The sequence below is a fragment of the Arthrobacter sp. 01T428 genome, from assembly GCF_056398685.1.
This window is the reverse complement of the sequence record NZ_JBFTPW010000032.1, coordinates 1-48621: the sequence shown is the minus strand read 5'-3', so window position 1 is coordinate 48621 and position 48621 is coordinate 1. Positions and strand designations below refer to the sequence as shown.

General features: G+C 64.5%; 46 protein-coding genes. 14 read left to right on the top strand and 32 right to left on the bottom strand.

Annotated features, from left to right (window positions below; genetic code table 11):
• Together AC1DJB_RS22760 and AC1DJB_RS22755 are read right to left on the bottom strand one after the other, a co-directional pair.
• A partial coding sequence (locus tag AC1DJB_RS22760) for a hypothetical protein (RefSeq protein ID WP_476910879.1) occupies positions 1-149 on the bottom strand: 149 nt, incomplete at its 3' end.
• Positions 150-373: 224 nt separating this feature from the next.
• Entirely contained in the window at positions 374-1177 is an 804-nt protein-coding gene (locus AC1DJB_RS22755) for an IclR family transcriptional regulator (protein ID WP_059388453.1), read from the bottom strand.
• Positions 1178-1465: 288 nt separating this feature from the next.
• Here AC1DJB_RS22755 and AC1DJB_RS22750 point away from each other — a divergent pair, with 288 nt between their 5' ends.
• On the top strand, positions 1466-2947 hold the full coding sequence (locus AC1DJB_RS22750) for an amino acid permease (RefSeq protein ID WP_284991076.1): 1482 nt from the start codon (positions 1466-1468) through the stop codon (positions 2945-2947).
• A gap of 78 nt (positions 2948-3025) precedes the next feature.
• On the top strand, positions 3026-3661 hold the full coding sequence (locus AC1DJB_RS22745) for a LysE family translocator (protein ID WP_284991077.1): 636 nt from the start codon (positions 3026-3028) through the stop codon (positions 3659-3661).
• 28 nt (positions 3662-3689) lie between these two features.
• Here AC1DJB_RS22745 and AC1DJB_RS22740 read toward each other — a convergent pair whose 3' ends face one another.
• Positions 3690-4340 carry a hypothetical protein gene (locus AC1DJB_RS22740; protein WP_284991078.1) on the bottom strand — a complete coding sequence of 217 codons (651 nt, stop codon included), beginning with the start codon at positions 4338-4340 and terminating at the stop codon, positions 3690-3692.
• A 256-nt stretch (positions 4341-4596) separates the two neighbouring features.
• Between AC1DJB_RS22740 and AC1DJB_RS22735 the strand changes: the two genes are divergently transcribed.
• Together AC1DJB_RS22735 and AC1DJB_RS22730 are read left to right on the top strand one after the other, a co-directional pair.
• Positions 4597-4881: a hypothetical protein gene (locus AC1DJB_RS22735; RefSeq protein ID WP_059388451.1), complete on the top strand. Its 285-nt coding sequence runs from the start codon at positions 4597-4599 to the stop codon at positions 4879-4881.
• Positions 4882-4883: 2 nt separating this feature from the next.
• The gene (locus tag AC1DJB_RS22730) at positions 4884-5105 is read left to right on the top strand and encodes a helix-turn-helix domain-containing protein (protein ID WP_284991110.1); all 222 of its coding nucleotides are present in this window, start codon (positions 4884-4886) and stop codon (positions 5103-5105) included.
• Here AC1DJB_RS22730 and AC1DJB_RS22725 read toward each other — a convergent pair.
• The 8 genes from AC1DJB_RS22725 to AC1DJB_RS22690 all read right to left on the bottom strand — a co-directional run bounded on the left by AC1DJB_RS22725 (position 5083) and on the right by AC1DJB_RS22690 (position 14348).
• A complete protein-coding gene (locus tag AC1DJB_RS22725) occupies positions 5083-6093 on the bottom strand; it encodes a LacI family DNA-binding transcriptional regulator (protein WP_441433401.1) in 1011 nt (336 codons plus the stop codon). The two genes, AC1DJB_RS22730 and AC1DJB_RS22725, sit on opposite strands and share 23 nt — an antisense overlap.
• 118 nt (positions 6094-6211) lie before the next feature.
• Positions 6212-7135, bottom strand: a complete 924-nt coding sequence (locus AC1DJB_RS22720; RefSeq protein ID WP_284991080.1) for a carbohydrate ABC transporter permease — start codon at positions 7133-7135, stop codon at positions 6212-6214.
• On the bottom strand, positions 7132-8013 hold the full coding sequence (locus AC1DJB_RS22715) for a carbohydrate ABC transporter permease (RefSeq protein ID WP_059388447.1): 882 nt from the start codon (positions 8011-8013) through the stop codon (positions 7132-7134). Before AC1DJB_RS22715 ends, AC1DJB_RS22720 begins: the two co-directional genes overlap by 4 nt.
• Before the next feature lie 46 nt (positions 8014-8059).
• Positions 8060-9394: an ABC transporter substrate-binding protein gene (locus tag AC1DJB_RS22710; protein WP_284991081.1), complete on the bottom strand. Its 1335-nt coding sequence runs from the start codon at positions 9392-9394 to the stop codon at positions 8060-8062.
• 46 nt (positions 9395-9440) lie between these two features.
• On the bottom strand, positions 9441-10877 hold the full coding sequence (locus tag AC1DJB_RS22705) for a glycoside hydrolase family protein (protein WP_284991082.1): 1437 nt from the start codon (positions 10875-10877) through the stop codon (positions 9441-9443).
• Positions 10878-11043: 166 nt separating this feature from the next.
• Positions 11044-12186, bottom strand: a complete 1143-nt coding sequence (locus AC1DJB_RS22700) for a GGDEF domain-containing protein (protein ID WP_332602546.1) — start codon at positions 12184-12186, stop codon at positions 11044-11046.
• 45 nt (positions 12187-12231) lie between these two features.
• The gene (locus tag AC1DJB_RS22695) at positions 12232-12975 is read right to left on the bottom strand and encodes a 3-hydroxybutyrate dehydrogenase (RefSeq protein ID WP_306960732.1); all 744 of its coding nucleotides are present in this window, start codon (positions 12973-12975) and stop codon (positions 12232-12234) included.
• Entirely contained in the window at positions 12972-14348 is a 1377-nt protein-coding gene (locus AC1DJB_RS22690; RefSeq protein ID WP_332602547.1) for an MFS transporter, read from the bottom strand. The genes AC1DJB_RS22695 and AC1DJB_RS22690 overlap by 4 nt, the downstream gene beginning before the upstream one ends.
• 129 nt (positions 14349-14477) lie before the next feature.
• Between AC1DJB_RS22690 and AC1DJB_RS22685 the strand changes: the two genes are divergently transcribed.
• Positions 14478-15374 carry a LysR family transcriptional regulator gene (locus AC1DJB_RS22685; protein WP_332602548.1) on the top strand — a complete coding sequence of 299 codons (897 nt, stop codon included), beginning with the start codon at positions 14478-14480 and terminating at the stop codon, positions 15372-15374.
• Between the two features lie 85 nt (positions 15375-15459).
• Here AC1DJB_RS22685 and AC1DJB_RS22680 read toward each other — a convergent pair whose 3' ends face one another.
• From AC1DJB_RS22680 to AC1DJB_RS22660, 5 genes are all read right to left on the bottom strand, one after another.
• Positions 15460-16350, bottom strand: coding sequence for a spermidine synthase (locus AC1DJB_RS22680; protein WP_441433362.1), 891 nt, complete (start codon positions 16348-16350; stop codon positions 15460-15462).
• Positions 16351-16441: 91 nt separating this feature from the next.
• Positions 16442-16945, bottom strand: a complete 504-nt coding sequence (locus AC1DJB_RS22675) for a GNAT family N-acetyltransferase (RefSeq protein ID WP_306960729.1) — start codon at positions 16943-16945, stop codon at positions 16442-16444.
• 15 nt (positions 16946-16960) lie between these two features.
• Entirely contained in the window at positions 16961-17644 is a 684-nt protein-coding gene (locus tag AC1DJB_RS22670) for an O-methyltransferase (protein ID WP_307052925.1), read from the bottom strand.
• A 57-nt stretch (positions 17645-17701) separates the two neighbouring features.
• Positions 17702-18877 carry an ATP-binding protein gene (locus tag AC1DJB_RS22665; protein ID WP_059388440.1) on the bottom strand — a complete coding sequence of 392 codons (1176 nt, stop codon included), beginning with the start codon at positions 18875-18877 and terminating at the stop codon, positions 17702-17704.
• A gap of 186 nt (positions 18878-19063) precedes the next feature.
• Positions 19064-19387, bottom strand: a complete 324-nt coding sequence (locus AC1DJB_RS22660; RefSeq protein WP_284991091.1) for a thiamine-binding protein — start codon at positions 19385-19387, stop codon at positions 19064-19066.
• Positions 19388-19457: 70 nt separating this feature from the next.
• Here AC1DJB_RS22660 and AC1DJB_RS22655 point away from each other — a divergent pair, with 70 nt between their 5' ends.
• The gene (locus AC1DJB_RS22655; protein ID WP_284991092.1) at positions 19458-20078 is read left to right on the top strand and encodes a TetR/AcrR family transcriptional regulator; all 621 of its coding nucleotides are present in this window, start codon (positions 19458-19460) and stop codon (positions 20076-20078) included.
• Positions 20079-20132: 54 nt separating this feature from the next.
• Here the strand turns inward: AC1DJB_RS22655 and AC1DJB_RS22650 are convergent, their stop codons facing one another.
• From AC1DJB_RS22650 to AC1DJB_RS22640, 3 genes are read right to left on the bottom strand one after another with little or no spacing between them, the layout of a single operon-like run.
• Positions 20133-20444: an AzlD domain-containing protein gene (locus AC1DJB_RS22650; RefSeq protein ID WP_441433363.1), complete on the bottom strand. Its 312-nt coding sequence runs from the start codon at positions 20442-20444 to the stop codon at positions 20133-20135.
• Entirely contained in the window at positions 20441-21193 is a 753-nt protein-coding gene (locus AC1DJB_RS22645; RefSeq protein WP_059388436.1) for an AzlC family ABC transporter permease, read from the bottom strand. Before AC1DJB_RS22645 ends, AC1DJB_RS22650 begins: the two co-directional genes overlap by 4 nt.
• A complete protein-coding gene (locus AC1DJB_RS22640; RefSeq protein WP_059388435.1) occupies positions 21190-21678 on the bottom strand; it encodes a DoxX family protein in 489 nt (162 codons plus the stop codon). Before AC1DJB_RS22640 ends, AC1DJB_RS22645 begins: the two co-directional genes overlap by 4 nt.
• Positions 21679-21849: 171 nt before the next feature.
• On the opposite strand from AC1DJB_RS22640, the gene AC1DJB_RS22635 reads away from it, so the two are divergent.
• Positions 21850-22587: a fumarylacetoacetate hydrolase family protein gene (locus AC1DJB_RS22635; protein WP_059388434.1), complete on the top strand. Its 738-nt coding sequence runs from the start codon at positions 21850-21852 to the stop codon at positions 22585-22587.
• Positions 22588-22656: 69 nt separating this feature from the next.
• Here AC1DJB_RS22635 and AC1DJB_RS22630 read toward each other — a convergent pair whose 3' ends face one another.
• Positions 22657-23556 (bottom strand): glycerophosphodiester phosphodiesterase, encoded by a 900-nt coding sequence (locus AC1DJB_RS22630; protein ID WP_441437953.1) that lies wholly within the window; start codon positions 23554-23556, stop codon positions 22657-22659.
• 206 nt (positions 23557-23762) lie between these two features.
• Here AC1DJB_RS22630 and AC1DJB_RS22625 point away from each other — a divergent pair, with 206 nt between their 5' ends.
• Positions 23763-24968, top strand: a complete 1206-nt coding sequence (locus AC1DJB_RS22625; protein ID WP_253257274.1) for a DUF445 domain-containing protein — start codon at positions 23763-23765, stop codon at positions 24966-24968.
• Between the two features lie 22 nt (positions 24969-24990).
• On the opposite strand, the gene AC1DJB_RS22620 is transcribed toward AC1DJB_RS22625, so the two are convergent.
• The 4 genes from AC1DJB_RS22620 to AC1DJB_RS22605 are packed head-to-tail and all read right to left on the bottom strand — an operon-like array spanning position 24991 to position 28051.
• On the bottom strand, positions 24991-25884 hold the full coding sequence (locus tag AC1DJB_RS22620) for a 5-oxoprolinase subunit C family protein (protein WP_306960273.1): 894 nt from the start codon (positions 25882-25884) through the stop codon (positions 24991-24993).
• Positions 25884-26531 (bottom strand): 5-oxoprolinase subunit PxpB, encoded by a 648-nt coding sequence (gene pxpB / locus AC1DJB_RS22615; RefSeq protein WP_306960270.1) that lies wholly within the window; start codon positions 26529-26531, stop codon positions 25884-25886. The genes AC1DJB_RS22620 and pxpB overlap by 1 nt, the downstream gene beginning before the upstream one ends.
• Positions 26515-27264, bottom strand: a complete 750-nt coding sequence (locus AC1DJB_RS22610) for a LamB/YcsF family protein (protein ID WP_441437954.1) — start codon at positions 27262-27264, stop codon at positions 26515-26517. Before AC1DJB_RS22610 ends, pxpB begins: the two co-directional genes overlap by 17 nt.
• Entirely contained in the window at positions 27248-28051 is an 804-nt protein-coding gene (locus AC1DJB_RS22605; protein WP_284991101.1) for a hypothetical protein, read from the bottom strand. Before AC1DJB_RS22605 ends, AC1DJB_RS22610 begins: the two co-directional genes overlap by 17 nt.
• Positions 28052-28183: 132 nt before the next feature.
• Here AC1DJB_RS22605 and AC1DJB_RS22600 point away from each other — a divergent pair, with 132 nt between their 5' ends.
• The 3 genes from AC1DJB_RS22600 to AC1DJB_RS22590 are packed head-to-tail and all read left to right on the top strand — an operon-like array spanning position 28184 to position 30386.
• The gene (locus tag AC1DJB_RS22600) at positions 28184-28330 is read left to right on the top strand and encodes a hypothetical protein (protein ID WP_306960266.1); all 147 of its coding nucleotides are present in this window, start codon (positions 28184-28186) and stop codon (positions 28328-28330) included.
• Between the two features lie 33 nt (positions 28331-28363).
• Positions 28364-29077: a DNA alkylation repair protein gene (locus AC1DJB_RS22595; RefSeq protein WP_148667512.1), complete on the top strand. Its 714-nt coding sequence runs from the start codon at positions 28364-28366 to the stop codon at positions 29075-29077.
• A gap of 28 nt (positions 29078-29105) precedes the next feature.
• Positions 29106-30386, top strand: coding sequence for a macrolide family glycosyltransferase (locus AC1DJB_RS22590; RefSeq protein ID WP_441437956.1), 1281 nt, complete (start codon positions 29106-29108; stop codon positions 30384-30386).
• Between the two features lie 48 nt (positions 30387-30434).
• Here AC1DJB_RS22590 and AC1DJB_RS22585 read toward each other — a convergent pair whose 3' ends face one another.
• Together AC1DJB_RS22585 and AC1DJB_RS22580 are read right to left on the bottom strand one after the other, a co-directional pair.
• Positions 30435-30851, bottom strand: a complete 417-nt coding sequence (locus AC1DJB_RS22585) for a hypothetical protein (protein WP_441437957.1) — start codon at positions 30849-30851, stop codon at positions 30435-30437.
• A 202-nt stretch (positions 30852-31053) separates the two neighbouring features.
• Positions 31054-31725, bottom strand: coding sequence for an SRPBCC family protein (locus AC1DJB_RS22580; protein WP_441433370.1), 672 nt, complete (start codon positions 31723-31725; stop codon positions 31054-31056).
• Positions 31726-31912: 187 nt separating this feature from the next.
• On the opposite strand from AC1DJB_RS22580, the gene AC1DJB_RS22575 reads away from it, so the two are divergent.
• Positions 31913-33154, top strand: a complete 1242-nt coding sequence (locus AC1DJB_RS22575) for a UPF0158 family protein (protein ID WP_441433371.1) — start codon at positions 31913-31915, stop codon at positions 33152-33154.
• Between the two features lie 14 nt (positions 33155-33168).
• Here AC1DJB_RS22575 and AC1DJB_RS22570 read toward each other — a convergent pair whose 3' ends face one another.
• The 4 genes from AC1DJB_RS22570 to AC1DJB_RS22555 all read right to left on the bottom strand — a co-directional run bounded on the left by AC1DJB_RS22570 (position 33169) and on the right by AC1DJB_RS22555 (position 44437).
• Positions 33169-33609, bottom strand: a complete 441-nt coding sequence (locus AC1DJB_RS22570; RefSeq protein ID WP_441433372.1) for a recombinase family protein — start codon at positions 33607-33609, stop codon at positions 33169-33171.
• Positions 33610-33804: 195 nt separating this feature from the next.
• Positions 33805-34326, bottom strand: a complete 522-nt coding sequence (locus AC1DJB_RS22565) for a hypothetical protein (RefSeq protein ID WP_441433373.1) — start codon at positions 34324-34326, stop codon at positions 33805-33807.
• Positions 34323-41597 (bottom strand): RHS repeat-associated core domain-containing protein, encoded by a 7275-nt coding sequence (locus AC1DJB_RS22560; RefSeq protein WP_476910878.1) that lies wholly within the window; start codon positions 41595-41597, stop codon positions 34323-34325. Before AC1DJB_RS22560 ends, AC1DJB_RS22565 begins: the two co-directional genes overlap by 4 nt.
• Positions 41594-44437 (bottom strand): hypothetical protein, encoded by a 2844-nt coding sequence (locus AC1DJB_RS22555; protein WP_476910877.1) that lies wholly within the window; start codon positions 44435-44437, stop codon positions 41594-41596. The genes AC1DJB_RS22560 and AC1DJB_RS22555 overlap by 4 nt, the downstream gene beginning before the upstream one ends.
• A gap of 359 nt (positions 44438-44796) precedes the next feature.
• On the opposite strand from AC1DJB_RS22555, the gene AC1DJB_RS22550 reads away from it, so the two are divergent.
• Positions 44797-45351, top strand: coding sequence for a DUF6855 family protein (locus tag AC1DJB_RS22550; RefSeq protein ID WP_441433377.1), 555 nt, complete (start codon positions 44797-44799; stop codon positions 45349-45351).
• Here the strand turns inward: AC1DJB_RS22550 and AC1DJB_RS22545 are convergent.
• The gene (locus AC1DJB_RS22545; RefSeq protein ID WP_441433378.1) at positions 45294-45770 is read right to left on the bottom strand and encodes a MarR family transcriptional regulator; all 477 of its coding nucleotides are present in this window, start codon (positions 45768-45770) and stop codon (positions 45294-45296) included. The genes AC1DJB_RS22550 and AC1DJB_RS22545 overlap by 58 nt on opposite strands.
• Positions 45771-45877: 107 nt before the next feature.
• Between AC1DJB_RS22545 and AC1DJB_RS22540 the strand changes: the two genes are divergently transcribed.
• Positions 45878-47122 (top strand): FAD-dependent oxidoreductase, encoded by a 1245-nt coding sequence (locus AC1DJB_RS22540; protein ID WP_476910876.1) that lies wholly within the window; start codon positions 45878-45880, stop codon positions 47120-47122.
• Positions 47123-47140: 18 nt separating this feature from the next.
• Here the strand turns inward: AC1DJB_RS22540 and AC1DJB_RS22535 are convergent.
• The coding region (locus tag AC1DJB_RS22535; RefSeq protein WP_476910875.1) for a hypothetical protein at positions 47141-48621 on the bottom strand (1481 nt) is incomplete at its 5' end.

The window sequence follows — 48621 nt, the reverse complement described above, 5'->3', positions numbered from 1 at the left end:
AGGTCATCCGGACGCTCGGCGACCTCCGGGTCCAGGTTGTTCATCAACATGCGCAACRGCGCTTCGGTCTGCCAGCTCTTCGCGGTCAGCTCCGTGCCGCGCGCGGCCTTGACCGGACGGGCTCCGGTAGTGAAATCAGCGGGTGCCATGATGACTCCTTCGTCTCTGGAGGTTGCTAGGTGGAAGTTCCTTCTGTATCCAGTAGAGCCCCTCCGCAAGGGTCTTGGAATGGCTTTATGGAGGGTGCTGTCCGGAATACCAGACTCAACTAACTGGCAGTAAATGTCGTTCTGAGGGCCCAAAACGACAACAACTGCGAGTCAGTTGGGCTAGGCGCCGGGTTGGTGAGCAGGGCGGGGTTGGGTGCGGCGGGCTAGGACGGGCGGCCGTGGATGCGGATCGAGAGTTCGTCCGCTGTCTTCTGGATGCGGGCGGCCAGTGCGGGCCACTCCTCCACCGGCACCCGGTCCTCGAGGAATGTCACGGCGACTGCCGCCGTCGGCCATCCCAGATGGTCGGTGACGGCGGCGGCCACAGAACCGAAGCCGGGCGTGACTTCGCCGTGTTCGGTGGCGTAGCCGCGCTGCCGGACCTGGTCCAAATGCGAGGACAGGGCCGAGTACTTCATGATGGGCGATTCCATTTCATGCCGGGCCGTAAAGGCTGCAGCATTCGGGTACAGGGCCCTGACCTGCGATTTTGGCAGGGCGGCCAGGATCGCGCGGCCACTGGCCGTGAGGTGGCTGGGAAGCCGGACCCCGACGTCGGTCACGAGGGACGGGCGGTTCTTGGCCCGCTCCTCCACGATGTAGAGCACATCGCGGCCGTGCAGGACGGCCAAGTGTGCGCTCTCGCCGATCGCATCCACGAGGGCGGCGAGCATGGGGCGGCCGAGCCGGGACAAAGGCTCTTGCCGCGAGTATGCCGAACTGAGTTCAAAGGCGCTGATCCCCAGCCCGTAGCGCTGCTCCTCATGAAGGTGCAGGACAAAGCCGTTGGCCTCCATGACGCCAAGCAAGTGATAGACGCTGGAACGGGGCAAGCCCAGCGCCGTGGCGATATTGGACGCTGCCATCGGGCCACGCCGGGACGCGAGCAACTTCAGGATGCGCAGGGTGTTCTCGGCGGCCGGGACTTTGGAAGCGGCCCGGCCTTGGGTGGACGGCTGTGTGGTCATGGCTCCTCTTCGAGTGCACGGTAATGCCCGGCCCGCCCTTCTGCCACAAAGCTGGCAAGGCGGGTGTCCGGGATCCCGTACTTAAGCGTGCGCCCCACCGAGCGGATCGGAAAGCCAATCAGAACATTAAGGTGTCTGGAATACCAGACATTTGTGCATGAAACAACCAGTCCACGGCGCAGCGTCTGAGAACCGAGACAACGATGTCCCGTGAGGCCCATCACAGCATGCTGCGGAATGGTCTGCTGGTTAACAGTCCACCCCTCCCAATGACGAGAAGGTATTCGTATGCAGCAAGCCCCAACAGCCGTCAGGACGCCGGCCGCCAAAGTCGTCGAAGGCGTCGAAGGCGCGGTAACAACCGTTCTCAGCCGCGGCCTCAATGTCCGCCACATCCGCTTCATGGCGCTCGGTTCGGCCATCGGGACAGGCCTCTTCTACGGTTCGGCGTCCGCGATCCAAAAGGCCGGCCCATCGGTTCTCTTCGCATACATGATCGGGGGCGCCGCCGTCTTCATGGTGATGCGTGCCCTCGGCGAAATGGCCGTGCGCCACCCCGTCTCAGGCTCGTTCGGCCAGTACGCCAGCCGCTACCTCGGACCGCTGGCCGGGTTCATCACCGGCTGGACCTACGTCTTCGAAATGGCCATCGTGGCGATCGCGGACGTGACGGCATTCAGTATCTATATGGGCTTCTGGTTCCCGCAGGTGGACCGATGGATCTGGGTCCTCGCGATCATCCTCCTCCTCGGAGCCATGAACCTCCTGAGCGTCAAGGTCTTCGGCGAGCTCGAGTTTTGGTTCTCGCTCATCAAGGTCGTGGCGATCATCGCGATGATTGCGGGCGGGGCTGCGATCATCGTGTTCGGCTTCCAGTCCGGCAACAGCGGCGTGGCACCGGGGCTGGGGAACCTCGTTGACCATGGCGGCCTGTTCCCCAACGGTTTCGAAGGGCTCCTGGCCTCGTTCGCCGTCGTCATGTTTGCCTTTGGCGGGATCGAAACGATCGGCATCACCGCAGGCGAAGCCGCAGACCCCAAGAAGGTCATCCCGCAGGCTGTCAACACCGTCCCCGTGCGTGTGCTGCTGTTCTACGTCCTGACGCTCGGGGTGCTCATGAGCTTGTTCCCCTGGAATGAAATCGGGAACAACGGCAGCCCGTTTGTGCAGATCTTCAGTGGCCTCGGCATCCCCGCGGCGCCCCACATCCTCAATGCCGTGGTCATCACCTCGGCACTGTCAGCCATCAATAGCGACATCTTCGGCGCCGGACGCATCCTCTTCGGGCTTTCCCAGCAGGGACACGCTCCGAAGAGCTTCGGCAGGATCTCAAGGCATGGTGTTCCTTGGATGACCGTGGTCCTCATGGGCGGCATCCTGCTGGTGGGCGTGGTGCTCAACGCGGTCATCCCCGAGGACGTGTTCCTCGTGATCGCATCCATCGCCACCTTCGCGACAGTGTGGGTATGGGTCATGATCCTCGCCTCCCACGTCGCCATGAAGCGCGAAATCAAGCGCAAGGGACTTCCGGCGTCGGAATTCGCGTCGCCGTGGTGGCCCGCCGCGTCCGTGGTGACCATCGCCTTCATGGCCCTGGTGATCGTGATCCTTGGCGTCTTCGAGGACACTCGCGTGGCGCTGTACGTAGGCGCCGTGTGGCTCGGACTGCTGGTGCTGGCCTACAAGCTCTGGGTCCGCGGCGGCGGGCGCCTGCGCGCCGACCTCGTCGACGAAACAGCCTCGATTCCCATGGTCGCCGAGCGCCCATAGTGCCTTGAGGAGGACGACGACGGCGGCGGCGCGCCACGAGCCATCGACCGTCACCGCAGGCCAGCGCTATCATCAGGGATGGTTCCGTTCACCAACCTCCTGGCGTTTGCGCTGGCCGCACTGGTCCTCATCGCAGTCCCCGGTCCCAGCGTCCTGTTCGTGATTGGGCGTTCCCTCGCCCTTGGCCGCAAAGGCGGGCTCCTGAGCGTGCTCGGAAACGCCCTCGGCATGGTTCCGCAGATCATTGCCGTGGCGCTGGGGCTCGGCGCGATCCTTGCGCAGTCGATCGTGCTGTTCACCATCATCAAGTTCGGGGGCGCAGCGTATTTGGTCTACCTCGGGGTGCAGGCGATCCGCCACCGCGGCGGGCGTTCGACGGCGACTGGTCCAGCGCCGGCGCGGTCCATGTGGCGGCTCATCCGCGAGGGTTTCATCGTCGGTGCGAGCAACCCGAAATCGATCGTGTTCTTCGTGGCTGTGCTGCCGCAGTTCGTGGACTATTCGAGCGGCAGCATTCCGCTTCAACTCGCCGAACTCGGAGCTGTTTTCCTGGTGATCGCCCTCATCTCCGACAGCATCTGGGCCCTCGCAGCGGGCACGGCACGCCACTGGTTTGCCCGCTCGCCGCGGCGGATCTCCACCCTGGGTGCCATGGGGGGCGTCATGATGATCGGGCTCGGCGGGACGCTGGCGCTCACAGGCGCCAAGTCTTAGGGCCGCAGGACGGGGAGCAACCGCGGACTCAGCCGGCGGGAAGCCAATCCACGTGCGAGTCCGAGTCGTAGACCCGGCAAACCCGCACGCTGTCCTGGGCAGGACCATCAACCAGCTTGAGGGTGACCTTCATGAGGATGTCGTACGACGCTAGGCCGGAGGCCGCCGTTGACTGCACCGGGTTCCCGGAGAACGCGATGGAGACCACTGAAAATGGCCGGGGCACCACCGTTCCGGTCACAATTGAGGAGTGGGCGGCATCGCTTTGCAGCCGGGCGCTGCAGCTGTCCTTGATGCGTTGGATCCCCGCTGCGTCGAGGCCCTGCTGCACAGGAGCGGGAACCGCGGGAGCCGGAGCCGGCGCAGCTGGCGCCGGCTCGGGGGCATCGGGCTTGGCACTCGTCGTCGGAGCAGGGACCGGGGCTTGACTTGAAGGCGCAGCACTAGCGGAAGCGCTGGCAGAGGCGCCGGCGGCTGACGCTGAAGCGGTGGCACTCGGCGTCGTGGCTGGCGTCTTGGCGGGACCGGGCGCAGAAGCTGCCGCACTGACGGTGGCTGACGGCGGGGCGCCGGCAATCGAGGTAGATGATGTCTGCGTCGCGTTGAGGGTGATCGCCCCTGCCAGCCCGACCGCCACCACACCTGCAACGACAATTCCTGCTTTTGCCGCTCGTCGCATTGTTCCCCCCTCCCAGACCTGACGGAACATTTGCCTTGAGCGTATGGACTGTTCGCCCGGCCTGGCATGCGTAACCCCTACTCGTCTTTTGACCGGACTACTCGGATCACCACTTGCTCGCCCTGGGGTCCTTGTCCGAGTAGTGGTCCAAGTGACGTGAGTGGCCCGTGGGCCATAACGGGTGCAAGTCACTCATGTGTTGCGTGTGGTCCACGCCTACCGTTGGAAGATCGCGACTTGCAAAGGAGTGATTCCGATGTTCGATCCTTACTCAAGGCACGCTGCTCGGATGCGCAAGCAGCGCCGCCATGCGCTGGCTTCGCGACTTTGCCAGATATTTACCAGGGCAGCCACGCAGGCCAAAAGCACTGCTTCCCCTTTCAAGGTGGGCGACTACGTAGCTGGCGACGACCCCTTCAACGGGTCCCAGGAAGGGGTGGTGGCCGTCATCAAAGGCCCATCGATTGGCTTGAGAACCGTCGTGCCGAGGGGCGGCACCCTGGTCTACTACGACTACCGCCAATTGAGGAGGCCCTGGTGAATATGTCCGCCGCCGGCGTTCCAGCCAACCGGTTCATGACGATCGCCGAGGTTGCCGAGGCCCTGCGGGTATCCAGAATGACCGTCTACCGCCTCGTGAACTCGCACGCCATCCACGCCGTGCGGTTCGGGCGGTCATACCGCGTTCCGGAGTCGGCGGTGGAATCCTACATTGAGCACTCGGCGGTGGACGAGGCTGAGCCTAAGGCACCCGGGGAGCCGTAAGGGTATTCGGTCCAACCGAGTCGCGTTCCACTGGCGGGCATTCAAGCTTTACCACAGGGCTGCCCGCCGGTTCGTCAACGCCGAGCAGCAAGCGCACGCCCGCGGCGCCAAGCTCGTAGTGCGGCAGCGCGACGGTGGACAGCGGCGGCCGCATGTGCGCCGCGATGACTTCCTGGTTGTCGAACCCCACCACGGCCATGTCCTCGGGAATGGACAGCCCCCGTTGCTTCAGCCCGTCGTAGAGGCCCATGGCCATACGGTCGTTGTAGCAGAAGACTGCCGTGACATCGCGTTTGAGGAGCTCCTCGACTGCTCCGTAGCCGCCCTCCTGGTCAGGATACGCGTCGAACACGAGGTGCGGATCGAAGGCGATTCCAGCAGATTCGAGCGCTTCCCGGTAGCCCTGGAGGCGTCCGTCCTTCGCCGGAGCAGGAATCGTGGCGTTGATGAAGGCGATCCGTCGGTGCCCCTTGCGCACAAGGATTTCAGTGGCTTCCCGTCCGCCGTGGACTTCGTCCGGGACCACCGCCAGGGCGTCGGAGTCCGGGGAGAAGCAGTTCACCAGCACGAAGTCAGTCTCTCTCAACGCAGCGGGGATCTTGGTTGGGCGGTGGAACCAGGTGGAGTACAGGATGCCGCGAACCTTGTGCTCGAGCATCATCGAGATGGCGTCTTTTTCCACGGGCTCGTCGCCCTCCGTGTTGGCGACCAACAGCACGAATCCGTGTTTCCACGCTTCGTCCTGGGCGCCGTGGATGATTTGCCCAGCGAAGGGGGTTGTGGCGATCGCGTCAGCGACGAGTCCGATGAACCGTGAACTGCCGCTCACGAGGTTCTTCGCGAGGGCGTTCGGGCGGTACCCCAGTTCGCGGATGGTGTCCAGGACGCGTTTGCGGGTCGCGGCGCCGATCCTGGCGTCTTTCTTGTTGTTGATAACGAGGGAAACCGTGGCAACGGAGACTCCAGCCCCTTCCGCTACTTCCCGCATCGTCACCGGATGACTCGCCCTCGGAGTCGATGGATGCGAGGGGTTCACCTCGGGTTCTTTCAAGCTTTTTTCAGACGTCATTGGCCCTCCTCCCACAGTCTATCCAGTGGCGGCTTTCTCACCCCTTCGTCGCCCCGCTCTCGAGGCCCTGGATCATCGCCTTGTTGAGGACGAGGAACACGAGCAGCAAAGGAGTGATGGTGATGCAGACAGCGGCGAATGTCGCGGTCCAGTCGACCTTGCCCATTGCTCCGATGTAGTTCTGCAGCCCCAGTGGGATGGTCTTGAGCCCTTCGGAAAGCACGAACGTGTTCGCGAAGATGAAGTCGTTCCAGATGAAGATGCTGTTCACCAGGACCACCGTCACTACCGTGTTGGTCGAGAGCGGAAGGGTGATCAGCCCGAAGATCCGGTACGGGCCGGCGCCGTCCAACGAGGCTGCCTCGTAGGTCTCGCGGGGAATGTACTCAAAGAACGACGAAAAGAGGTAGATCGACATGGGAAGGGCGAACCCCGCCAGGGGGATGATCATCGATTGGTAGGTGTCCAGCAGGTTCACGGACGAGTAGTCGATGAACAGCGGCACAAGCGCGATCTGCACCGGCACGATGATGCCGATCAGGAAGAGGCCCCGGACGAATTTGCTGAACCGGAATCCGAGGACCTGCAAGGCATAGGCTGCCATCATCCCGAGAAGGACGATCAGGAGGTTAGCGCCCATCGTGACGATGAAACTGTTCAGGATGTTCTGGCCGAGGTTGCCGGTCTGGAACGCACGGACGTAGTTGTCGAAGCTGATCGAGCTCGGCAGCGCAAAAGGATCACCGGTCGCGAAGTCGTGCTCATTGCGCAGGCTCGTGAGGAACAGCCAGGCGAGGGGGTAGACCTGCACCACGACGATGAGGACGATCAGCACCCTCGACAAGCTTCGGAAGACGTTTGGTTTACGCCGCCGACGTCGGGGCGCCGGCGGGCTTGGCGGGGCCGGGTTGTTTGGTGGAGCAGGGATCGGCCGGTTAACCGGGGCTGTTTGCGCGGTCATGCGTCAGCCTTTCGTTTGAGCATGAGCAAGATGAATCCGACCGCGACGAGGCACTCCACCACGATGAAGACCGAGATGGTGCTGGCGTAGCCGAAGTCGGTGCTGGTGAATGCGGTTTTGTACATGTACGTCGTCAGGAGCTCGGAGGACTGGCCGGGACCGCCGTTGGTCATGAGGTACGGGATATCGAATCCGCGCAGGCCGTAGGTTGTGGCCATGATGGTGGTGGTGATCCACACCGGCCTGATGTGGGGGAACCTGATCTTGGTGAACAGCTGCCATCTGTTGGCGCCGTCCAGGCGTGCCGCTTCTTCAAGTTCCTGCGGGACGGCGAGCAGCGCCGCGTAGATGATGAGCATGTAGAGTCCCGTGAACCGCCAGCCTTCGGGTGCCGAAACTGCCGCGAGGACAGTATTGACGTCGGAAAGCCAAGGGCGCTCGAGGCTGCCGAGGCCGATCCAGCCGAGGACTTGGTTGAGGAGACCCACCGGATCGATCGAGTAGATCCGTACGAAAAGGAAGGCGATGGCCACCGTCGAGATCACCGCAGGCAGGAGATACAGGGTTTTGACGAGCTCGCGGCCTCTTCGCAGCGAGGTCAGGAGGCTGGCGACGAACAACGCGCCGCCCAATTGGAGGACGAGGCAGATGGCGAGGTAGCCGAGGGCGTTGAAGAAGGAACGCCAAAACACGCCGTCACCGGTGAGCATGTGCACGTAGTTCGCGAAGCCCACGAACTCCATGTCACTGATGCCGTTCCAGGAGAAGAAGCTGAGGAATAGCGATTGCAGGATCGGGAACAGCACTGCAACGCCGTAGAGAAGCAGCGGCGGGAGCAGGAAGACCAAGACCGAGAGTCGTGATCGATTGGGAAGCATGGGAGGGCCTTTCGGGTGGGGGGCCTGGGCCCCCCACCGCTGCGTGTTATTTGAAGAACTTGGGAGCGTTCTGTGCGATGGTGCTATCCATCGTGCTGGTGAACTCCGCAGGCTTGACGTTGCCCTGGGCCAAGAGCACGAGCTCTTGCTGCAGCCTGCTGTTGGTGGTCGGATCAAGCTGCGTGTCCCAAGGCATCGCGAGCTTCGATCCGAGATCCTTCGCCTGGTCGATCGCCTTCTTGTACAGCGGCGTGGCGTTGGCTGGAATCGTCGTTTGGACATTCGTCGTCGGCGAGAGGGCGCCCGTGGCCGCGTATTCCGAGGGGTACTTGGCGAGGGCGAACTTCAGGAAGTCGCTCACGAGCGGGTCGAAGGTCTTCGAGTTGACCGCCATGCCGATACCTGAGGTTGCCACGTACTCGTTGGCGGCCGTCGCGGAACTCGGCGTGGCCGGAAGCGTGAAGTAGTCGACGTCGTTACGCACCGCCGGGTTCAGCTTGTCGGTCGCGAGGCTGGGCAGTTCCCAGGTACCGATGTTGTACATGGCGGCCTTGCCGGAGGTGAAGAGATTCTGGGCGTCGGAGTAACCCTGCGAGGAGAAGCCGTCCTGGAAGCAACCGGCCCCTCCGAGCTGGCTTATCCAGTTGACTGTCTTCTGGCCGGTGGCGTCGCTGAACTTCGCGTCACCCTTCTTGAGCTTCTGCACGAAGTCGGGTCCGGCGTCGCGGAAGGGCTGGTAGGAGACGTAGCGCTCAAGGGGCCACTGGTCCTGGCCGTCAAGGGCAAGGGGCGTGATCCCGGCCTTGCGCAGGGCCGTGCACATCGCGGGGATGTCGTCGAGTGACTTCGGCACTGATACTCCAGCCTGCTGGAAGAGAGCCTTGTTGTACCAAAAGTACTCGAGCTCGAACTGGAACGGGACCATGTAGAGGGATCCGTCGTCGAAGCGTTGGTAATTCAGTGCGTTCGTCCGGTAGCTGTCGTAGACACCGAGGTCCTTGAGCAGCTTCTCGGCATCCACCATCTTGCCCTGCTTGGCGAGTTGCTGGGCGAAGGGCGTGGCGTCCGTGTCGAACAGCTCCGGGAGCTTGTTCGCGGCAGCGAGGGTTTCGTACTTCTGGATGTAGGAGGGTCGGTCAGGGGTGGTGATCAGGTTGAGGGAAAAGCCGGGATGGGTCTGGGCGTACTCGTCGGCCACCTTTTTCATGACGTTGATGACTGCACCGTCTGCCGGCCGGGACAGCAGCCACGAGATTTGCCGCGGTTTGATGTCCCCGGTGGGGTTGACGTTGGAGGCGCTGCCGGCGCCTCCACCGCCGCAGGCGGAGAGGGCGAGGGCTGCGGCCGCTGCTACGGCGGCCGTTCTTAAGAGTTTCTTCATGGGGGAAAATCTCCTTTGATTTGAACGGAGGTCTGGCGCTGGGTATTTAGTTGTCTGTGCGCTTACGTATCTCAAGATCGGTGAGAGTTGCGGTGCCTTCACCGGCGAATACGCCGATGCGGCCGTCCGGTAGCCCGTAGATCCGGGTACTGAGGGCGACCTGCCGGTCGACGACGGCGACGCAGAGGTCCCCGTCGACGACAAGTTCGAGGGTGTGCTCTCCGGAGGCCAGCTCGCAGGGGCGTTCCAGCTCGATCTCGAAGGGGACATCCCCCGAGACGTGCCATTGCGCGTCGCCGCTGATTTCGCGGGGCCATCGGTCGAACACCATGCGGCCGCGCTTCGGTTCCAGGCGGATGATGTAGGACTCGTCTCCGTCCGCGCTTGAGCGGAGCAGCAGGCCGCATTCGCTGGTATCGGCTTCGATCTGCAAAACCGCCCGGGCGTAGAACTGGCGAGGGAGGACCTCATCGGACACCATGGCGGTGTACCCGTCTGGAGCATGCAGTACCAGCGGAAAGTCATCCCCCAGGGATACCGGGATGTCGTCCCAGAAGCTCTCGACGAGTTCGTCGGCGAGGGAAAAAGCGAGGGTGCCGTCGTCGTTCTGGCGGGCCTCGAGGACGGACATCGTGCCCGCCCACTGCCAGGCGCCGTCGTCGTGGTTGCCCTCCTTGCCGGCGACCCAGCCGAAGAAGAACCGGCGACCGTCCCGCTCGGCCGTCTTCGAGGCATAGAAGGCGCGGCCGTCAACGCTGTCCCGCGGCGGCACGGTCCAAGGCCCATCGGGACTTTTCGCCATGCGGTAGCGGGTGGTGAAGGACTCGGAGAATTCCGAATAGACCAGGTACCACCAGTCGCCCCAGGCGAAAACGTCCGGGCATTCGTGCGTGATGTACCGGCGGGGATCCCAGAACGGCTCGGTATGCTCCCAATCCATCAGGTCCGGGGAAACGCATTGGGCGATCAGCCCGCGACGGCGGTCCGGGCCGTCCGCGTGCCGCGCGGCCAGCAGCATCCGCCACAGGCCGCTGGCCTCGTCCTTGAAAACGAAGGGATCGCGCCAGTCGCCGGATTCATAGCCGGCCGGGGCGCCGAACGTCAGTTCCGGATGCTTGATCCACGTCAGCATTCCGTCCGTGCTCGTGGCGTGCATGACGAGTTGCAGCGGCGCCCCGTCGGAGCCGAGGTGCCGGGGATTCTGTCCGGTATAGAACAGGTGGTGCATCCCGGACTCGTCGCACACAACACTGCCCGTGTAGGCGTTGAAGTCCGCTTCGCCCTCTCCGCCATGGTGCAGCGACACTCCATGGTCCTCGAATCGCGTGAGGTCCTTGGTGGTCACGAGATTCCAGGACGTTCCCGGCTTCGGGTCGTTCCGCACCTCGTGCAGATAGAAAAGCCAAAACTCCCCGTCTTTCTGGAACGGGATCACGTCTCCGACCCATCCATCGGTGGGTTGGAAGAAGACTGAGTAAGTCATCGGCGTTGATGTCCATTTCTGCTAAAGCGTTTGATCACTGCAAGCGTAACCGAGATCACACTTTTGATCAAGCGTTTAAGCAGATTGGTTTAGCGGACCGATCCCAGCGGTGCAGGATCGGCTCAGCGCGACGTTAGTCAGCGCACGACGGCGGTGCGGTGCGCAGTCAGGAAGTTGCGCAGACCGCGCGGTTCCGTCCGAGGGACTTGGCCTGGTAGAGCGCTTTGTCGGCGGCCACGATCATATGGTCCACCTCGGCGTTGGCGAGGGTGCTGGGAGCAATGCCATAGCTCACCGTCGGGAAGGTGACGCCGTCCGGTGGTTCTGCCGCGGCCAGACGGCGGCTGATTTCGTTGGCAATGATTTCCGCGCTCTCCAGGTCGGCCCCTGGAAGCAGAATGGTGAATTCCTCTCCGCCATACCTTCCGACGAGGTCTGTGTGGCGGACCGAAGCCTGGCACGCGGCGGCGAAGGCCTGGATGGCAGTGTCGCCCGCGGCGTGGCCATGGCTGTCATTGAGGGCCTTGAAATGATCGAGGTCGGCGAGGATCAGGGTGGAGATCGACCCCGCAGAGTGCAGCCTGTTGATTTCCTGGGTGGCCAGCTCCATGAAGGCGGTGCGGTTGAGGAGCCCCGTCAGGCCGTCCCGGGTGGCGCGTTCGTTGAGCCCGTTGATGAGCTGCTCGTTGCTCAGCGCAGTCATGCTGAAGGACACGGTGACCAGAAGCACGATAGTGACCACACTGGTGGTTGCCGAGCTGAGATAGGTGCCGAAGTCCGGGCCGTCGGGACCTTCCAGGACATAGGCGATTCCACGGCAGAGGAAGAACGACGCCAATACTCCTGCGGCGAGCGCCAAGGAGCGGTGGGCCTGTGAAACGCTGGGCTTCAACCGCCAGAGTTCAACCGTTGCCAGACCCATGCCCAAGGACATCATGGCCAAATACACCAGTCCGCCGGACCATGCGTTGGTGGCCGGGTTCTCCAGCGAGGCGGCCACCGCCGTGGCAACGGGTCCGGCGAGAAGCTGCCATCGCGGCGTTGGAAGCAAGCGAAGGGAACGCGAGCCGGCCCACACGCTGAACGCCCCGGCCACCAGCAAAGCGTTGCCGAGTGGCCCCGCCCAGATTTGCTGGGGAGTCCCGGCGAGCAGGTACGCCATATTCCCCGAGAGCAGGAAAACGAGGGCAAGGCACCACCAGCCGCTGTACGCGGAGCGGGTCCGGCGGAACGATCCGAAAAACAGCAGGCAGAGCGTAGACGCGACAATGCCCAGAGCTATCTTCAGGCTGGCCGGATCGAGACCCATATTTGCTCCCGTCGTGCGCACCAGCCTACGACATCGAGGGGCGGGTTAGCGGGCGGACCAACCCCCGTCCATCGTGTAGCTTGCCCCGGTGACCATGCCGGCGTCGTCGGATGCTATCCACGCTGCCAGCGACGCGACTTCCTCGGGCTCTACGAGGCGCTTCACGGCGGACTCCGTCAGCATGACCTTCGCCAGGACTTCCGATTCGGGGATGCCGTGCAGCAGTGCCTGGTCCGCGATCTGCCTTTCGACGAGGGGCGTACGCACGTATCCCGGATTGATGCAGTTGGAGGTGACGCCGTGCTGGCCGCCCTCGAGGGCCGTCACTTTGCTCAGCCCCTCGAGCCCGTGCTTGGCCGAGACATAGGCGCTCTTGAACGCCGAGGCCCGCAGCCCGTGGACCGAGGAGATGTTGATGATCCGGCCGAATCCGTTGGCGTACATGTGCGGGAGTGCAGCCCGGATAAGCAGGAAAGGGGCCTCGAGCATGAGGGTCAGGATGCGGCGGAAGTCCGCCGGTTCGAACTCCTCGATGGGAGCGACCTTCTGGATCCCGGCATTGTTCACGAGGATGTCGCAATCCAGGCTGAGTCCGGCGAGCGCCTCCGTGTCGAGCAAGTCGACGCCCCAGGCAGTGCCGCCCAGCTTGTCGGCGAGGGCCGCGGCTCCGGCGGCATCGACGTCGGCCACTACAACCTTCGCGCCGCGCGCGGCGAGGGCCGTGGCACATGCCGCTCCGATGCCCCCCGCCCCGCCGGTCACCAGGGCCTTGCGGCCCTCGAGGCTCATGCGCGGGCACCCATGGGGAGGCCGTGACGAACGGCATCGGCATTGTCAACGTCTTCCAGCGCCACACCGCGGGTCTCTTTGAGCGTCAAGACGACGACGGCGGTAATCGCGCAGGAGATCACCAGGTAGATTGCCGTGGGCATCCAGGATCCGGTGTCCTTGAGCCACTGGGTCGCCAGCAGCGGGGCCAGCGAACCGGCGAAGATCGAGGTGACCTGCGAGCCAAGGGAGACTCCTGAGTAGCGCATGCGGGTGGGGAAGAGCTCGGTCATGATGGCCGGCTGCCCTGCGTACATGAAGGCGTGCAGGCAGAGGCCGATGGTCACGGCGGCAACGATCACCGCGGGATTCTTGGTGTCGAACATGGGGAAGGCGAAGAACGGCCAGGTGGCACCGCTGATGGCACCGATCAGGTAAACCGGCTTGCGGCCCCACGCGTCTGCCAACCGGCCGATCTGCGGGATGACCACGAAGTGGACAACGTGCGCGATCAGGAGGGCGAGCAGCAAGGACGAGGTGTCGTACTTGTCCACGCTCTTGAGGTACACGATGGAGAAGCTCACCACGAGGTAATACATGATGTTCTCGGCGAGCCTCAGTCCCATGGCCTGCAGGATGCCCTTGGGGTACTTACGGATGACTTCGCCGACGCCGTAGCTGATGGCTTGTTCCTTCTCCACCTGGGCCTTCGCTTCGAGGAAGATCGGGGCCTCGGTCACGTGGGTGCGGATGTAGTAGCCCACGAAGACGATCACTGCGGAGAGCCAGAAGGCCACGCGCCATCCCCAGCCGAGGAAGGCTGCGCTGCTCAGGGTGGTGGACATGATGAAGAGGACCAGCGTGGCGAGGAGGTTCCCGACGGGAACCGCGGCCTGCGGCCAGCTTGACCAGAATCCGCGGGATTCCTTGGGGCTGTGTTCTGCCACCAGCAGCACCGCGCCGCCCCATTCGCCGCCCAGCGCGAAGCCTTGGATGAAGCGGAGTGCCACGAGCATGGCCGGCGCCCAGAAACCGAGGTCGGCGAAGCCGGGGAGGCAGCCCATGAGGAAGGTGGACACGCCGACAATCACGATGGTGAGCTGCAGCGTGGGTTTGCGGCCGAGCTTGTCGCCGATCTGGCCGAAGACGATGCCGCCCAGGGGCCGGGCCACGAAGCCCACCGCGTAGGTCAGGAACGCCTGGATGATGCCGTCGAGGTCGTTGCCCGTGGGCGGGAAGAAGTACTTGCCGAAAACCAGCGTTGCGGCCGTGGCGTAGAGGAAGAATTCGTACCATTCCACCACGGTGCCCACCATCGAGGCGGCGACGATCTTCTTGAGGCCTGCGCCTTTGCCGGTGGCGGCCCCTGCTGCGGAGCGTTGTCCTACGCTCATGTCCATCTCCTTAGTGTCCACACTGACACGCGTTGTGATCCACAACACGAAATGCTCCAATGAGTATTGCCGCACATCAGTGCTGCTTCAATGGCCAAAATGGCACCAAGTGTGTGCAGAATTGCAGATATGAATCCGAATCCCGATGACCTCCTCGTCCTGCTCGCAGTATCGCGCTCAGGTAAGTTCACGACGGCGGCCCAAGCCTTGGGACTGAACCACACCACCGTTTCCCGCAGGATCGCCGCGCTCGAAAAGGCGCTCGGCGGCCGGGTCCTCGCGCGGGCGGCCGGCGGCTGGGAAATCACGGAGCTCGGAGCCGAGGCCGTGGGCGTTGCAGAGCGGATCGAAGCGGCGGTGGGCACGCTGGGACCGGAGGACCGTGCGCCGGACCCCATTGCCGGCGTCGTGCGCATGACCGCAACTGACGGTTTCAGCGCCTACATCGCGGCACCCGCTGTGGCGCGATTGCGCCGATCGCATCCCGGCCTCACCGTGGAGATCATCACCGTGACCCGCCGGGCGCTCCAGCAGCGTTCCGGCCTGGACGTGGAAGTGGTGGTGGGCGAACCGCAGGTGCACCGGGCCGAGGCTGTGCTGCTGGGTGAGTACATGCTGGGAATGTATGCCTCGCGCGAGTACTTGGCTTTTCACGGCGTACCCGGAACCGTGGAGGAGCTGACGCGGCATCAGCTGGTCTATTTCGTGGACTCCATGCTGCAAGTGGACGATCTCGATGCCCCTCGCCGGCTGGTCCCGTCCATGCGCGACGGCTTGAGCTCCACCAACGTCTTCGTCCACGTGGAGGCCACGCGTGCCGGGGCCGGCATCGGCTTCCTGCCGTGCTTCATGGCGGACCGGCACCCGGACCTGGTGCGGCTGCTGCCCGCGCATTTCGCCGAGCTGCTCCCCTACTGGATGGTTCTGCGGCCTGACTCGATGCGTCGCCCCGCCGTCGCCGCCGTCGTGCACGCCCTCCAAGAGGAGACGGCCGCCCACCGCGAGCTGCTTCTGGCGCGCCGCTAAAGTCCCTCCCCGGCCGACGCTCGCTCACATATAAGCCTTCCCCGGCGGACGCTCGCTCACATCTGAGCCCTTCGGTGAGTGACGGTCAGGCGGCTGGCCGCGGGTCGTGCCGGATCTGCGCGCCGACGGCGAATGCCCGGACTTTCGCGTCGTTCCAGATATGTGCGGGAACCGCCCCGCCGAGGAGCTTCCGGGCCAGTTGCGGATCGTCGCCGAAAGGCTCGTGGCTGCCGGCCATGATCATGTTCCCGTACCGCCGGCCCTTGAGCATCGCGGGATCGGCGATGATCATGGTGTGCGCGAAGGTGTCTGCGATGGTGGCGGCGTCCTCGCGGGCGTTTTTGAGGTCGGGCGCATCTCCGGAATTCACCACGTAGAGCCCGCCCGGCGCCAGCACCCTCGACGCGTGGTCGTTGAATTCGCGGGTGGTGAGCGCCCTCGGGGTGAGGGCACCGGCAAAGACGTCCCGGATGATGAGGTCCCGGGTGTCAGGCGTGAGGCTTTCCGTGACTTCCCTGGCTTCGCCCACCCGGATTCGAAGCAGCGGGGCCTTCGGGAGGTCGAACCAGCCGCGCACGTAGTCGGCCAGCTTGCCGTCGAGTTCCACCACCACTTGGCGCGCGTCCGGGTAGGCGGCGTGGAAGTACCGGGCGAGGGAACATGCTCCGCCGCCAAGATGCAAGGCCCGCAACTTCGGCTTGGATGCGGGCGGCCATTTGGATTCAACCAGCGCGGCTATCCAGCGCATGTACTCGAAGTCCAGGAACAGCGGCTCTGCAACATCGATATGCGAGCTCATGACACCGTTGATCTTCAGGAGCCAGCCGTTGGAGTTGTCCGGGTCGGCAACCAGTTCGCAGTCGCCGGTGTCGATGTAGTAGACGCCCTCCACGGGACCGTTCGGCTTGGTGCCCGCGGGCACCTCGATGACCCCGGCAGCTTGCCCGGCTCCCCTGCCCTTGCCACGCTTCGCCACTACTGCCGCCCTCTTCCGGTCATGCTTCAACCCTAGTTGACGCCGCAGCCTTGCGGTCAGCCCTCGACGGCGGTGCGCCGCAGCCTTGCGGTCAGCCCCCGACGGCGGCACGCACCATCCGGATCTCCGGCAGTTCGTGCCATTCGGGCGGCAAGAGCTGGCGTGTTCCGTCAGGCCGGAAGCCGTTCTTGCGGTAGAAAGCCTGGGCCCGCGGGTTGTCTTCGAGCACCCAAAGAAAGGCGGCAGAATTGCCGATCACGGCGTCGACCAATGCTTGCCCCACGCCCAAACCGTGCACGCGACGCAGGGTGTAGATCACCTGCAGTTGCAGCTCGCACGGCCGGTCCTCCTCCGGGGCCTCGCGGGCGAAGGCGATGCCCACCAAGGCGCCGCCGGCGTCGTGGGCGAGCATCGGTTTGTATGAGCCCTCCAAGGCTTCCCGCTGCCTCTCGATCCGCGTGTTGATGGTGGCCTCACGGAAGGCGAAGAACTCCTCGGGCAAGAGGTGCCCGTAGCTTTCCCGCCAGGCAGCCACATGCATGCGGGTCAGGGGCTCGGCGTCGTCCACGGTTGCCGGGCGGAGGGTAAATTCCATTCGCTCAGCCTAGCGTCACACCACGCGGGCTATCGCGAAGCCGTCCCATCCCTTGGATCCAACCGTTTGGATGGCCGTTGCGTCGAGGCGCGGATCCTTGCCCATCATCTCCAAAGCCCCCACGATGCCCGGAGCGTTCACCTCGTCCATGGAAGGATCCAGGATGGCACCCTCCCAGATGACGTTGTCCATCACGATCACCGTCCCCGGCCGCCCGAGCCGGATGGCCCAGTCCAGGTAGTTGGAATCGTTCTCCTTGTCGGCATCGATGAAGACAAAGTCGAATGGACCGTCCCGCGTGGGATCTTCGGCCAGCGCCGCAAGGGTCTCCAGAGCCGGGCCGATCCGGATGTCTACTTTGTGGCCGATCCCTGCCATGTCAACGTTCGCCCGGGCGATTTCGGCGTGTTTCGGGAGGTATTCGCACGTGACCAGGCGGCCGTCGTCGGGCAGCCCCTGGGCCATCCAGATCGCGCTGAAGCCAGCCAAGGTGCCGATTTCCAGCACGCGCCGCGCCCCGGACAACTGCACCAGCATCTTGAGCAGCTTGCCGGCGTTGGGCGCCACCTCGATAGGCGGCATCCCGGCGTCGAGGGCGGACTGCACCGCATGCTTGAGCGCGGCGTTCGGGCGAACGACGGCGTTGGACAAGTATTCCTCCACGGCCACCCAGCCGGGCTGGGCCTTGTGTTCAAACATGGCCCCAGTCTGGCACCGGGCACGGGCCGGAGGGAAGGACCGGCAGCGGAGACCCTCTCAGCCTTCCGTCTGGCGTTCAATGAAGCCAGCCATTCCCGGGACCGTGAACTGAATCGATCCGTATTCGGGCGCATAGACCACGCCCTTTGTAATGAGTCGCTGCCGAATGACCGCGAGCTTGTTCGTAGATTTCCCCAGCCTCGCGGCAATTTCGCCCGTGGACGAAGGCTGTTCACCGTCAAGAGCCATCGCCCTCAGGTATACCCGTTCAGCAGGAGTGGCACGCTGCCATCGAGCCTCAAAAAAACCATGGTCAAGATCGCTTGTTCCGTACCGGACCGCCACCTGGGCGTCCTCGGCGGTAATGACCTTGTCCGGCGCCTCGTCCCACGCGGAACGCCCATAAATTTGGAGGAAGTAGGGGTATCCGTTGGCCGCGGACAACAATATCGACAATGCTTCGGGTGCCGTCGATGCGCCTAGCCTGCTGATCGGCAGGGTGAGGGCTTCTGCGGCCGCTTCTTCGGTGAGCTGGCCGATGGTCTTGTAGAGAAACAATCTCTCTCCGTAAGTCCTGGCCTCTGATATCTTGCCTGGAAGGTTGGGGAGACCTGCACCGACGATGTAGAAGGGCCATCCCCTCTGCCCGGCGAGATGCTGAACCGACAGAAGGACTGTCAGTAGTTCCTCGTCCAGATCCTGCATTTCATCAATGAATAGGCCGAATCCAGCCCGGGCCTTGCGCATGGCCAGGGATACATCTTCGACCAGCTCTTCAATATCGATGTCGAGATTCCCCGAATCGGCCCTGCCCTGATTCGTGGTCACGGAGGCCGAAACGCCTGTAGCGCCGAGGCTGGCGGAGATGTTGCCAATACTAGCCATCGACTCTTTTAGATAGGCCCAAGCGGGCTTGCCCCGAAGCCGCCGAGCACCAACTTCAAGTTCGCGTGCTAGCTTCGCGCGCGTCGCACCCTTACCGGCTTCCCCTGGCTGGGCTTCGAGCTGGATTACGAGCCAGTCGTTCTGCCGGGCGTGCTCAGCGAAGACATTCAACAGGACCGTCTTACCCACCCCTCGCAGGCCCGAGAGGACCATTCCGCGATCCCCAGTTGTGTTGGACCGCGTCCGAGCGATCAGCAGATCGAATGCCCTAATCTCACTGTCGCGTCCAACGAGTTCCGGGGGTCGCACGCCAGAGCCTGGCGCGAATGGGTTCAATGAAGGATCCATGGAGTGAGTATACGAACTTATGCGAACTTATAACAATACTTGTTATCGCGCATCGCATTTTGTTAGCTTAAGCTCCCGACTCAAGGGCGTTTCAATAGTCATCGGAGGCGATTGCCATCAACAACAAGCAGGCATCAGAGACTCCCGGCTGAGTCCGAGTGTGGAACCTGCGCGCCGCCGAAGGGCCTATTCCCCGCCGGCGATCGCCTTCTCGAGCCGCTCGACCTTGCCCGTAATCTCCCCCGCATATCCCGGCCGGATATCCGCCTTGATCACCAGGGACACCCGGCTCCCGTACTTGCTCACCGCCTCGGTGGCGCGCTTGACGACGTCGAACACTTCATCCCACTCACCCTCGATGGTGGTGAACATCGAGTCCGTCTGGTTGGGAAGCCCGGATTCGCGGACGATCTTCACGGCCTCGGCAACGGCATCGTGCACCGAGCCATCAACGGATGCGGCGCCAGCAGCGGGCTGGCCGGACGGGGCGACTGAAAAGGCAAGCAACATGAATCCAGTCTTTCACGGGCAAGAATGTCACAAAAGTGATTGGAGCCCCTCCGTTGCTACTGTGAGCAGCATGGACCGGCCCTTGGAACGCAAGCCACTTAGAGCTGATGCTGCGCGCAATGTAGACAAGATCATCACGGCGGCGCGCCAGTGCTTCCGCGAGCTGGGCCCGGAGGTTCCACTCCAGACGATCGCCACCACCGCAGGTGTTGGCCCGGCTACACTGTTCCGCAACTTCGCTGACAAGGAACAACTCGTCCTGGCCGCCCTGTCGCGGCAACTCAGGCTTCATGTCGACCCGGTCGTGGAAGAGTCCCTCGCGGGCATGGATGCCGCCGTCGGGCTCATCAACGTGATCGACGCCGTAGTGCAGGTTGCCAGCGAAGACGCCAACCTGCTGGGCGCCGTCGCCGGCCGCCGTGGACTCCTGGTGGGCATCACGGGCGGCTTGATCGATTCCATGGCTGAACTTCTTAGCCGCGGCCAGGGCCAGGGTTCTTTGCGCCGGGACATTTCCATCGAGGACATGGTGCGCCTTGTTGCCATGCTGATCGGCGCCGTGGACACCATGGAGCCGGGGTCCCGCGCTTGGGAACGGCCTGTTGCCCTCCTTGAGGACGCCATCCGCACCGAGCGCCCGTCGCGTCCGCTGCCGCAGCAGACCCCCATCCCCGGGATGAATTTCCAGTAACCAGCGCACGACGACGTTGCGCGCCGCGGCATGGTTGGAACCGCGCGTCGCGGTTCAGCGCCAGCCGAGCAGCCGGAGCCCAGCGGCCGCTGCCGACCCGACGATGACCACTACCAGGAACGGGGCACGGAGCCACAGTGCGACGGCACCCGCAGCCAGCGCGCCGAACCGGGCGTCGAAGGCCAGGGACTGCCCGGACGCCACCGCGTTGACCACGGTCAGGGATGCCAGCAGTCCGATGGTCATGGTGCCGGCCACACGCATCATCCGGGGACTCTGCAGCAGTTTCGCCGGCACGAAATAGCCCGAAAGTTTCGTCAGGTACGCCAGTCCGCAGGCAATGAGGATCCAAACCCAGAGGTTCATTCGGCGTTCCTTTCGCGGCTGGAAGCGTCAGCACTGGAATGGCCGCGCGGGTAGGGATCGACGTCGGGCTCCATCCCTTCGTCGCTGCGTCCGTGGCTGAACCAGCCGATGGCTCCGGCCACCACGGCGGCCACGAGGATGGGCACCCCAGCCGGAACGAACGGGACCGCAATGATGGTCGCCAGGGCAGCAGCAGCGGCGATCGCCCACGGCTCACGGCCCTTGAGCCGCGGCCAAAGAAGGCCGAGGAACGCTGCCACGGCGGCGCCGTCGAGACCCCACTGCTTGGGGTCGCCCAAGGCATCGCCGGCCAGTGCGCCCACAGCCGTGAAGATGTTCCACAGCACGAAAATGCCGAGTCCGGCTGTCCAGAAGCCGCGGCGTTGTTCGTCGGAATCGCTTTGTCCCGAGGCAGTGGCCGTGGATTCATCGATGGTGATGTGGGCTTGCGGGTACTTGAGCCAACCGCTGGGACGCAGCAGCGCGTTCATCTGCATCCCGTAGATGCCGTTGCGCAACCCCAGCAGCGCGGCCGCTGTCATGGCCGCAATGCCGGAACCTCCGCCAGCCACGACGCCGATGAAGGCGAACTGCGAGCCGCCGCTGAACATGAGCAGGCTGAACGCCATGGTCTGCCAGAAACTGAACCCCGAGGCCGAGGCCAATGCCCCGAACGAGATGCCGTAGAGACCCGTTGCAATGCTGATGGAGAGGCCCACCTTCACCGCCGGGGATTCGAGGAGTTTCATGCGCCCCGTTTCGCTCCGGCCAAGCTCCATGCCCACAGGATCAGAGGGATCTGCAAGGGCAGCCGCAGTGTGTGGATCCGCCGAGCGGACACCGAACCTGTAGGCGAGTAGGCGCGGCGGAGCGCGTCCACGTGGCCGGCCAGGAACGCCGTGAACATCAGCGTAGTGCCGCGGGCTGCAGCCCTACGCGTGGCAGGAATGAGGAGTCCGACGGCGGCAACCGCCTCAAGCAGTCCACTCACCGCGATCCATTCCTCCCTGGACATGACCGCCAAGGCGCCGTTGTGCGGTGCGGTTGGTTTGGTCTTGTCCTGGCCGGCTTCAGCGTGCCCGACTGCGTAGTCCTCGCGGCAGAGATAGTCCGGGACCACGGGAGCGAAGAATTTCGGCTGCCGGAAGTGCTTCCTGGCACTGACGAGTAACAGTGCACTCATGGCCGCCGCGGAGATTGTCTGTGTTGTCCGGGCGGACCATGAAAAAGGCATGTATTCATGCAACCACAGCCCTGCCCAGCGCGGTAACCGGAAGGGTTCGGACTGAGTTATGTGTTCAGAGTATTGGACTCAGTTCAGTATGATGTATGTTTCTTTCTAGGCCGTGCCTGACACAGTCCACCGCCACAGTCCACCGCCACAAGAAATTCAACGAGGAGTTCCATGCGCATCGCCCGACTGAAGACCCCTTCCGGCCCCCAGCACGCTGTCCTGCGCGATGGACGCTGGGACCACATCGAGGATCCCTTTGCCGAGGTCCTATCCTTCACCGGAGAATCCAGTTCCGCGGACGACGCCGAGCTCCTCGCCCCGGTCCGGCCTTCCGTGGTGCTCGGAATCGGGCACAACCTGGGCAACAACAACCACGTACTGCCCATCCAGGCCTGGCACAAGTCCGTCCACAGCATCGCCGGACCCGGTGACGGCATCGTGGCCGTGCGCAACGCGGGCACGGTGAACGTGGAAGGCGAGTTGGCCGCCGTCATCGGAAAGCGGGCGGAAAAGCTCACTGCCGAGAACGCCTTGAGCCACGTCCTGGGCTACACCGTGGTCAACGACGTCACCAACGTGGATCAAAACCACGTCGACGAAAAGCTCTTCCAGGGCAAGTCCGGCACCAACTACACGCCGCTCGGACCGTGGATCGAAACCGGGATCGAGGACCCGGACAACGTCAGCACCGAGGTAGTAGTCAACGGCGAGGTCAAGGCCCGGTCCGGGTCCTTCAACCTGCCATCCTCCATCACGGATTGCCTCGTCTATGTCACCGAATGGCTGACCTTGGAGCCCGGCGACATCATCATGACGGGAGCTCCGAACACCTTCGTGGCTGTCCAGCCCGGCGACCGGGTGGACATCACACTGGGCGGCATCGGAACCCTCAGCAACACGGTCATCTGACTCGCAGTTGTTGTCGTTTTGGAGCCCCTAAACGACAACAATTGCGAGCTAGTTGGGTGCGCGTGGTGCCTAAAGCTGGGCCAGGACCTGCGCCGGCTTGTTCGTGGTGATCTCGTGGATGCCCAGGCCTTGGCAGAGGGCAACATCGTTCTCCGAGTCAACGGTCCACACCCGGAAACGGCGGCCCGATTCCAGCCAGCGCTGGACGGTGCGGGCGTGCTTGCGGACGTAGTCGATGCCCGGCCCGGCCAGTCCAACCTCGCAGTCGTCCAGGATCCGTTCGCCTTCCTGCTGGGCCGCCTTCATCACGTTGGCCACCGCTCCTCCGGTGATGACTCCCAGGCCCAGTTCATCGCGGACTTCCTCCACCGTGACGTCGTCCACGAGCTGGCAGATGTGCTCCGCGGGAACGAACTGGAGCAGGTGCTTGACCGAATCCGGGCTGAAACTCATGAAGGAAACCTGGATGTTGTCCAGCATGGAGGTCTCCGCGTTCCACCCTTCCCGGCCGAGAAGCTCCAGCACGCGGTCTTCAAGCTTGAGCTGGTACGGGCTGGGGTGCTTGAGTTCAATGGCCAGGCCGATGGTCCTGCCGGCACCACGCAGGATCTCCAGCAACTCCGGGAGCGTCAGGAGCTGGTCCGATTTTGCGCCGTACTGGTCCGGGATCCGGGCGCCCTTCCAGGAAGAGAAATCCAGCTGCCGCAGTTCTTGGAGCGTCTTCTCGGCCACGGGACCGGTGCCGTCCGAGGTGCGGTCCAGGTTTGCGTCGTGGAGCAGGACAACGTGCTGGTCCCGGGTCAGGTGGACGTCGCACTCGACGCCGTCGGCGCCGTCGGCGATTGCCTTCAGGTAGGCGGCACGCGTGTGCTCGGCAAATGCTGCACTGGCTCCGCGGTGGGCGTAGACCATGGGCCGCGTATTTTGCTCCGTGCTTTGGTCTGGGCGACCGGGCTCGTCATTCGTCATGGGGACACGGTAGCCCACGTCCATGACAGCGACGGGGCTACGCTGGGCACATGCAGGTGAACTCTGAACAAATCCCGGTGACGGACAGCGATAGCGACCTGACGGCGGAGGCCACCCGGAACGCAGGTGCCGGGAACAGCTCCACGGTTGGGTCCGGCGTCGGGCAACGGAATGGCGACGCCGAAAAGGCGGCTGCCCTGCGTCGGATGAAGTCGGTGGCGCTGGCGCTCCTGATTGTGATGGCGGTGGTTTTCACGGCCGCTTTCGCCCTGCAGAGGCAGTATCCGTGGCTGGAATACGTGCGGGCCGCTGCCGAGGGCGGCATGGTGGGAGCGCTGGCCGACTGGTTCGCCGTCACTGCGCTGTTCAAATACCCCATGGGCCTGAAAATCCCGCACACCGCCATCATTCCGCGGCGCAAGGACCAGATCGGCGCTTCGCTCGGGGAATTCGTGGAGACCAACTTCCTGTCCGAGCAGGTGGTCCAGGAGAAGCTCGCGAGCATCGACATCGCCCGGAAAGCCGGCACGTGGCTCGCATCCCCGGGTGGCCCGGAGCGCATCGCCAAGGAAGGTTCGGCACTGATCCGCGGGGCGTTCACCGTGCTGAACGACGACGACGTCCAAGCAGTGATCGAGGGCATGGTCCGCAAGCACCTGCTCACCCCGCCGTGGGGACCGCCCGTAGGCCGGATGGCCGAACGGATCTTTGCCGACGGCCACCACCACAAACTCGTCGATCTGCTGGTTGACCGGGCGGCTGATTGGGTGGAAGCGAACCACTCCACGGTGAACCGGCTCGTGTCCGACCGTTCGCCCCTCTGGGTTCCTTCCTTCGTGGACGACATCGTGGGAGACAGGGTCTACAACGAAATCTCCAAGTTCGTCCGGGCGGTGCAGCAGGATCCCGACCATCAAGTGCGCCAATCGATCGATACATACCTCGGTGATCTTGCCCAGGATCTCCAGCACGATCCCGCAATGATCGCCCGCGCGGAGGCAATCAAGACCCAGGTCCTCGGCGATCCCGAGGTCCGCGAACTTGCCTCCCGCACGTGGGGCACTATCAAGGACGCGCTGCTCACCGCCGTCGACGATCCCGACAGCGAATTGGCACAGCGCTTCAAGAGCGCCGTCCGGGACTTCGGTTCGCGGCTTGTCAACGACGACGAGCTGGCGGGCAAGGTCAATGCCTGGATCGGTGATGCTGCCGGGTACCTCGTCAAAACGTACCGTTCCGATATCGCTGGGGTCATCACGGACACCGTGGCGCGCTGGGATGCCGAGGAAACCTCGCAAAAGATCGAGCTCCAGGTAGGTAAGGACCTGCAATACATCCGCATCAACGGCACCGTAGTGGGGTCGCTGGCCGGGCTCGCGATCTTCACGGTAGCGCACTTGGTGTTCGGCTGACGCAGTCCGGTGGAGGGGACCTTCAGCCGAGGAAACGGATCCGCTGGCCGGGGCGGGCTTGGCCCAATAAGTCCAGGTCCGTGCGACGCACCACGGCAATCACAGGGTAGCCACCCGTCACGGGATGATCTGCCAGGAATACCGTGGGAAGGCCCGACGGCGGCACTTGCAGTGCGCCGAGCACCATGCCTTCGCTGGGCAGTTCCTCGAGCCGGGCCTGGGTGAGCGGGCGGCCCACCAGCCGGGCACCGATCCTGTTGGAATCGGGCGACAGGGTCCATTCCTGGCTGACCAAGCGGCGCCAGGAGTCGGGGTCGAACCAGTCCGCCCGGGGGCCGCGATCCACGCGGGCTGTGATGGCGCGCCCCGGATCAGGAGCGCGGCGGATGGCAGGGAGGACATGCGCATTGTTAACGGTCCCCGAACCCGTACCCGAAACCAGGCCATTGCCCGCGGAAACATGCCCGATTCCTAGCTGCTCACCCGATTTCAACGGCGCTGGGCCTTCACCGGAGAGCATGTCCGTGCTGCTTGAACCGAGGAGCTTTGGCGCGTCGATGCCGCCCTGTACCGCCAGGTAATATCGCAGTCCGAACAGAGGGGCACCGAAGTCCAGCACGGCGCCCGGGGCAACCCGGACGGCTTGGTTCAGCGGAATCTCGGCCCCGTTGAGTCTCACGATTCCCTCGGCACCCGCCACCGCGACCGTCGACGCCGTGACGAACCGCAGGCGAAGCCCACCCAGCAATATCTCCAGCCCTGCCGCCTCCGCGGGATTCCCCACCAGCAGGTTGGCAAGGCGAAGCGATTGCCGGTCCAGCGCGCCGGAAGGGCTCAGCCCCAAGGAAGCCCAGCCCTGCCTGCCAAGGTCTTCCACCAAGGTGAGGGGGCCGGGGTTCACCACCACTATCCCCATCAGGCCTCCACGAATCGGACCAGGTCACCCGGCCGGATCAGCGCGGGCTCGGCCTTGGACGCGTCCCACAGTGCCGCCGTCGTGGTTCCAATCAGCTGCCACCCGCCCGGAGAGGATCGCGGGTAGACGCCGCTGAACTCGCCCGCGAGGCCAACAGAGCCAGCCGGCACGGCGGTGCGTGGGGTGTTCCGGCGCGGAACGCGGAGCCGCTCATGCGTGGTGACCAGGTATACGAAGCCGGGCGCAAAGCCGGAAAATGCGGCAGTCCACTCCGAGCTCGTGTGAAGCTTGACCACTTCGGCTTCGCTCATGCCGAGGAATTGTGCCGTTTCGGCAAGGTCCGGGCCACGGTAGGAGACCTCGATGGTCACTTCGCGGCCCGAGCTGGCGACGTCGTATGCCGGTTCTGCGGACTCCAGCCAGTCGCGGACGTCGGAAGGACGGATCGTTTCGGGATCGAAGGTGACCAGGACAGTGCGGGCGGCCGGCACGACGTCGATGATCCCCTCCGGCATTGAACTGCCAAACGAAGCGCCGGCCCCGGTCAGCCCGCGGTAGTATGCGACGACGGCGGTCAGCTCGGGCAGTTCCACCAAGAAAGCGCTGTCACCGCAGGGCAAAAGCTCCCGCTCAAGCGAAGGATTCAATCTCCACTCCAGCTTCCTCGAGGCCGGCGCGCACCGCCGCCGCCAGTTCGACAGCATCCAGGGTATCGCCATGGATGCACAACGAATCGGGCTGAACCCGCACCACTGTGCCGTCCACGGCCAGCACCTCGCCCCGCACCGCAAAGCGCACAGCCCGCTCGACTACCGCGCCGGCGTCGTGCACCACCGCGCCTTCCTGCGAGCGCGGCACCAACGTTCCGTCCGGCATGTAGCCGCGGTCCACGAACGCCTCGCGGAACACCGGGTGGCCGGATTCCTCGGCGAGGCGCAGCAGCGCCGAGCCCGGCAGGCCAAGGACGGGTAGCCCGGGATCGTAGGCGTGAATCGCAGCCACTACTGCTTCGGCCTGCTCGACGTCGTTGACGATCCTGTTGTACAGGGCACCGTGGGGTTTGACGTAGTCCACGGAGGCGCCCACCGCGTGGGCCATGCCGTCGAGGGCACCGAGCTGGTAGAGGACGTCGCCGAAGAGCTCATCGAAGGACATGTCCATCGATCGGCGCCCGAAGCCGTGCAGGTCCCGGTAGCCCACGTGGGCGCCCACCCGGACGTCGAGCTCGAAGGCGGCACGGCAGCTGTCCAGCATGGTCACCGGGTCCCCGGCGTGGAAGCCGCAGGCGACGTTGGCGCTGCTGACGATCCGGAACATTGATGCGTCGTTCCCCATGGTCCAGGAGCCGAACGACTCCCCCGAATCAGCGTTGAGATCCACTATTCCCGCCTTCCAGCGCGTTCTGGCGGGCGGCTGGGAGCAGCTCGCCCGGAATGAAGTCCGGCATGGGACCGAATGCTTCCCTCGCCGAGGCCGCTACGGCACGCCCCATGACGCGGTTTCCGACTCCGCCCACCACGGCCCCCACGCCGAAAGGCAGGGCCCGGCCGAGGAAGGCCGCGCCTTGGCGCTTAACGAGCCGCTTGAGGAAGGCGCGCTGGATGGCATCGCGAATGACCCCGAATCCTCCGCCGGGCAGCTTCTTGGTGAGGGTCATGCCCCAGGCCTGGGTGATTCCTTTGCCTCTGCCGAGCGATTGTCCGCTCAGGGCACCCAGCAGGGCCGTGCCTTCCTCGCCGAGCATGATGGCCATGACCATGGTTCGCGCACGGTCCGGATCGGTGAGGCGGATTCCGTGGAGTTCGGCCAAGGAAGCGGCGTACAGAGCGGTTCCTTCCAGGAACCCGATGGTGGCAAGCGCGGAAAGGCCCAGCGAGGCCGCGGTGCCGATGCCGGGCACGACGGCGGTTGCCCCGACGGCGGCTCCCCCGCCGGTGACTGCGGCGAGGTAGTCGCGCTCCAGTTTGGCGGCCAGCTGCGCCGCTGTGGCCTGCGGGTGTTTGCGTTGCAGGCGGCGCAGGTTGGCCAGGACAAGGGGACGTTGGACCTCGACGGCCCGGAGCAGCACGTTGTGGACACCGGGTTTGGCATTGCCGCTGGCGTCGAACATGGCGTTGTGGGCCGTTTCCTGCGCAATCTTTACTGCCTGGTTGGGTCGCTTTGCCATTCTTCACCTCTGCATTCAGCCGTTGAATTCGTTCGGTAGTTCCTTGCCTAGCCTAGGCCACACGCCCCCTCCCCGGCGTAGACTTTAAGGCGTTCGCGGGAACAGTCCAACGAAGGACAGGAAGCATCCGGAATGAACAAGGCACCAGATCCGAACGAAGTCCGCCATCACAGCGACGCCCCTGCCGAAGGGGAAACGGAGGGTTGGGTGTCGCACGATACCGGCCTTCACAGCCAGGAACCTGCCGAAGGGCCGGATACCGACGACGCCCCCGCATAGTAGCGTTGAGGCTGCGAAATCGGGGGGCCGAAAGTGGCTTCGCACGGGGTGCTCGTCTCTCCGGGGGATACTCAACCGGGGCAATTGTTGGCGCGCGTCCTTGAGGAATTGCGCGCTTTGGAGAAGCACGACGCCGCGAGCTTCCGCGCCGTCCGCCGCAGGGTTTCCGCGGAAATCGCCACGATGGACGCGGCCGTCGTCTTCAATCTCGCCGAAGGGCTCGTCCAAGCGGGCTTTGACTGGGAGGGCTGGGAGTTCATCAACGCCCACCAGGCGGCTTTCGCTGAGCTGACGCGGGCCCGGCTTGAACACTTGGGAGAAGGCATCACTACGTGGGGGCAGGCTGATGCTTTTGCGACCGTTTTGGTGGGACCCGCGTGGCGCGAAGGGCTCATCTCGGACGCCGACGTCGACGGCTGGGCGCGGAGCCCGGATCATTGGTGGCGGCGCATAGCGCTTGTCTCCACAACGGTGCTCAACACGAGGTCACGCTGGGGAACGGGAGATACGCAGCGGACGCTCGGCGTCGTCGGCATCTTGATCAACGATCGCGACGACACCGTGGTCAAGGCAGTCAGCTGGGCGTTGCGGTCCTTGGTGCCGTGGGATCCCCGCGCAGTCCGAACCTTCCTGGAAATGCATGAGACTGAGCTTGCCGCCCGGGTGAAGCGCGAGGTGCGGACCAAGTTGGAGACCGGGCTGAAATCGCGGCGGCGCAGCGTTCACAGCACCGACCTTTCCCAATGAAGGATCCCCTGTTCTCGGGAGTAGCGTGATGCACGTAGCCTTCATATGTCTGCCTGCGGCGGGCCATGTGAACCCGACCTTGCCGGTGGTCGCCGAGCTGGTTCGCCGGGGCCACCGTGTCACCTATGCGACGTCGGCGAAGTACGCGAAAGCGGTCGAAGCCGCCGGTGCCGTGTTCTTTCCCAGCGGAGAGGACCTGGCGGCCTTCCTCCCGCCACGCGAGCGTTTGGCGGAGGGCGGCGCAGCGCCTGGAGAGGGCGGCGCAGCGCCCGCTAGTGGAGGTCCGTCACCGATGCCGGGGATGTTCGCGGGAATGCCGTCCGGAATGATGTCTGGACTGCTCGATCGGATTCTCAAGGGCGCAAGGGAGGAATTCCCGGCGCTGCTGGCCCGGCTCGCAGAGGACCCGCCGGACGGGGTGGCCTACGACGCCATGACGCTCTCCGGGAAGATGGCTGCCGCGAAGCTGGCGTTGCCCGATATTGCGTTGCTACCGAGCTACGCCACCAACGAACATTTCTCGATGCGGGACCTCATGCCGGGCCCGCCGCCGCCGGGCATGGTCGAGGCCTGGAAACAGGTTGGCCAACGGATCCATGATTTCGCCGCGGAGCAGGGCGTGGGCCATTTGCAGTTCATGGGCGGACCTCCTGCGTCGTTGAACATCTCCTTCATCCCGAGGGAATTCCAGCCCTCGGGAGAGACTTTCGACGGCAGGTTCCACTTCGTGGGCCCATGCCTTGGCCTGCGTGGCAACGAGGAAGCCTGGCGGCCCCGGGCCAAGGACAGGCCGCTGTTGTTCATCTCGCTGGGGACCACCCCGTTGAATGACCGGCCGGATTTCTTCAGGATGTGCCTGGAAGGACTTGCGGGCACAGTCTGGGAAGTCGCCATGGCAATCGGAGAGCGCGTCGAGGAGTCCGAGCTGGGGGATATCCCGGACAACATTGAGGTACGGCCGTTCTTTCCGCAGCTCGAAGTCCTAGCCCGCGCCGATGCGTTCCTTTCCCACACCGGGATGAACTCGACCATGGAGGCGCTCTATTTCGGGGTACCTTTGGTTGCCTTCCCGCTGCAGCCCGAACAGGGCGCGAATGCACGCCGGGTGGAGGATCTGGGACTCGGGCGACGGCTCCCCCTGGAGGGGCTTTCCCCCGAACTGATCCGGGAAACTGTCCTTGACGTCAGCGGCGACCCTGTAGTGCGCGGCAAGCTCGAGGCGATGAGTGCCCGCGTCCGCGGGTCCGGCGGAGCCCCCGCGGCCGCCGACGCCATTGAGGGGTTCCTCGGTTCATCGACTGCTGCGTAAGTGTAGGCGGGCGAGCTTGCTCCTGGATCGATCAGGTGCGCAGTAGCTTTAGCCATTGGCCGACTCCACGGCGGCCACCAGCTCTCTTAGCGCAAGAGTGTCAAAATTCCGGTTCTTTGCAACGGCCCATGCGTCCACCGCGTCAAGTGCTGCCCACAGATAGCCGACTAGGACGGGGCGCGCGTCGTTCGGCGCCTCCGGCGGCAGGGCAACTTGAACCTTTATGAGGGAGTCCGCCTTCCGGAAATATCCGGTGCGCACTCCTTCATAGTCGGGTGCTATCAGGTTGCCTGGGATATGGAATTCGACAGTGACTTTGATATTGGAGGTAACTCCATCTCGAGCACTGCTGATTTGGCGCATCAACTGGTTAATTCCATCGACCCAGCCACGATTTGTCGGAGTTCTACCGCCGAGGATGCTTCCTAGAGAAAGGACCTTGGCAGATTCATTGACGGAGTTCACGGTACATCCGTTCGAAAAGCTGCAGCGCAAGGTTCCCGGTCAAGGGGGCCCGGGTCACGCTCGACAATGAAAGGCCCAAGGACCAGGTAGACGCCGTAGAAAACGACGAAGACCGGGTTGTAGGTGGGCAGCGTCCAGCTCAGCAGATGGATTGGTGCTGCGTGCGGTAACTCCCGCCGGTTTCCTCTTGTAATGGTCTTTCCTATCGCGCAGCCCCTGATATGACGGTTTCCTTGACGCGGGACAGGTAACGTCGCGCGTCTTTTCGCCACATCTTCTCGTACCGTCTGGAGAACCCGGGGATCGCCGGGATCGTAGCCGTCATCCCCATCGTGAGAGTGCACCCGCTCTCCGATGGCTCAATCTGGTAGGTCTGGACCATGCCATCTTTGGTTGGAGCGACGGTTATCGTCTTTGCCCAGTACGGTGCTGCTTCCTCAACAACCTCAACAGTTGCGGCTGACCCATCCGCTCGGACGAAGGTCTGTTGTTCCCCGACCCCCGTCGGCGTTCCAGGAACCGTGAAAGCACGTGCCGCATTCGACAACAGAACAGCGCTCTCCGCAGGGCGGATCAGCGACCACACCGTATCTGCATCGCACGGGTAGCTCTCCGATTCTTCAGCACGGAGCGTGCGGCCTGGAGCGCTCACACCCAATGCCACGGCTTGGTGGTACCGCGTAAGGGCGCGCCGGCTTCTTGATTTGAGGAACCAGCCCATGCCCGTCAGGACGACCATCAGAATCACCAACCCGGCGATCATCCCGAGTCCGAGTCCGGGATTACCTGCAGCGTCAGCCATGGCACCAAGAACGAGGATTCCAGCGAAGCCGACAATGACAAGAAGACCGGCGAGGAATCTGAAGAAAGCCATCACTCGAGCATTATCCAGTCTCGTGCGGTCTGGCGCCCTTCCGGCTCGCCTGTGACGAGGGTATGGATGTCGATGCGGGAGCATCGGTTATGCGGTGGTTCGGGAGGAGACGTTTTCACGAGACGGAATGGGCGGAATCCGGCGGCTACGGTTATGGCCACGTCGCGGCTCGTGCCATCCTTGGGTCATGGCACGAACCTGGTTATCGGTGACGGTGGAACTGCTCGGCGGTCGCGGGGAGGAGCTGTGGCCGTGGCCCGGGCGCGTCTTCGCGGTCGGACCGTCGCATACCTTCATGGACCTCGCCAATGCCATCAATGATGCCTTCGCCCGGTGGGACCGCTCGCACCTGTCACTGTTTACCCTGGCCGATGGCCGGGTTATTACTGATGAAGAGACGGGAGCTGAGATGGCCGGATCGACCGGCGGCCCGATCATCGCGCCGATGGACATTGCTGCTCTCAAGGTCGTCCGGACGCTGGAGCCGGGGGCTGAGTTTCAGTTTACGTTTGACCTCGGTGACGCTTGGATACACCGGTGCGTGGTCGGGGAGGTGAAGGTGGACCCGTTGGATGTGTTGGGTATTCGCCCTGGCGTCCCCTTGCCGTACTGGGGTTGGGGCAGTATCCCGGACCAGTACGGGCGCCGGTGGGCAGATGACGACGGGGAAGGCCGGGCGCCGCGGAAGCCGAGCCAGTCGCACCCTATGCAGCTGCATGCCTGGCCCGAACAGGTGCAGGTGCCCAGGATTGACCTGTCCGAACTGCGGGGAGCCATCGCTGCGGCAAATGCGGCTCGTTTCCTCGCAGCGGTGATGGGACACGATATCGATGACGTTCTGCAGCAGGTGGGGGCCGGGATACCAATGGCCCTGGAGCAGCGCCGTGGGGAGGCCGAGCCGGTGGCACTGTCGGTCATCAACCGGCTGAGGTGGCGCGGCGGCGCCGGTGATCAGCTGCTGGCCGAGGACCTGCTGGCGTGTCTGCGCGGTGTGCCGCCGACAGGCAGGGCGGTGCCTGTCGACCTCGACATGCTCAGTGTCGTGTTGGAAGGGGATCCCGGACTGTCATCCGGCGGTTACCTCGACCTGTATACCGGGCAGGTGTACGACGACGCCGCCACCGACCCGATGATTGTCGGGGAGGACGCCGCCGTCGATGTTGAGGAAGAACCGGAGCGTTGGCTTCGAATCGACCGCACCGATTCCCGGGACGGCTGGCAGGACATGGCGGCCTTCGCGGAACGGCAGCACGATAAAGGCCTCCGGGAGCGTCTTGAGCACGCGATCGAGGGCAAAGGTGCCTTCGCCCGGTTCCGCGACATCGTCCACGGCGAGAACCTCAGCGAAGAATGGTATGCCTTCTCCACCGACCGCCAGATGGGCCGCTCCCGCGAGTTCCTCGCTGATAATGACATCCGCGTGGGCTGACAATCCGGGCCCGGTCAGTGCCGGCGCGAGTGTGTCGCCCTTCCGGCGGACAGGCCGCCCAGTAAGCGGGGAAGAGCCCGCGATCGCCTGTGGAACGTTGCCCTGGACATGCCGAGACCGCGGGCGACCTGCGCGGCAGGCTCGCCGCCTTCAACCGGGCGGATAGCGTTTTGAATCTGGCTGTCGGTGATTCGGCGGGGCCGGTCGCCGACAAAGGTGAGCATGTGCTGGGTGAAGCGCCCGAGCCGGTCCAAGGTGGTGACGACGGGAGTATCTCCTTCGATCACTGCATCGAGTCCGCGGTCGAACTGGGGTCGTGATACCCAGGCCCGGGATACGCCGTGGTCCGTGTCGAGGTCGTCGCGTCGGATGCCCGCGGCCAACAGGTCCGCCTGATGCCTGTCAGTGGACTGAGCCCGGGTTGAAACTCGCATACCCGATGCGCTGCCTGTCATGTTTCCGGTCCTCGCAAAGATTCGTCAGATTGAAATCCAAGACGTCGGAGGACGGGCGTCAATAAAAAGAAAACAGATCCTAATCTGACACGCAGGACACTCTGTCTGACGTCATTTTGGGGTATACCCCAGACTGACGCCAAAGGCTTAGCGTGCAATTTCACGTCGTTACTATTTGAGTCTCTTAATCCGGGTTCAGGTGTCGGACTCAAAGTTCCTGTCCCCGTGGATGACCACATCCACGGCGCCTTCTCCCGGGCGAGTCCACGGGAGGCGAGCAAACTCATCCATGCGGTCGTTCGCGTCCTGCAGCGACGACTGGAGTTCCTCGCCTTTCCCGTCAATGGCGACAACGAACGGGATTGCCCCCCCAGTGCGCCAGCGATCGGTGATGTTCGGAAGGATTGAAACGAATGAGTCCCCGACGGCCGATGGATTGGTCAGCCCGCGGGCAATCACGAGATACCCGTTGGTGTTTCCGAACCATTCAAGATCAGAGATGAGAGACACTGCCGCGTCAAGTCCCGCTGTCTTGAAGGGATACATGAACTCCTGGGCGAGATAGTCCGCTAGCGCTGAGTCATCTGTAAGGTCTGTCAGGTCAAGTCGAAAGATCATCATTCCACGCAAGAGGGCGTCATCCTCGAAACGCTCGAACAGGGGCTCGTCAACGCCGAGATGAATGGTGAACGGCTGCGAGAGGTCTATCGTGCTCATGGTCCGATCCGAACAGGTGCGTTGACGTGATCCCAGTAGTATATGGCGTTGGGATTAGCGGCATCGCCCTCGATGATGATCCGGTCAGGGCCGCGTTTGGCGTCCGGCTTTGCGACCGTCCACTCTTGGTATCTGCCGGGTGGAAGCAGGCCATTGCGGTTCTCGTATTCCTTGCCGTCGTGTTTATCGAAGCGGGTTTTACCGGAGGCGGCCCGTTGGATCGTGTCCTCGACGTCTGCTCTAAGAGTTGGCGAAAGGGAATCGAGCGCCATACGCTGTTGCATCTGTTCGGGGAGCTTGGGTGTAAAGGTCTCCGCGCCGCGGACCCCGATTCCCTCGGCACCCATCTCTTCGCCTGCGCCGGCCATCCCTTCGCCGGCCATCCCTTCGCTTCCGGCGATCATAGCTATATCCGCGAAGGGGCGGAGATTCTCGTCCAACTCCTTGTTGTATCTGGGATCCGTGCCTCCGGATGCCACTATCCCTGCGATGACGTCCAATGGACTGTCCATGCTCTTTGAGGCGCCTGTGGACTCTGGCGCGGGGGCTGGGCTGGATCGCGTCCATGAGGGGGCGATGTAGAACTGCCAGGAGCCCGGTACTGGTGATGTGTAGCCGGGAGCGTACGGCCCAGACGGGCCGCTTGGTACAGCGACGTCCGGTACGGCATCTGGCGCATGCCATCCCCCGTTGATTGGACCGTCCGTGACGGCCCAACTCAGGATCATGAGTCCGGAGGGGTCGGCGTTGTTGATGGCGTCGGCTTCTCCGTAAACGTACGGGGAGAAGTTCTTGGCTTCGTCGCGTTTCAGGACCGGGTCGGGGCTTGTGAATGTGCCGGTGGCGGGGTCGAGGTCGCGGGCGCCGAGGTGGGTGAGGGTGCTGATGGTGTCAGCGAGCCCGCCGATGTACCCGTTCACGGCGCCGTATCCTGCCGGATTCGCGGCGTTTGACCCGACACCCAGAACCCCTGAACCTGCGGTGGAGTACGCGCCGTTTCCGGTTGCGGTCTGGGTGGGGCCGCGGGCGAGGCCGATCGGGTCGGTGTAGCGGGTCTGGGCGATGACCGGCGTGGTGCCGACGGCCCCTTGCACGATGGTCTGGGCCGTGCCGACGCTGTCGCTGACGATCAAGGCGAGCTTCACGGAACCGCCGGCGGCGGTGCGTTGGGCCACGGCCTTCCCCGCGAAACTGTAGGTTTTGGTCGCGGTCTTCACCCCTGCAGGGGTCACGTGGGCGGTGATGGAGCCGATGGTGACGGTGGTGCCGGTTCCGTCGGTGATGCCGACGAGGTTCCCTCCGGCGTCGTAGTACCGGGTCCCGGTGCTGCCTGCGGTCCCCGACACGGGTGCCGGCGGGGTGCCCGCGCCGGCGGAGGGGTTCGGGTTGGCGGGCAGGGTGCTGCTGCCCGCGGTGGTGAGGAGTTTCCCGTCCGGAGTGTAGGCCAGGGTTTCCCCTGCCCGGCCGGTCATCCGCCCTGCTCCGTCCCAGGTGAAGGTGCTGGTGGCGGGTGACCCGGTGGCGGGAGTGGAGGTCATGGACTGGAGCTGGTGCGGCCCGGGCAGGCCGCCGGTCACGGGGCCGTTGAAGTAGCCCATGGTGTCGGCGATGAGCTGTACCGTGCCGGGGGAATCGTTCGTGAAGGAAATCGTCCCGTCCGCCCCGACCGCGGTGATCGCGAAGTTGGGGATGATCTGCCCGGCCGTGTAGTTCAGGTTCGACGTGCCCGGTTTCGGGGTCCCGCCGGCGTAGGCGGTGATGACCCCGGAGGAGGTGGAGTTCGCGACGGTGATGTTCATCGCGACCGCGGAAACCCCGGTGGCCGGCAGGCCCCCGCGGCCGGTGACCTTGACGCTGATCGTCTGCCCCGGCCCGACGGGGCCGTTGACCCCTCCGGTGCCGTTGCGGGTGTCGAGCTGCCGGAACGGGGTCTGGGCCGAAAACGCACCCGGGACCGTCGCAGTGCCGCCCAGGAAATACCCGGACGTGTCCGCGATGATCTGCACCGTGCCGGAGGAATTGTTCGTAAACGCGATCGTGCCGTCGGACGCTACCGGGGTGATAGCGAAGTTGGAGACGATCTGCCCGGTCGCGTAGTTCAGATTCGAGGTGTTCGGTTGTGGAGTCCCGCCCGCGAAGGCGGTGATGGCCCCGAACGAGGAGGAGTTGGCGACGGTGATGTTCATCGCGACCGCCGACACACCGGACGCCGGGAGACCCCCGCGGCCGGTGACCTTGACCCTGATGGTCTGGCCCGGGCCCACAGGGCCCGTGACCCCGCCGGTCCCGTCGCGGGTATCCATCGTCCGGAACGGGGTCTGGGCCGAGAACGCGCCCGGTGTGGTGGTTGCGCCGCCGAGGTAGTAGCCGGAAGTGTCCGCGAGGATATCGACCGTGCCCGAGGAACTGTTCGTGAAGGCGATCGTTCCGTCGGCGCCGACCGGGGTGACCGCGAAAGCCGCAACCGTCTGCCCCGGGCCGTAGTTCAGGTTCGAGGTGCCGGGGCGGGTGGAGTCTCCCGCGTAGGCGGTAATGAACCCGTTCGAGCTGGGGTTCGTGACGGTGATGTTCATCGCCACAGCGGACACACCGGTGGCGGGGATGCCTCCCTGGCCGGTGACTTTGACTTTGATGGTCTGTCCGGGGCCGACGGGTCCGTGGATCCCGCCGGTGCCGTTGCGGGTGTCGAGCTGCCGGAACGGTGCCTGGGCGGAAAACGCGCCCGGCGCGGTGACGGCGGCGCCGGGGTAGGCGTAGTTTTCCGTGGCAGCGAGGTTCCCGGCGTTGTCGAAGCGTTTGACCTGGGACCGGTCCCCGGCCGGGGTGTAGGCGTAGGTCTGGGCGTACGGCGCCGGACCGCCGAGGCCGGGCACCGAGGTCGAGGCCGGGGTCGGGGCGGTGGTGCAGTTCTTGGCTGCTGCGGTCCAGGCTGCGGAGAGCCTGGACGCGTAGTCGTAGCTGTAGCACTGGTAGTCATCAGGCGTCCCGGGCCGGCCTTGGTAGAAGACATCCCGGGCCGTGAGTTTCCCCGAAGTGTCGTAGCTGTAGCTGGTGGCGCCCAGGTCAGCGGTGACGCCCTTGGAGCGGTTGCTGGCGGACTGTGTGGCCAGGCGCCCGGTGGTCGCGTCCCAGCCGAGGACGACCTGGTTCAGGCCCATGGTGTCGGCCGTGGGGCTGGCGCTGTTCGGGTCGAGTTGCTGGTAGGTGGCGAGCTGGTTCTTGTCGTTGTACTGGGCGGCGACGAGGACGGCGTTGCTCGGATCTTTGAATGAGCCGAGGTTGTCAAGATCGTCGTAGTCGTTGGAGATGGTTTCGGCGCTGAGACCGCCGATGGCCGGGGTTGTCTCCGTGGCGACGTTGCCGGTGGTGGTGTACGCGCGGGTTGTCGTGTAGTCCCCGGCGTACCCGCTCAGCCCGCCGGGCAGGGTGGTGGTCGTCGTGGCGGGTTTGTAGGCGGCGTTGTACCCGGACACCGCCGTCTTGACCGGCTGGTCGTAATTAGGTCCGTTGAACCTGATCGCGGAACTGAGCTGGCCCTTCTTCTCCCCGTCGTAGGTGTTCGTGGTAAGGGTGTGGGCTGTGCCGCCTTGGGGGGTGACGCTGGTGCTGACGGTCCTGTCCAGAGCGTCGTAGCTGTAGCTGGTGAGGTTCCCGGCTCCGTCCGTGGTGCTCGCGATACGACCGGACGAGTCAAAGGTGGTGGTGGTGGTGCCGGTGTCCGGGTCGTTGGCTGATATCGGCCGGCCTGCGGCATCGAAGGCCCAGGTCCACTGGTTCCCCGCGGTGTCCAGCATGGAAGTCATCCGACCGAGTGCGTCGTAGCCGTAGGCGGTGGTGTCCGGGGTGCCCGTCGGGGTGGGGCCGTGGAAGAGCAGCCGGGACACGGTCTTGCCGGCCGCGTTCACGATCGTGGTGGCCGCGGACTCGTTCCCGGCAGTCGTGCCGGGCACGGTCGTGGTCGTGATGGTATCCACGCCGGTATAGCTGGTGTTACGAGTCCAGAGAATGGTGTTCTGATAGCTCCGGGCGGCATCGGAGATGAGGCGGCCGGCACCGTCATAGGTGTAGGCGTCCGAGGACGGCACGGCCGTGCCGTCGGGAATCATGAGGGTCGTGCTGGGGGCCGCAGCGAAGTTGTAGTCGTTGTCGACGATCAGTTTCGCGCCGAAAGAGTTGTAGGTGGTGTCGGTGGCGATCGTGCTGCCCCCATTCGGGGAACTCTTCTGGGTTTGGCGGATCCGTCCCAGACCGTCGTAGATCTCATAACTGGTGACCGGGTTGCCGAGGCTGTTGATGCTGCTCCGGGCGACCGACGACGGTGCGGTCTGGGAGATGGTGTAGGCGGTGGCTTGGGTGGGGGTCGGGTTGGTGGCTTGCGGGCGCATCGGGTCCCACACGCCGGTGACCCGGCCAGACGCGTCGTACTGGTAGCTGGTGACGTTGCCGTTCTCGTCAGTACTCGAGGTCTTGCTGCCCCGGACGGCCTCCAACGCGGTGGTCGTGGTCCAGCCCAGCGGGTTGGTAGTGGTCACCGAGGCGGGCAGCCCGGTCGCGGGCGTGTATGCGATCTGGGTGGTGCGGGCGCTGCCGGTGGTGTTGTCCGTGGAGGACACGACCCGGCCCAGGGAATCGTAGGCCAGGGTGGGGCCGGACTTCCAGATGGCGACGGCGCTGCCGTTGACCGCTGTGGCGGTGTCGGTGCGTGACGGGTTGCCCAGGGTCGGGGCCTGGTAACCGGGCGCCCCGGGTGTGGCGGCCATCGAGGAGTCATACAGGGTGGCGGTGGCGGCGATGATGTTTCCGGCCGGTGCGCCGGTCCCGGTGCAGGGCCCGGCGTAAGTGGTCGCGGTCGCCGGCAGGGCCAGCAGGTTCAGACCGCTGTTGTTCGCGCCGGTGCTGTCCGCGTATGCGGTCACTGTGCAGCTCCCCGGTAAGCCGCCGGGCTCCCCGGAATCGGACACGGAAGTGACCCGTCCGGTGCCGTCGTCGAGGGTGTTGGTGATGGTGGTGGTGCGGGTGCCGGCACCGGTGCCGCTGGCAATGATCTTTTTCACGGACGCGACGCCGATGTGCCTGGCCTTGGCCGGGTCCGTCCCGGCCGAACCGGTCGCGGTCACGGAGGAGGACCACGGGGTGGTGATGGTGGTGCTGAGCCGAGCGCCGGCCTCGCCGAGGAATTTCTGGGTTTCGACCGGCGCCCCGGCGAGCCAGGGGGAATCGGTGATGGTGGTTCCGTCGGTGGCGGTGACCGTCGCGGAGATCTTTCCTCCGCTGCTGTTCGCAGGTGTCTGGTCCAGGCCGCGCAGGTAGGTGGTGATGCTGGAGGGGTTCTGTCCGCCGGTAACGGTGCCGGTGATGGTTTTGACTTTGGACCAGCCCGCGTTCACGGACCAGGTCAGCTGGGATCCGCCGGTCCCGGCCACGAAGGCCGGTGCGGCGTACTTCCAGGCCGGGGTGCCCTGGTATTCGTAGCGGGTGACCATGGACACGGAGCCGTTGGCGCCGGGACCGGCGTCGGTGGTGACCGATGCGACCGGGTAGATGTGGAAGTAGTCCATCCGGGGACCTTCCGCGGAACCGGTGGGCGTCCACCATTGCGGGAAGCAACGCTTCGTGTTGGTTTCCGGGGATGCAGGGAGGTTCGTCTGGGAGCATTCGGCCTGCATGTAGCCGATGGTGATCGTGCCGCCGGTGACGGTGGTGATCCCGGAAATCCGGTTCCGGTCCAAGGGTGCGATCCCGGCTGCGTATTGCCAGACCCGGTTCTGCATTGGCTGCGGAGTGAAGGTCACCGCAGGGTCCGAAATAGTTCCGCCGGTGCCGGTTGAGGTATTGGCGCCCTGGTGGGCCACGGAATTCAGCCAAAGGGCCGGTTTGGTTCCATCGCCCGGTGGCGGCATGGTGTGTCCGAGGTTCCAGGCGTCCACGTCCTGGTACGCGGCACCGCCCGTGTTGGTGCGGGTCGCGAGCCTTTGCAGGCGCTGGTCGCTGTAGAAGGTGGGGGAATAGACGGAGCATGTCCCGGTTGAAGCGCAGGCGAGACCGGTCGGAATGTCATCGCCTGAGGTGCACGTGACGCCGGTGCAGCGGCCGGTGTAGGTCATTTCGACGCGCAGCGGGGACGAGGCGGACAGTTCGGTGTTGGCGCGCATGCCGTAGTCCACCCTGGTCAGGCGGCTGGAGCGAACATAGCTCTTCAGCGGACCCGTCCCGGCCTGGGTGGTGTAGTTGTTGACGTCCTGGGTGTAGTAGAAGGCCTCGGAGTTGTTGTTGACGTCCACGACGTAGTCCAGGTTCCAGGCGTAGGCCTGCTGGCACAGCGTCTGGGCGAAGGTCGCGGCGGCGCAGGGCTGGGTCGGGGTTGCTGCCCCGACCGGGACCGTGTCGGCCGAGTTCGTCGTTGCGTTCCCGCCGACCCAGCCCGGGAGGTGGTTGCGGCCGAAGAAATACTGGGTCCCGGAGGTGTCGGTCAGTTTCCAGTACCCGCCGTCGAAGGTGCCGTTCGAGTTGGTGTTGTCGGTCAGGTATTCGACACGGGTGTTGTCATCGTTCTGCAGCCTGTATTTACCGGTGGCAGCGTCTTTGATGACCTGCCCGGAACGGCCGCCGAAGGAAATGCTGAACTGCTGGCCCTCGGCGGCGCCGCACAGATCGTAGGTGGAGCCGGCCGGCAGGCCCTGGTCCATGCACGAGGCGAATTTCTGCCGGATCGTCCCGGCCCCGGCGAGGGACCAGCCGTCGCCGATGACGGAAGCCTGGTTGTTCGTCGAACTCGTCAGCCCGTCGATAGTGGAGGAATCGTAGGCCAGGGCCAGTGCCGGGGTCGGGCCGGCGGGGGCCTTCCGGGCGCTGAAGGGGTAGTTCCAGGTAAAGCCGCCCGTTTGGCCTGTGGTGCCCCATGCGCCGGAGGCGACCCCGGGGAGGGCGGCGAAGTTCCCGGCACCGTTGTCGTTGGCGATCGGTCCCGGTGTCCCCAGCGGCACCATCCGGGTCAGACTGGCAGGACTCACCGTCAGTTCCGCGCCTGCCCCGGCCTGCGCGGATGATGGTCCGGTCCCGCCGGCGGGCCGTGGCCCGCTGAGCAGGTTCTGGAGGGCCGGGGTCCACGGGGTGACCGGCACCGCCGCGACTGGATCGGGACGCTGGGGTGTCCACCCGGTGGATTGGTCGACCGTGATCGCGAACAATCCGGCACCGGCGGTGACTACCGCGGCGGCAACCGCGAGAACCCCGGCCTTGGGGATTCTGAAGACGTTTCGGTTTTTGCTCATCTCAGGACTCCGGTGTCGGTGCTTTGATAGATGTTCTGCGCGTTGATGAACTGATCCGCGGTGAGGACACCCTGGACCATCATGGGTTTGAAGATCCGGCCGATGAATCCGCCGCCCAGCTTCACGGGCTGCACCCCGGTGGAGGCAAGATGGTTCGTTGTCGTGGTCGCCGTGGTCCAGGTGCCGGTGGTTCCGTTCTGGGTCTTCGTGATCCGCAGCTGCTGGTTGTTCTTGTCGTAGACCGCCGAAAGGAAATACCAGCTGGTTCCCAGGGAGCCCGTCAGTTTCACCTGCTCCGAGGTGGTGCTAGTGATCCAGGTATCGAGTTCTGGATTGTTGAAGCCGTCCAGCTGCAGGGCAGCGCCGGGCGAGTTGGTGCCCGCCATTTGGGTGATCAGCGCCTGAAGACTGATGCCAGGCGGTGCGCTCGAGGACACCGGGCAGAACCAGCCGGAGACGCTGAAGCTCTGGGCAGTGTCGACCGCCGATGTTGCGGTCTCCGCGTGCTTGGTGGCATCGGTGATCTCCAGCGCCTTGGCGGTGCCGTTGCCGATGTTCGGGTCAGGTGCCCCCTGGCAGGAGCCGGCCGGGCCGTTAAGGGTCCTGATGTCGGTCCAGGTTGCCCCGGTCGTATTCGGCACCGCCAGTACGCCCGTGGGAAGGGCTGCCGGGTGGCCGACCGTGTACTGGTAGGTGGCCGCTGTGTGGCTGGCGGTCTGGTTGTTGACGTTGCCGGCATAGTCGAAGGACCACACTGTCAGATTGGAGGTGTAGTCGATGGCCGCGACTGTTACTGTCGCGTGCCGTCCGTCGGCGGGGCAGACAACGACGAAACTCAGCGTCCGTGTGCCGCAGCTGAGGTTGGTGGGCGGGCTCGTAGGCGCCGCACTGTTGGTGGCCGCGTACACGAAGCCCTGGACCGGGTACGTGCCCGGTTCGTCGATGTTGAAGTTATAGGTCGTGGACCCGACGGTGCCCTTCGGGTCGTTGTGGGTGGCGTCGAAAGGGGAAAGCGCCGGATCGTAGGCCGGGGCCGGGCCGACCGGGGTGATGGTCGGGGGGTCCGGCTGCGTCGTCCTCACCTCGAAGAAGAACTGCATCACACCGGAGTTCACGCCGTTCGAGTCCTGTGCCTGGGCCTGGAGCTGGTACACGCCGTCGGCGAGCGGGGGGCCTTGCCACGACGGGTACCCCCCGGATCCGGGCTCGGGAATCGGGCCTGTGCCGCCGAGGTAATGGGTTGGGTTTTGGGTGTCGAAGAGGGCAAACCAGATGTTGATGTTTCCGCCCGGGGCGCCGTCCGGGTCCCCGACGGTCAGGGTGTAGATGGGTTGGTTCGACCGTGTGACGTAGGTGGAGGCGAACGGGGCGCCGGTCCAGCGGGCGTTGTTGATATTCCACAACCCCGGGGTGTAGGGCGGAGTGTCGTAGGTGACGATGATCGAGGCATCGTTGTTGAACCGCTTCCAGCCCAGCGGGTCGCCCTCGTTGCCGGCCCACAGAGACACCGTCCACTGGCTGACAGTCTGCAGGGTCGACTTGATCGAGGACAAGTCAAAGCCCACGGTCCCGGCCGGGCAACCTGATGAATACCCCTTCGCGACCGTCCTGGAATCCGTCTTGGCGACCAGCCCGGGCTGGGCGTTCCACGTCGTGCCCGGGCTGATCCCGCCGGTAACCCACGCATCCACCGGCGTTGCCGTGCAGGAGGAGGACCAGGTCTCGGTCGCGTTCATCACGGCCGCGAGGATGACCTTGCCGGACATCGGCGTGGTGTCGAACTGGTAGTACCCGCGCGTGGTGTGCGAGACACCGTCCGGCGCCCAGTACGACGGGAGATAACCCACGTGCACGGTGGAGTCCGTGTACTGGCCGTTCCAATAAGGGGTAGTCGGGTACGCGCTGTCCACGTACAGGTAGGAGGCCCTCACCGTGGACCAGTCCGGATCCACGAACAACGGGTAGTGCAGGTTCGGCAGGTTCAGGATCTCGCTCATCCCCAGGACCTGGGTCTGCTTGCCGTTCTCGGACCCCAGTCCCAGGGAAAACGGCCGGGTGATCCCGGGCCCGCCCGGATCCGAAGCGGATGCACCGGACTGGGAGGAATCCCACCACTGGCCCATCGCCGTGCGCAGCTCCGCTTTCCCCGTGTCCGTGCCCGTGGCAGAGAGACCCCCGCCGGGCTCGGCCTGGACGGTGGCGTTCTGTGCGTCCAGGAAAATGCGCATCTGCACCACCCGCGGATCCTTCGCAGCCTCCGCGGTCGCGATCTTCAGCACCTGGGACACCCCGGTCTTGTGGCTGACCTGGATCAGATCCACCCCCGGCAACACCGACGCGTACGTGGCCGTGTTGCCCGCAACCACCGGTTCGGGCAGCGGATCGAAGGGCCAGGACTGCTTCACGACGTGGCCGCGCTTGTCATCGACGCTCGCCATCTGGGTGCTGCCGCCACGGGCCAGGGTGACATCGACCGGCGTCATCCTGGGTTTGAGGACCGCCTGCCCGTTCACGGTGGCCTGGACCAGGTCCGTGGAAATATCCTGCCACCCTGTCGCGGTCTGCATCCGGGCCGGTTCCGCGTTCACGGTCCGGGTGAACGTCCCGTCAGGGTGTGCCACGGTCTGTTCGGTCGGGGTGGTCAGGGCGTCGACCACGACATCGGTCCTGTTTTGGGCGGCCTGGGTCTTGGCCACGCTCTCCGTCACCGGCCCGGCAATGCCGGCGCCGACGCTCCCGGGCAGAGGTCCTGCCCAGGCCGGGCCGGGCGCCGCCAACAACCCCGCTACTACCGACAACCCGTAAACAGCACGCAACAGCAACGAAGGACGAGATCCCACGGGACTACTTTCACGAGAAGGAAGTGCGCGGGATCCCCAAAAAATAAAACCGTTCCCCCAAAGCACGGAATGCTGAGAGAAAGCTACATGTTGTCCACGCGTTTCCGCAATAGACATAGGACACTATCGCTTTGTTACAAAATCAGACCCACAAGTGCGGTCACACCCCGACGGTCATCAGGCGCCCGAGGGCGCCGGCACCCGGCCCGGAAGCCCGGGTCGGACCGTCCTAACGGTCAATCCGATGGACGGCTACCACCCGCCCTTCGCCCCGCAGACATTCGGCCCGGCCCTGTGTAGCGTGTAGCCAGCACCCGCGCGACGCCTGCAGCGACGCCCGCCAGGAAGGACACCGTCACATGGCCGCTGGATCCAAGGAAGACCCCTGGAAGCTCACCACCCCGCCGGGCTCCTCCGACTACACAATGTATCGGGACGAATCAGCTGACCCGCCCGCGATCGTTTGCCAGGTGGGTTCCACGACCCTCAAATACCATTTGAGCGCCATCGAGGACCTCCACGCCTGGCTACTTCGGCAAGGCCATTGGGTGCCGCTCGGCGCCGCCGACGAGAACAAGCCTGCCGCCGAAGGCACCGTTGAGGCCTGGGGCCGCGACGATAGCAATCCGGTGGGCGGTTGGTACGGCCTGCGCAAGGGATACCGCGGCCGCTTCGGCATGTACATGCCGCCCCTCCTGGAAGCCCTTGGCCTGTCCTGGAAGCCCTTGGCCTGGCCGAACTCACCCACGAGAAGCGGAACAACAGCATGCGGGGCATCGCGCCGAAGTAGGGAGCACCTTAGGAGGGGTTCGACGACGGCGCGCGGCCGCCGTCGTCGTGCGCTTTCCCGCCGGGCTCAGGCACCCAGCCGGCCCGCCGCGTCCTGCTGGATGCGCGCCGCCTTGGAGGAATAGTCCGCGATGACGCGGAGTTCCTCGTCGCTGTAGCCTTCCAGCAGGGCCGCCAGCCCGCCCATGAAATCGACGAAATGGGGCATCGCGGCAGTCACCTGGTCCCCCACGAGCTCGATCAGGACCTTTCGTTTGTCCCCTTCGTGCCGGACCCTGCGCGCCACGCCTTTGCTCTCGAGCCGTTGCATCAATCCCGTGACCGAGGCCGGCGCCAGCCCGGAACGTTCGCCGAATTCCCCCGCCGTTATGGGTCCGAAGCGCAACAGGATGTCGATCGCCTTGCCCTCCGTCGCAGACAGCCCGCGCAGCTCGGACAGCTTGGTGTGGAACATAACGGCCGCCGTCGAAAGCTCCCGTCCCGAGGCAAAGACCGCCTCAAGCAAGTCTTGGCGCCGCCCACTGACTCCCGGTTGGTTCTCCATCCTCCGAGGCTAGCAAATTATTTCGTCCCACCGAAAGGATTGACGACCCTCAGTCCGAGTCATATATTTCTTTCATCCGAACGAAATAAATCGCAAAGGACTCTGCCATGTTGAACTGCCTCGTCATCGGATCCGGGATCGCCGGACTGGCCACAGCCATCTCGCTACAGAAAGCCGGCCATCACGCCACCGTTTTCGAGGCCTACGGCGGACCCTCGGACGGCATCGGCGGCTTCCTGACCGTGGCCGTCAATGGCTTCGATGCCCTGGAAACCCTCGAGCTCAAGGATGCAGCTGCCAATCTGGGCTTCAGCACCCCAAAGATGTCCATGTACCTGGGCAGCACCGGAAAACACCTCATCGACTTTGACTACGGCGGGTCCCTCCCGGACGGCACCACCGCCCGCACCATGACGCGTTCGGAGTTGTACCGCATGTTCCGCGAGGCGGCAGGTGCCCGCGGGATCCGCATCGAGTACGGAAAGCGGCTCGCAACGGTGAAGGAAGCGCCCGACGGCGTCACGGCCGTTTTCGCGGACGGCACCTCCGCGCACGGAGACCTGGTGGTGGGCGCCGACGGGCTCCACTCGGCCGTGCGGCCGTTGATCGACCCTTCGTCGCCGGCACCCCGCAATATCCCCCTGCTCAACACCGGCGGGATCGTCGAGTCCGGTGTGATTCCGGCCGGGCTGTTGGACGTCGAACCGGGACGCATGAAGATGGTTTTCGGCAAGCGGTGCTTCTATTGCTACATGCAGGATCCGGAGGGCAGGATCTGGTGGTTCGCCAACCCACTGCAACGGTCATCGGAGGATCCGGCCGCGCTGGATCACTGTGCCCGCAAGTCCTGGCTGACGCAGCTCGTGGCCGGGGACCGCACGCCCATGGCCGAGATCATCACCGCCACTGACGGCATCATCCGGCCGTACACGACCTCCGATTTTCCGAGCATCCCCAGTTGGCACCGCGGCAGGCTGGTGCTGGTGGGAGACGCAGCCCACGCTGCATCGCCGTCGTCCGGGCAAGGCGCCTCCATGGCCGTCGAAGACGCCATCGCGCTGGGCCGATCGCTCCGGCGCACCTCGCCCGGCAACATCCCCGGCGCCCTCGCCCGCTACGAGGCCGAACGCCGGAGCCGGGCGGAATCGGTGGTCAAATGGGGCCGCCGGAATGCCGCCCCGAAGATCCGCGGCCAATTCAAGCGCGTCTTTGAAGACCTTGTGCTGAAGGCCGTCTTCCGCTCGCTCGCCCGGAAGACGGCCGACAACTTCGACTGGGTCTATCGCCACCACATCGACTGGGATGCGCCGGCGACGGTGCCTGCCGTCCTTAATGAATCCTCTGCTGAGTAACCGGCGCTATGGGGTTCCTCATCTGAGAATCCCTTGAGTGCTGGGGCCGAATTGTGTTTGAACCCAGCTGAACTGGTCCGTGGTGAGGATGCCCTGGGTCAGGACGGGGTTGAGGATCTGTCCTTTGAAGCCCTCACCAAGGCGCACCGGCTGGGTGGTGGCGGGCAGATGGCTCTGGGTGGCGGTGGCCACGGTCCAGGTACCGGTATACGCCGCGTTGGTGGCGGTGATGCGCAATTGTTGGTTGAGCTGGTCATAGACCGCCGATACGAAGAACCATGAGTTTGACGGCAGTGCCGGGAGGAGCTGGGCCTGTTCGAGGGCGCCGCTCGTGTTCCAGGTACCCAGTTCCGGGGAACCAGTCGGATCCAACCGTAGCGCTCCGCCAGGGGTTCCGGTGTCGGCAATCTGCGCTATCAACGACTGGATACTGCTTCCCCCGGCTGCCGGATTGCTCGGGCAGAACCACCCCGAGACGCTGAAGCTCTTGGAGGTGTCCACGGCTGGCGACGACGTCACACCGAACTGACCAGGAAGACCGTTGAGTTGAAGGGCATTCATCGTGGGGCTGCCGGGGTATCCCGAGCTCGCATCGCCCTGGCAGGAGCCGGTCTGATAGGGCGTCTTGCCATAAACGGCAACAGGAACCCAGCTCCCCCCGCTCGGTGCGGTGATCGGCAGCGACGTCAACGAGGAATACACCGGGGGCGCCACATTGAACTGGTAGGAGGCCGGGGTCCCGGACGGGGTCTGTGGACTGATGTTGCCGGCGTAGTCGAAGGCCCAAACGCTCAGAGCGGAGAAGGTATCTACCGGCGTCACCGTTGCTGTTGCATGCCGCCCGTCTGCCGGACATACCACCACGTATTCCGCGGCCCTCGTACCGCAGGTGGCGAGATTGACAGGCGGAGATGTGGGCCCGGGTGCGCCGGTGATCGAGTAAATAAAACCCTTCACTGGATACGTCCCCGGCTCACTGATCGCGAACTGGTACTGACCCACCCCAACGGTCCCTCCACCATTGACGGTGCCGGTGTTGGTTCCTGGGATGGTCGTAATGCTCGCGGGCGGTGTGATGACCGGCGTTGCCGGGGACATCAACTGTCCCATGAAGTAACCCGCAACGTCCGCAATCAGGTCGGTAGTACCGGATGAACGGTTGAACAGCGTCACCTTCCCGTCAGCACCCACCGGCACCGTCACCGAATTCGCCACCGTCTGCCCAACGCCGAAATTCACATTCGACGCATTCGGACGCTCAGTCCCGGAAGCAAACGCACTCACAAACCCGAACGACTTGGGCCCCGTCACCGTCAGATTGAACACCACAGCCGAAACATTCGCCGGAATCCCCGACACACCACCCACCTGGAACGACACAGGCGAATCACCACCCACAGCCGAACCAGCTCGGGTATCCAGCATCCGCGAAGGAGCCAACGGCGCAAACGCACCCGGAACCACCGGAGCCCCGGACAGGTAATAGCCCGAGACATCGG

Excerpts from the sequence above, each read along its gene's own strand:
- AC1DJB_RS22740 (WP_284991078.1), bottom strand. The coding sequence starts at position 4,340 with ATGCGACGAGCGGCAAAAGCAGGAATTGTCGTTGCAGGTGTGGTGGCG.
- AC1DJB_RS22705 (WP_284991082.1), bottom strand. The coding sequence starts at position 10,877 with ATGACTTACTCAGTCTTCTTCCAACCCACCGATGGATGGGTCGGAGAC.
- AC1DJB_RS22540 (WP_476910876.1), top strand. The coding sequence starts at position 45,878 with ATGTTGAACTGCCTCGTCATCGGATCCGGGATCGCCGGACTGGCCACA.
- AC1DJB_RS22685 (WP_332602548.1), top strand. The coding sequence starts at position 14,478 with ATGAATCCGAATCCCGATGACCTCCTCGTCCTGCTCGCAGTATCGCGC.
- AC1DJB_RS22750 (WP_284991076.1), top strand. The coding sequence starts at position 1,466 with ATGCAGCAAGCCCCAACAGCCGTCAGGACGCCGGCCGCCAAAGTCGTC.
- AC1DJB_RS22605 (WP_284991101.1), bottom strand. The coding sequence starts at position 28,051 with ATGGCAAAGCGACCCAACCAGGCAGTAAAGATTGCGCAGGAAACGGCC.
- AC1DJB_RS22710 (WP_284991081.1), bottom strand. The coding sequence starts at position 9,394 with ATGAAGAAACTCTTAAGAACGGCCGCCGTAGCAGCGGCCGCAGCCCTC.
- AC1DJB_RS22575 (WP_441433371.1), top strand. The coding sequence starts at position 31,913 with ATGGCACGAACCTGGTTATCGGTGACGGTGGAACTGCTCGGCGGTCGC.
- AC1DJB_RS22660 (WP_284991091.1), bottom strand. The coding sequence starts at position 19,387 with ATGTTGCTTGCCTTTTCAGTCGCCCCGTCCGGCCAGCCCGCTGCTGGC.
- AC1DJB_RS22675 (WP_306960729.1), bottom strand. The coding sequence starts at position 16,945 with ATGGAATTTACCCTCCGCCCGGCAACCGTGGACGACGCCGAGCCCCTG.
- AC1DJB_RS22600 (WP_306960266.1), top strand. The coding sequence starts at position 28,184 with ATGAACAAGGCACCAGATCCGAACGAAGTCCGCCATCACAGCGACGCC.
- AC1DJB_RS22720 (WP_284991080.1), bottom strand. The coding sequence starts at position 7,135 with ATGACCGCGCAAACAGCCCCGGTTAACCGGCCGATCCCTGCTCCACCA.
- AC1DJB_RS22630 (WP_441437953.1), bottom strand. The coding sequence starts at position 23,556 with ATGACGAATGACGAGCCCGGTCGCCCAGACCAAAGCACGGAGCAAAAT.
- AC1DJB_RS22580 (WP_441433370.1), bottom strand. The coding sequence starts at position 31,725 with ATGGCTTTCTTCAGATTCCTCGCCGGTCTTCTTGTCATTGTCGGCTTC.
- AC1DJB_RS22690 (WP_332602547.1), bottom strand. The coding sequence starts at position 14,348 with ATGAGCGTAGGACAACGCTCCGCAGCAGGGGCCGCCACCGGCAAAGGC.
- AC1DJB_RS22635 (WP_059388434.1), top strand. The coding sequence starts at position 21,850 with ATGCGCATCGCCCGACTGAAGACCCCTTCCGGCCCCCAGCACGCTGTC.
- AC1DJB_RS22625 (WP_253257274.1), top strand. The coding sequence starts at position 23,763 with ATGAAGTCGGTGGCGCTGGCGCTCCTGATTGTGATGGCGGTGGTTTTC.
- AC1DJB_RS22560 (WP_476910878.1), bottom strand. The coding sequence starts at position 41,597 with ATGAGCAAAAACCGAAACGTCTTCAGAATCCCCAAGGCCGGGGTTCTC.
- AC1DJB_RS22565 (WP_441433373.1), bottom strand. The coding sequence starts at position 34,326 with ATGAGCACGATAGACCTCTCGCAGCCGTTCACCATTCATCTCGGCGTT.
- AC1DJB_RS22640 (WP_059388435.1), bottom strand. The coding sequence starts at position 21,678 with ATGCCTTTTTCATGGTCCGCCCGGACAACACAGACAATCTCCGCGGCG.
- AC1DJB_RS22545 (WP_441433378.1), bottom strand. The coding sequence starts at position 45,770 with ATGGAGAACCAACCGGGAGTCAGTGGGCGGCGCCAAGACTTGCTTGAG.
- AC1DJB_RS22755 (WP_059388453.1), bottom strand. The coding sequence starts at position 1,177 with ATGACCACACAGCCGTCCACCCAAGGCCGGGCCGCTTCCAAAGTCCCG.
- AC1DJB_RS22735 (WP_059388451.1), top strand. The coding sequence starts at position 4,597 with ATGTTCGATCCTTACTCAAGGCACGCTGCTCGGATGCGCAAGCAGCGC.
- AC1DJB_RS22745 (WP_284991077.1), top strand. The coding sequence starts at position 3,026 with ATGGTTCCGTTCACCAACCTCCTGGCGTTTGCGCTGGCCGCACTGGTC.
- AC1DJB_RS22645 (WP_059388436.1), bottom strand. The coding sequence starts at position 21,193 with ATGAAACTCCTCGAATCCCCGGCGGTGAAGGTGGGCCTCTCCATCAGC.
- AC1DJB_RS22570 (WP_441433372.1), bottom strand. The coding sequence starts at position 33,609 with ATGACAGGCAGCGCATCGGGTATGCGAGTTTCAACCCGGGCTCAGTCC.
- AC1DJB_RS22670 (WP_307052925.1), bottom strand. The coding sequence starts at position 17,644 with ATGTTTGAACACAAGGCCCAGCCCGGCTGGGTGGCCGTGGAGGAATAC.
- AC1DJB_RS22650 (WP_441433363.1), bottom strand. The coding sequence starts at position 20,444 with ATGAACCTCTGGGTTTGGATCCTCATTGCCTGCGGACTGGCGTACCTG.
- AC1DJB_RS22730 (WP_284991110.1), top strand. The coding sequence starts at position 4,884 with ATGTCCGCCGCCGGCGTTCCAGCCAACCGGTTCATGACGATCGCCGAG.
- AC1DJB_RS22715 (WP_059388447.1), bottom strand. The coding sequence starts at position 8,013 with ATGCTTCCCAATCGATCACGACTCTCGGTCTTGGTCTTCCTGCTCCCG.
- AC1DJB_RS22700 (WP_332602546.1), bottom strand. The coding sequence starts at position 12,186 with ATGGGTCTCGATCCGGCCAGCCTGAAGATAGCTCTGGGCATTGTCGCG.
- AC1DJB_RS22590 (WP_441437956.1), top strand. The coding sequence starts at position 29,106 with ATGCACGTAGCCTTCATATGTCTGCCTGCGGCGGGCCATGTGAACCCG.
- AC1DJB_RS22655 (WP_284991092.1), top strand. The coding sequence starts at position 19,458 with ATGGACCGGCCCTTGGAACGCAAGCCACTTAGAGCTGATGCTGCGCGC.
- AC1DJB_RS22620 (WP_306960273.1), bottom strand. The coding sequence starts at position 25,884 with ATGGGGATAGTGGTGGTGAACCCCGGCCCCCTCACCTTGGTGGAAGAC.
- AC1DJB_RS22550 (WP_441433377.1), top strand. The coding sequence starts at position 44,797 with ATGGCCGCTGGATCCAAGGAAGACCCCTGGAAGCTCACCACCCCGCCG.
- AC1DJB_RS22695 (WP_306960732.1), bottom strand. The coding sequence starts at position 12,975 with ATGAGCCTCGAGGGCCGCAAGGCCCTGGTGACCGGCGGGGCGGGGGGC.
- AC1DJB_RS22725 (WP_441433401.1), bottom strand. The coding sequence starts at position 6,093 with ATGCGGGAAGTAGCGGAAGGGGCTGGAGTCTCCGTTGCCACGGTTTCC.
- AC1DJB_RS22665 (WP_059388440.1), bottom strand. The coding sequence starts at position 18,877 with ATGGATCCTTCATTGAACCCATTCGCGCCAGGCTCTGGCGTGCGACCC.